General features: G+C 34.1%; 58 protein-coding genes and 3 tRNA genes (2 of these 61 running past the window's edge). 41 read left to right on the top strand and 20 right to left on the bottom strand.

Going from position 1 to position 57671, the window contains the following annotated elements; translation table 11 throughout:
* Positions 1-643, bottom strand: partial view of a transthyretin-like family protein gene (locus BT156_RS09045; RefSeq protein WP_072409330.1) — the start only. 1223 nt of this gene lie to the left of the window's left edge; 643 of the gene's 1866 nt are visible here — the first part of the coding sequence; its start codon is at positions 641-643; its stop codon lies off the left edge, out of view.
* 403 nt (positions 644-1046) lie between these two features.
* Here BT156_RS09045 and BT156_RS09040 point away from each other — a divergent pair, with 403 nt between their 5' ends.
* The 15 genes from BT156_RS09040 to BT156_RS08965 all read left to right on the top strand — a co-directional run bounded on the left by BT156_RS09040 (position 1047) and on the right by BT156_RS08965 (position 13151).
* Positions 1047-1742, top strand: coding sequence for an NUDIX hydrolase (locus tag BT156_RS09040; RefSeq protein WP_072409328.1), 696 nt, complete (start codon positions 1047-1049; stop codon positions 1740-1742).
* A 331-nt stretch (positions 1743-2073) separates the two neighbouring features.
* Positions 2074-2616: an NADAR family protein gene (locus BT156_RS09035; RefSeq protein WP_072409326.1), complete on the top strand. Its 543-nt coding sequence runs from the start codon at positions 2074-2076 to the stop codon at positions 2614-2616.
* 30 nt (positions 2617-2646) lie between these two features.
* Positions 2647-3195: a 2OG-Fe(II) oxygenase gene (locus tag BT156_RS09030; RefSeq protein WP_072409323.1), complete on the top strand. Its 549-nt coding sequence runs from the start codon at positions 2647-2649 to the stop codon at positions 3193-3195.
* Positions 3196-3269: 74 nt separating this feature from the next.
* On the top strand, positions 3270-3605 hold the full coding sequence (locus BT156_RS09025; RefSeq protein ID WP_072409321.1) for a hypothetical protein: 336 nt from the start codon (positions 3270-3272) through the stop codon (positions 3603-3605).
* A 2-nt stretch (positions 3606-3607) separates the two neighbouring features.
* Entirely contained in the window at positions 3608-4462 is an 855-nt protein-coding gene (locus BT156_RS09020) for a hypothetical protein (protein WP_072409319.1), read from the top strand.
* Positions 4463-4465: 3 nt separating this feature from the next.
* Complete coding sequence (locus BT156_RS09015; protein WP_072409317.1) at positions 4466-5536, top strand: adenylosuccinate synthetase; 1071 nt, start codon at positions 4466-4468, stop codon at positions 5534-5536.
* Between the two features lie 154 nt (positions 5537-5690).
* Positions 5691-6164: a macro domain-containing protein gene (locus BT156_RS09010; RefSeq protein WP_072409315.1), complete on the top strand. Its 474-nt coding sequence runs from the start codon at positions 5691-5693 to the stop codon at positions 6162-6164.
* Positions 6165-6174: 10 nt separating this feature from the next.
* A complete protein-coding gene (locus BT156_RS09005) occupies positions 6175-6579 on the top strand; it encodes an ADP-ribosylation/crystallin J1 (RefSeq protein WP_072409313.1) in 405 nt (134 codons plus the stop codon).
* Between the two features lie 2 nt (positions 6580-6581).
* Entirely contained in the window at positions 6582-7403 is an 822-nt protein-coding gene (locus tag BT156_RS09000) for a TIGR02452 family protein (RefSeq protein ID WP_072409311.1), read from the top strand.
* Between the two features lie 12 nt (positions 7404-7415).
* On the top strand, positions 7416-7925 hold the full coding sequence (locus BT156_RS08995; protein WP_072409309.1) for an O-acetyl-ADP-ribose deacetylase: 510 nt from the start codon (positions 7416-7418) through the stop codon (positions 7923-7925).
* A 104-nt stretch (positions 7926-8029) separates the two neighbouring features.
* Positions 8030-8716 carry an SIR2 family NAD-dependent protein deacylase gene (locus BT156_RS08990; RefSeq protein WP_072409438.1) on the top strand — a complete coding sequence of 229 codons (687 nt, stop codon included), beginning with the start codon at positions 8030-8032 and terminating at the stop codon, positions 8714-8716.
* Positions 8716-9696 carry an ADP-ribosylglycohydrolase family protein gene (locus BT156_RS08985; RefSeq protein WP_072409307.1) on the top strand — a complete coding sequence of 327 codons (981 nt, stop codon included), beginning with the start codon at positions 8716-8718 and terminating at the stop codon, positions 9694-9696. Before BT156_RS08990 ends, BT156_RS08985 begins: the two co-directional genes overlap by 1 nt.
* Positions 9693-10235: an RNA 2'-phosphotransferase gene (locus BT156_RS08980; protein ID WP_072409305.1), complete on the top strand. Its 543-nt coding sequence runs from the start codon at positions 9693-9695 to the stop codon at positions 10233-10235. Before BT156_RS08985 ends, BT156_RS08980 begins: the two co-directional genes overlap by 4 nt.
* 214 nt (positions 10236-10449) lie before the next feature.
* Positions 10450-11178: a metallophosphoesterase family protein gene (locus BT156_RS08970; protein WP_072409301.1), complete on the top strand. Its 729-nt coding sequence runs from the start codon at positions 10450-10452 to the stop codon at positions 11176-11178.
* Between the two features lie 248 nt (positions 11179-11426).
* Positions 11427-13151 carry a M14 family metallopeptidase gene (locus tag BT156_RS08965; protein ID WP_072409298.1) on the top strand — a complete coding sequence of 575 codons (1725 nt, stop codon included), beginning with the start codon at positions 11427-11429 and terminating at the stop codon, positions 13149-13151.
* 43 nt (positions 13152-13194) lie between these two features.
* On the opposite strand, the gene BT156_RS08960 is transcribed toward BT156_RS08965, so the two are convergent.
* A complete protein-coding gene (locus BT156_RS08960; protein WP_072409296.1) occupies positions 13195-14076 on the bottom strand; it encodes a cupin-like domain-containing protein in 882 nt (293 codons plus the stop codon).
* Positions 14077-14581: 505 nt separating this feature from the next.
* Between BT156_RS08960 and BT156_RS08955 the strand changes: the two genes are divergently transcribed.
* Entirely contained in the window at positions 14582-17266 is a 2685-nt protein-coding gene (locus BT156_RS08955) for a carboxypeptidase regulatory-like domain-containing protein (RefSeq protein ID WP_072409294.1), read from the top strand.
* 70 nt (positions 17267-17336) lie between these two features.
* Here the strand turns inward: BT156_RS08955 and BT156_RS08950 are convergent, their stop codons facing one another.
* The gene (locus BT156_RS08950; protein WP_072409292.1) at positions 17337-17834 is read right to left on the bottom strand and encodes a DinB family protein; all 498 of its coding nucleotides are present in this window, start codon (positions 17832-17834) and stop codon (positions 17337-17339) included.
* 190 nt (positions 17835-18024) lie between these two features.
* Here BT156_RS08950 and BT156_RS08945 point away from each other — a divergent pair, with 190 nt between their 5' ends.
* The 6 genes from BT156_RS08945 (at position 18025) to BT156_RS08920 (ending at position 25766) form a co-directional block, all read left to right on the top strand.
* On the top strand, positions 18025-18969 hold the full coding sequence (locus BT156_RS08945) for a GLPGLI family protein (protein WP_072409290.1): 945 nt from the start codon (positions 18025-18027) through the stop codon (positions 18967-18969).
* A gap of 139 nt (positions 18970-19108) precedes the next feature.
* Positions 19109-19354 (top strand): FeoA family protein, encoded by a 246-nt coding sequence (locus tag BT156_RS08940; RefSeq protein WP_072409288.1) that lies wholly within the window; start codon positions 19109-19111, stop codon positions 19352-19354.
* Positions 19354-21387, top strand: a complete 2034-nt coding sequence (feoB, locus tag BT156_RS08935; protein ID WP_072409286.1) for a ferrous iron transport protein B — start codon at positions 19354-19356, stop codon at positions 21385-21387. Before BT156_RS08940 ends, feoB begins: the two co-directional genes overlap by 1 nt.
* A gap of 216 nt (positions 21388-21603) precedes the next feature.
* Positions 21604-22626, top strand: coding sequence for a DUF4421 family protein (locus BT156_RS08930; RefSeq protein ID WP_072409284.1), 1023 nt, complete (start codon positions 21604-21606; stop codon positions 22624-22626).
* 52 nt (positions 22627-22678) lie between these two features.
* Positions 22679-24061: a phosphoglucosamine mutase gene (gene glmM, locus BT156_RS08925; RefSeq protein WP_072409282.1), complete on the top strand. Its 1383-nt coding sequence runs from the start codon at positions 22679-22681 to the stop codon at positions 24059-24061.
* A gap of 325 nt (positions 24062-24386) precedes the next feature.
* Positions 24387-25766, top strand: a complete 1380-nt coding sequence (locus BT156_RS08920) for a tetratricopeptide repeat protein (protein WP_072409280.1) — start codon at positions 24387-24389, stop codon at positions 25764-25766.
* A gap of 149 nt (positions 25767-25915) precedes the next feature.
* Here the strand turns inward: BT156_RS08920 and BT156_RS08915 are convergent, their stop codons facing one another.
* Genes BT156_RS08915 through BT156_RS08905 form a run of 3 tightly spaced genes read right to left on the bottom strand, consistent with a single transcriptional unit; the run spans position 25916 to position 27877 of the window.
* Positions 25916-26800 carry a DMT family transporter gene (locus BT156_RS08915; RefSeq protein ID WP_072409278.1) on the bottom strand — a complete coding sequence of 295 codons (885 nt, stop codon included), beginning with the start codon at positions 26798-26800 and terminating at the stop codon, positions 25916-25918.
* Positions 26787-27440, bottom strand: coding sequence for a leucyl/phenylalanyl-tRNA--protein transferase (gene aat / locus BT156_RS08910; RefSeq protein WP_072409276.1), 654 nt, complete (start codon positions 27438-27440; stop codon positions 26787-26789). Before aat ends, BT156_RS08915 begins: the two co-directional genes overlap by 14 nt.
* A gap of 59 nt (positions 27441-27499) precedes the next feature.
* Complete coding sequence (locus tag BT156_RS08905; protein WP_066754101.1) at positions 27500-27877, bottom strand: DUF3127 domain-containing protein; 378 nt, start codon at positions 27875-27877, stop codon at positions 27500-27502.
* 180 nt (positions 27878-28057) lie between these two features.
* Here BT156_RS08905 and BT156_RS08900 point away from each other — a divergent pair.
* The 3 genes from BT156_RS08900 (at position 28058) to BT156_RS08890 (ending at position 28314) form a co-directional block, all read left to right on the top strand.
* Positions 28058-28139, top strand: a tRNA-Leu gene (locus BT156_RS08900).
* A gap of 9 nt (positions 28140-28148) precedes the next feature.
* Positions 28149-28224, top strand: a tRNA-Gly gene (locus BT156_RS08895).
* A 6-nt stretch (positions 28225-28230) separates the two neighbouring features.
* Positions 28231-28314: transfer RNA gene (locus BT156_RS08890), tRNA-Leu, on the top strand.
* Positions 28315-28370: 56 nt separating this feature from the next.
* Here the strand turns inward: BT156_RS08890 and BT156_RS08885 are convergent.
* From BT156_RS08885 to BT156_RS08875, 3 genes are read right to left on the bottom strand one after another with little or no spacing between them, the layout of a single operon-like run.
* Positions 28371-29228: a hypothetical protein gene (locus BT156_RS08885; protein ID WP_072409274.1), complete on the bottom strand. Its 858-nt coding sequence runs from the start codon at positions 29226-29228 to the stop codon at positions 28371-28373.
* Positions 29225-29785, bottom strand: a complete 561-nt coding sequence (locus BT156_RS08880) for a hypothetical protein (protein WP_072409271.1) — start codon at positions 29783-29785, stop codon at positions 29225-29227. Before BT156_RS08880 ends, BT156_RS08885 begins: the two co-directional genes overlap by 4 nt.
* A 40-nt stretch (positions 29786-29825) precedes the next feature.
* Positions 29826-30113, bottom strand: a complete 288-nt coding sequence (locus tag BT156_RS08875) for a hypothetical protein (protein ID WP_072409269.1) — start codon at positions 30111-30113, stop codon at positions 29826-29828.
* A 406-nt stretch (positions 30114-30519) separates the two neighbouring features.
* On the opposite strand from BT156_RS08875, the gene BT156_RS08870 reads away from it, so the two are divergent.
* The 16 genes from BT156_RS08870 (at position 30520) to BT156_RS08795 (ending at position 44847) form a co-directional block, all read left to right on the top strand.
* Entirely contained in the window at positions 30520-31368 is an 849-nt protein-coding gene (locus BT156_RS08870; RefSeq protein WP_072409266.1) for a GLPGLI family protein, read from the top strand.
* A gap of 115 nt (positions 31369-31483) precedes the next feature.
* The gene (locus tag BT156_RS08865; RefSeq protein WP_072409264.1) at positions 31484-31699 is read left to right on the top strand and encodes a hypothetical protein; all 216 of its coding nucleotides are present in this window, start codon (positions 31484-31486) and stop codon (positions 31697-31699) included.
* Between the two features lie 92 nt (positions 31700-31791).
* Positions 31792-32313, top strand: a complete 522-nt coding sequence (locus tag BT156_RS08860) for a hypothetical protein (RefSeq protein ID WP_139255444.1) — start codon at positions 31792-31794, stop codon at positions 32311-32313.
* A gap of 1 nt (position 32314) precedes the next feature.
* The gene (locus tag BT156_RS08855; RefSeq protein ID WP_072409260.1) at positions 32315-33202 is read left to right on the top strand and encodes an HTTM domain-containing protein; all 888 of its coding nucleotides are present in this window, start codon (positions 32315-32317) and stop codon (positions 33200-33202) included.
* Positions 33183-33923: an ABC transporter ATP-binding protein gene (locus BT156_RS08850; RefSeq protein WP_072409258.1), complete on the top strand. Its 741-nt coding sequence runs from the start codon at positions 33183-33185 to the stop codon at positions 33921-33923. Before BT156_RS08855 ends, BT156_RS08850 begins: the two co-directional genes overlap by 20 nt.
* A gap of 8 nt (positions 33924-33931) precedes the next feature.
* Complete coding sequence (locus BT156_RS08845) at positions 33932-35305, top strand: hypothetical protein (protein ID WP_139255443.1); 1374 nt, start codon at positions 33932-33934, stop codon at positions 35303-35305.
* Between the two features lie 81 nt (positions 35306-35386).
* Positions 35387-36094, top strand: coding sequence for a response regulator transcription factor (locus tag BT156_RS08840; RefSeq protein ID WP_072409254.1), 708 nt, complete (start codon positions 35387-35389; stop codon positions 36092-36094).
* 3 nt (positions 36095-36097) lie between these two features.
* Complete coding sequence (locus BT156_RS08835) at positions 36098-37507, top strand: sensor histidine kinase (RefSeq protein WP_072409252.1); 1410 nt, start codon at positions 36098-36100, stop codon at positions 37505-37507.
* Positions 37508-37832: 325 nt separating this feature from the next.
* Complete coding sequence (locus tag BT156_RS08830; protein ID WP_072409250.1) at positions 37833-38327, top strand: hypothetical protein; 495 nt, start codon at positions 37833-37835, stop codon at positions 38325-38327.
* A 30-nt stretch (positions 38328-38357) separates the two neighbouring features.
* Positions 38358-39197 carry a YoaK family protein gene (locus BT156_RS08825; protein WP_072409248.1) on the top strand — a complete coding sequence of 280 codons (840 nt, stop codon included), beginning with the start codon at positions 38358-38360 and terminating at the stop codon, positions 39195-39197.
* 240 nt (positions 39198-39437) lie between these two features.
* Entirely contained in the window at positions 39438-41216 is a 1779-nt protein-coding gene (mutL, locus tag BT156_RS08820) for a DNA mismatch repair endonuclease MutL (RefSeq protein ID WP_072409246.1), read from the top strand.
* A 161-nt stretch (positions 41217-41377) separates the two neighbouring features.
* A complete protein-coding gene (locus BT156_RS08815) occupies positions 41378-41977 on the top strand; it encodes a rhomboid family intramembrane serine protease (protein WP_394332863.1) in 600 nt (199 codons plus the stop codon).
* Positions 41978-41986: 9 nt separating this feature from the next.
* On the top strand, positions 41987-42976 hold the full coding sequence (locus BT156_RS08810) for an endonuclease/exonuclease/phosphatase family protein (RefSeq protein WP_072409242.1): 990 nt from the start codon (positions 41987-41989) through the stop codon (positions 42974-42976).
* 78 nt (positions 42977-43054) lie between these two features.
* A complete protein-coding gene (locus BT156_RS08805) occupies positions 43055-44029 on the top strand; it encodes an endonuclease/exonuclease/phosphatase family protein (protein WP_072409240.1) in 975 nt (324 codons plus the stop codon).
* Positions 44030-44033: 4 nt separating this feature from the next.
* A complete protein-coding gene (locus tag BT156_RS08800; protein WP_072409238.1) occupies positions 44034-44393 on the top strand; it encodes a hypothetical protein in 360 nt (119 codons plus the stop codon).
* Between the two features lie 40 nt (positions 44394-44433).
* The gene (locus BT156_RS08795; RefSeq protein ID WP_072409236.1) at positions 44434-44847 is read left to right on the top strand and encodes a hypothetical protein; all 414 of its coding nucleotides are present in this window, start codon (positions 44434-44436) and stop codon (positions 44845-44847) included.
* Positions 44848-44880: 33 nt separating this feature from the next.
* Here the strand turns inward: BT156_RS08795 and BT156_RS08790 are convergent, their stop codons facing one another.
* The 11 genes from BT156_RS08790 to mraY all read right to left on the bottom strand — a co-directional run.
* Complete coding sequence (locus tag BT156_RS08790; RefSeq protein WP_072409234.1) at positions 44881-46395, bottom strand: GH3 auxin-responsive promoter family protein; 1515 nt, start codon at positions 46393-46395, stop codon at positions 44881-44883.
* Between the two features lie 104 nt (positions 46396-46499).
* Positions 46500-46910, bottom strand: a complete 411-nt coding sequence (locus BT156_RS08785; protein ID WP_072409232.1) for a BrxA/BrxB family bacilliredoxin — start codon at positions 46908-46910, stop codon at positions 46500-46502.
* Between the two features lie 413 nt (positions 46911-47323).
* A complete protein-coding gene (locus tag BT156_RS08780) occupies positions 47324-47770 on the bottom strand; it encodes a GatB/YqeY domain-containing protein (RefSeq protein WP_066759607.1) in 447 nt (148 codons plus the stop codon).
* 115 nt (positions 47771-47885) lie between these two features.
* The gene (ftsZ, locus tag BT156_RS08775; protein WP_072409230.1) at positions 47886-49799 is read right to left on the bottom strand and encodes a cell division protein FtsZ; all 1914 of its coding nucleotides are present in this window, start codon (positions 49797-49799) and stop codon (positions 47886-47888) included.
* 14 nt (positions 49800-49813) lie between these two features.
* Positions 49814-51196 carry a cell division protein FtsA gene (ftsA, locus tag BT156_RS08770; RefSeq protein WP_072409228.1) on the bottom strand — a complete coding sequence of 461 codons (1383 nt, stop codon included), beginning with the start codon at positions 51194-51196 and terminating at the stop codon, positions 49814-49816.
* Positions 51197-51220: 24 nt separating this feature from the next.
* A complete protein-coding gene (locus BT156_RS08765) occupies positions 51221-52213 on the bottom strand; it encodes a cell division protein FtsQ/DivIB (protein ID WP_072409226.1) in 993 nt (330 codons plus the stop codon).
* A 12-nt stretch (positions 52214-52225) separates the two neighbouring features.
* The gene (murC, locus tag BT156_RS08760; RefSeq protein WP_072409224.1) at positions 52226-53584 is read right to left on the bottom strand and encodes a UDP-N-acetylmuramate--L-alanine ligase; all 1359 of its coding nucleotides are present in this window, start codon (positions 53582-53584) and stop codon (positions 52226-52228) included.
* A 90-nt stretch (positions 53585-53674) separates the two neighbouring features.
* A complete protein-coding gene (gene murG, locus BT156_RS08755) occupies positions 53675-54802 on the bottom strand; it encodes an undecaprenyldiphospho-muramoylpentapeptide beta-N-acetylglucosaminyltransferase (RefSeq protein ID WP_072409221.1) in 1128 nt (375 codons plus the stop codon).
* Between the two features lie 49 nt (positions 54803-54851).
* Positions 54852-56090, bottom strand: coding sequence for an FtsW/RodA/SpoVE family cell cycle protein (locus BT156_RS08750; protein ID WP_072409219.1), 1239 nt, complete (start codon positions 56088-56090; stop codon positions 54852-54854).
* Between the two features lie 25 nt (positions 56091-56115).
* A complete protein-coding gene (gene murD, locus BT156_RS08745) occupies positions 56116-57450 on the bottom strand; it encodes a UDP-N-acetylmuramoyl-L-alanine--D-glutamate ligase (RefSeq protein ID WP_072409217.1) in 1335 nt (444 codons plus the stop codon).
* 63 nt (positions 57451-57513) lie between these two features.
* Positions 57514-57671: the 3' end of a phospho-N-acetylmuramoyl-pentapeptide-transferase gene (gene mraY, locus BT156_RS08740; RefSeq protein WP_072409215.1), read on the bottom strand. It continues 1084 nt past the right edge of the window; the window shows 158 of its 1242 coding nt (coding positions 1085-1242); its start codon lies off the right edge, out of view — the gene reads right to left on this strand; its stop codon occupies positions 57514-57516.

Raw genomic sequence — 57671 nt, 5'->3', positions numbered from 1 at the left:
AAAGAAAAGTTTTCTTAAACTCAACAGAAGTATAATAAATTTTAAAATGTCCGTTGCTGTCTGTAGTATTTCTTCCCAATTCATCATCAGTGATAAAATCGGCATCCATTGCGATTACAGAAACGCCTTCAAGAGGTTTTCCTGTTTTGCAGTCTGTTAATACTCCGCAAATTGTCCAAACATCAAAATAGCGCCCTTTAATCAAACACCACCATTTATCCGGAATGATGTAAGCAAAATTAGCGATCCAGTTTTCCTGATTTTCTGAGGTTTTCCATTGAGGAACGAATGTTGTGATATGAAACTGTCTTTCTTTTCCTTTTTTAGGTGGTAAAGGAGGTCGTGGAACTGATCCGCAATAAAAGTCTATTTCTAGTGCGGAACGGGAATATCTTTCATCAATTTTAATGGAAAAATTCCCTTCCATATCTGTTTCTGCTTCTGCAAGAAGTCTGTCCTGTTTAGACTTAATTTCTTCTTCTTTAACTTCTCTAAAAGTGTCTTTAATCTCAGCAGATGATACAGCTGGTATATTGACATCCGCTAGAGGAAGGTAAATGCGTACTTTAACCTGACTAAGGTATTCTGAACAATCTCTGCCGCATAAATAAGCTGCAAGATTTCCTTTGATAGTGTGACTCATGGTTTACGTGGATTAGTTTTTGTGCCTACTCTTTAAGGTTTTCGGCTTCTTCCTTTTTATAAACCAAAGTTGATTATAACTATCAGGAAATCAATAAGTAAAATCACTATTTGTTTATAGTGATTTTACCATATTTCAATAATAACCACCTCATTTGAAATGGTTATTTATTATTTACCGAGAAATTTTATTTCATTTTTTCCCCTGTAGAATTGGTATTGCCGGAATCTTTTACATCAACTTTTATTTTATCACAAGCTTCGAATAATAAATTTTTCATAATTGTTTAATTTAAAGCTGTTTATGGATTTGATGAAAATTATTGTGTAAAGAATTATTATTTTTATGTTGAAATTGAAGATTCTAAATTGTAATTTTGTGTATTCGTAACGCAAATTAATTTATGGAGTCTCCAAAAAAACTACAGGATATTAAAGTGGCTGTTGATGCCGTCATTTTCGGATATTTCGACAAAAAAGATCTTCAAATTCTTTTAATTAAAAGAAATATTGAACCTTTCAAAGGGGGTTGGGCGCTTCCCGGAGGTCTTGTTTTGGATGATGAAAATTTGGATGACGCGGTAAAAAGAGAGTTGCACGAAGAAGCAGGCATAAAACCCGATTTTCTGGAGCAACTTTATAGTTTTGGTAATGTTGGCCGCGACCCTAGAAACAGAGTGGTTTCTATCGCTTATCTGGGGCTCGTGAACCCTTCTTATCATGAATTGTTTGCAGATTCTGATGCCGAAGACGCGCAATGGTTCAGTGTCAATAAACTTCCCAAACTCGCTTTTGATCATGATAAAATTATAGATGTTGCATTAAAAAGGCTTCGTACAAAAATTCAATTTCAGCCGATTGGCTTTAATCTTCTTAATGAAGAATTCCCTTTTTCAGACCTTGAAAATCTTTACAAAACCATTATCGGACAGGAAATTGACCGCCGGAATTTCCGAAAGAAAATAATGAGCTACGGGCTTTTGAATGAAACCAATAACGTTAAAAAAGAAGGCAGCGGAAGACCCGGAAAATTGTTTACTTTCAATCAGGAGAAATATAAAGAGCTTGAAGAACAAGGATTTTATTTTGAAATTAAATAAGTTCTAAACACAAATGACACAAATGTTTTACACTAATTTCCACTAATATTTTTAATGTAAAATTCCAGGAAAATTCAAATTATATACATCAATAGGAACGGGCTTTAGCCCGTTTTTTAATGAACAACGAATCCTTTGGCTTTAGCGAAAACTTAAATGAACAATCATCAATCGTGTCATTCGTGTAAAACATTTATATAATTTATATTTTAATAAATTAAATTTTTATCACTGAAAATCAATTACTTATTTTAATTAGCGTAAAATAAACACAAATAAATTTGGTTAATAAAATCATATTGTTTTACATTTGTGTAACAATAACGCAATCATGAAATACACATTACAAAATACAATAGAGAAATTTCAGAAAAAAGAGAACATAGAATTCTTATTTTTCTGGGGACATACAGTAAAAGAGGAAATTACAAAAGCTTGTTTCAGTCAATGGTTTCCTTTTCAATTTGAAGAAAACGGAATTGAATATCAAACAGCGGAGCATTATATGATGGCTGGGAAAGCGAAATTATTTAATGATGATGAAACATTAGAAGAAATTTTAAAATCAGATTCTCCAAATCTTGCAAAAAGTTTAGGTAGAAAAGTCAAAAACTTTGATCCGAAACTTTGGGACGAACAAAAATATGATATCGTAAAACGAGGAAATTTTTTAAAATTTTCACAAAATCAAAAGTTCAAAGATTTTCTATTATCGACAAATGATAAAATTTTGGTGGAAGCAAGTCCATATGATACAATTTGGGGAATCGGAATGTTGGAAACAGATCCAAAAGCACAAAATCCACTTCAATGGAATGGTGAAAATTTGTTAGGATTTGCTTTAATGGAAGTAAGAGACGAATTAAGAGGGTAGAAACACAATAGCTAAACACAAAATAATAATATGAAAAAGACAGAATTACATCCACAGATTTTTTTGATTGAAAATTTTCTTACAAATGAAGAATGTGATTATTACATTGAATTGACACAAGATAAAATTTTTGAAGAAGCGAAAATCAATATGCATGGTCGTCAGCTAATGAATAAAGGAGTCAGAAATAATGACAGACTGATGATTTTTGATAATGATTTGGCTGAAAATCTTTTCAGGAAAGCGGTTGAATTTCTTCCACAAGAGTATGAAAACTATAAAGTTTTGAATTTTAATGAAATGCTCAGAATTTATAAATATTCTCCGGGGCAGAGATTCAAAATGCATCGTGACGGAAGTTATATCAGAAATGAATATGAGAAAAGTTTTTACACATTTATGATCTATTTGAATGATGATTTTGAAGGTGGGGAAACAGAATTCGAAAATTTATTCACAGTTGCTCCAAAGAAAGGTTCTGCCTTGATTTTTCATCATCCTTTAAGACATGAAGGGAAAACTTTAATCAATGGCTTAAAGTATGTTTTGAGAACGGATGTGATGTACTCCATAAAATAATTCGCAAAGAATTAAGGCAAAACTATGCAGTTTTTAATTAGTGTATTATTAACACAAATAAAAGATTTAAGAACATGGAAGAAGACTTAAAACCCAGATTTATCGAATCATTACAAAGAAATAATGACCAGATAAGAGAAGATCGAGCCCGAACAATCGGAGAAGATTCAGAGTTGATATACAGACGCAGAGTAGAAGATATTGAACTGAAAATCAAAAGACTGGAACGCGAACAGGAAGGTCTTATAGACATCAGTCCGTTAGACAAAAACAGTTTGACATTTGCTGATTTTCAGCCGGAAGCATTCGTTCAGAAAGATATAGAATTATCATTAACAATCAGAAATTTAAATATTCAACTGGAAGTTTCAACTAAAAGATTTGAATATTTATTTGGTAAAAAATTTTAGTTATGGGAAGTACAAGATACGACATGGATGCTCGTTATGACAGAGCAAGAAAAGAAGGGTATGCATCAAAATCTGTAGGTGAGATTTTCACTCAGAATGCAAAAAGAATGGCGCACGAATCAATGAATCCTAAAGGTATTTCTTTCAGAGAATCAAGAGATTCTGCGGTTCATCCGAATTCTGTTCCTATTATTTTAGGACTGGACGTAACGGGAAGTATGGGACATATTCCACATGAATTAATTAAAGAAGGTCTTCCAAAATTAATGGGAGGAATTATTCAGGGCGGAGTTCCCGATCCCGCACTTTTATTCTTAGGAATCGGAGATCATGAATGTGATGGTTATCCTTTGCAGGTCGGTCAGTTTGAATCCGGAGATGAAGAATTGGATATGTGGCTGACACGAACTTATATTGAATCAGGAGGTGGAGGAAATGCCGGAGAAAGTTATTTATTAGCTTGGTATTTTGCCGCTTTTCACACCAGAACGGATGCTTTTGAAAAGAGAAATCAAAAAGGATTATTGTTCACAGTAGGCGACGAACCTTGCCTGAAAACACTTCCGGCTTCTGCGATCAGAGAAATTATGGGAACGGGTCAGCAGACCTTTACTCATACCGAATTGCTGAAAGAAGCTCAAAAAAAATATGAAGTTTTTCACATCAGCGTTTTGCATTCAGATGGAGCGATGAGAGCGGATAAAGGCTGGAAAGATTTATTAGGACAGAATTGTGTTTCCATAGAAGATTACAGAGATGTTCCGAGCGTGATCAAAGAAATTGTCTGCAATAAGTTTAAAAAAGAGACTTCAGGATTTGTAGATTTAGGAGGATTTAATAATATTCAAATGTTTTAAAAAATGAAAACGGCACAAATAATTATAGGCTTAGGTTTTGGTGATGAAGGAAAAGGAATCACTACAGATTTTCTTGCTCAGCAGAATCCTGAGTCTGTGGTTATTAGGTTTTCCGGCGGACAACAGGCGGCGCACACCGTGATGATTGATGATAAAAAGCATATTCATTCAAGTTTTGCCAGTGGAGCGTTGCGTGGTTTGCCGTCATATTTTACCGAACATTGTACGATTCATCCGACTTTTTTATTCAATGAAAGCGAAGAATTAAAAAAGAAAAATGGGAATCTTGACTTGCATATTCACCCGTTGGCAAAAATAACAACACCTTTTGACGTTTTGAGTAACAGAAAAAATATCAAAAACTTAGAACACGGAACCTGCGGAAAAGGTGTTGGAGCGACCATGAAGAGGAATGAAACTCCGTTTAAGTTATTTGCCGTTGATTTGATTGCTCCAAGATCAATGTTGATTGAAAAATTAAAAGGAATTGCCAATTATTATGGTTTTGAAGAAGGAGAGGAAATCCAAAATGCTTTACAGGATTTTTTAGAAGCTATCGATAGAATTGATTGGAAAATTGAAGGCTATTCTTATCTGAATTCATTTAACAATCTTATTTTTGAAGGTAGTCAGGGAATTTTATTAGATATGGATCATGGCGTTTTCCCCAACGTAACATTTGCCAATACCACTTCAAAAAATGCGTATGAAGTTTGTAAATTGTTGAAGATTGAAAATATAGAAATGTTTTATGTAACAAGATGTTATTCAACACGTCACGGAAGCGGCTGGATGAGCAATGAAAAGGAGTTAACATTAAAAAATAATGAAGAGGAAACCTGCATTTTCAATGAATATCAAAAGGATCTTCGCTTTGGTAATTTAGATGATAACTTATTAAATTATGCCTTAAAATTGGACGAAGCTTATGTTTTTGCCAACAAGAGAAATCTGGTTGTGACTTGTCTGGATCAAATTGATGAGGAATTTAAAATTGAAAATCTCAATGTGAAATTTGATGCTGTTTACGGATCTTATTCTCCGTATTCAAAGGGTTTTAAAAGAATTAATTGATGAAAAATATTGATTAATTTTAAAAGGAAATAAATTTACATATCATTAAATCAATAGGAATGGGCTTTAGCCCATTTTTATAATGAATAAATTTCAACGGCTTTAGCCAAAATGTAAAAGAAGAAGATCATAAAAAAAAAACACATTAGTAACCATGAAAACTATCAATTATTTAAAGGGAGATGCTACAAGCCCTCAGACAAAAGAAAATAAAATCATCACACATATCTGCAATGATATTGGAGGTTGGGGAAAAGGTTTTGTAATGGCAATTTCTAAAAAATGGAAGAACCCAGAGAATGAATATAGAAAATGGTTTCAAAGTGGAGAAAATTTTAATCTTGGTGAAATTCAAATAGTTCAAGTTGAAAAAGATATTTTGGTTTGCAATATGATTGGTCAACATAAAACAATTACCAATTCAAAAGGAATTCCTCCAATTAGATATGAAGCTGTAGAAAAATGTTTAAGTAAACTAATTGATCAAGCCTTAAAATTAAATGCAAGTATACATATGCCAAGAATTGGTTGCGGTTTAGCAGGAGGAAATTGGGAAGAAATTGAACCGATTATTGAAAGAACATTGTTGGAAAATGATGTGGAAGTATATGTTTACGATTTTGAATAAAACTTGAATAATGAAAACAACAACACTTTACAGACCAGTCGGAGAAAAGGAAATGATTTTAATTCTAGAAAGCAATTTCAAAAGATTTCCTCCAAGATTAGATTGGCAGCCGATTTTCTATCCTGTTTTAGATGAAGATTATGCATCAGAAATTGCAGAAAAATGGAATACGAGGGATGAAGCAGGAAACTATCTCGGTTTTGTAACAAAATTTGAAGTGTTGGAAAAAGTTGTAAATAAATATCCTGCACAAAATGTCGGAGCCAGAAATCATAATGAATTGTGGGTTCCGTCGGAAGAATTAGAAATCTTTAATCAGGCGATTGTTGGAAATATTCAAGTAATAAAAGTGTTTGTAGGAAATGATTTTAAAGATTCTACAAATGCTGAAATTTTAAATATTAAAAAAAAATAAGCATGACAAATAAAGGAATGGCAAAAGATACACTAGACATCTTGGCCAAGAAATATTATATAAACGAACACAACGAAAAAATAAATATAGAAAACGAACTGGAAATTTCTACAAAAGGAACCATTTTGTTTTCATCAGAAGAACTTTCAGAACTCACAAAAAGTGAATTTTTGAAAACTGATTTTGAAACAACATTTGAAGCTTGGAACTGCAGTTCTTTAAAAGCAATTTTACAATTAGCGGAAGAAGAAGATCAGCAGAAAATCATGTGCCTGAATTTTGCCTCTGCAAAAAATCCGGGAGGAGGTTTTATCAACGGAGCAGAAGCTCAGGAAGAAAGCCTGGCACGAACTTCTGCATTGTATGAAACTCAGCTTCAGGCTTGGGATTATTACACGGTTCACCGTGCAATGGAATCGTGTTTTTACACAGATATGATGATTTATAGTCCGAAAGTTCCGGTTTTCAGAAAAGATAAAGGAGAATTATTACCAAAACCTGTTTTGTGTAATTTTATTACTTCTCCCGCTGTAAACGCAGGTGTTGTAAAGCGACAGGAACCTGGAAGAGCGGATGAAATTTTCGGAGCAATGGATGTGAGAATGGATAAAATGCTGGCCTTAGCTTTACATCAAGGAAACGAAACATTGATTTTAGGAGCTTGGGGATGTGGAGTTTTTAGAAATGATCCGAAAGAAATTGCAGATTTATTTAAAAAATACCTTCAAGGAAAGTATAAAAATAAATTTAAAAGGGTGGTTTTTGCAGTTTTGACCAAGAAAGAAGAAATGATAAAGCCGTTTAAAGAAATATTAAACCATTAAAAACTAAATACCATGAAAATTGAAGTAACATTAGGTGACATCACAAGAATCAAAGTAGATGGCATCGTCAACGCAGCCAACTCATCTTTATTGGGTGGAGGTGGAGTTGACGGAGCAATTCACCGTGCAGGTGGAGATGCGATTTTGGAAGAATGCAGAAAGATAAGAAATAGACAAGGAAAATGTAAAACGGGAGAAGCGGTTGTAACGACGGCCGGAAATCTTCCCGCAAAATATGTTATTCACACAGTAGGTCCGGTTTGGAATGATAATGAAAAAGAAAGCTCAGAATTGTTGGCGAATTGTTATAAAAATTCTTTAAAACTGGCTGAAAGTTTAGATGTGAAAACGATTTCTTTTCCGGGAATCAGCACAGGAGTTTATGGCTTTCCAAAAGAATTGGCAGCGAAAATTGCTGTTGATGAGGTGAAAAAATTTCAGTCAGACAATATTGAAAAAATAATTTTCGTCTGTTTTGGAGATGAAAATGAAGAAATCTATAAAAAATTATTAAAAGAATAAATTAATGCTCATTTGCTGAGTGAAACGCTTTTGCGAAAATATGCAGAATGATTTTAAATAAAATCTTTGCAACTTTGCGTTTAAAAATAAAAACAGAAAAACAAATGAAAAAACTAACCATATTAAGCGGCGCCGGAATCAGCGCCGAAAGCGGAATAAAAACATTCAGAGACGGAGATGGTCTTTGGGAAAATCATAGTATAACAGATGTAGCAAGTCCGGAAGGATGGAGAAAAGACAGAGAATTAGTTCTGGAATTCTACAACCAGAGACGTCGCCAGATCCATGAAGTTGAACCGAATGACGCACACAAACTCATTGCAGAATTAGAAAAACATTTCGAAGTTCAAATCATCACTCAAAATATCGACGATCTTCACGAAAGAGCGGGATCAACAAATATTCTTCATATTCACGGAGAATTATTAAAGTCTTGCTCATGCAATAATAAAAGTTTGATTTACGAACAAAAAGAAGATATCAAGATCGGAGATAAAGCAGAAGACGGAGCACAATTACGACCTTTCATAGTTTGGTTCGGGGAAGATGTTCCTTTGATGAAAGAAGCGACGAAAAAAGCAAAAGAAGCAGATATTTTCTTAGTAATTGGAACCTCTTTACAGGTGTATCCTGCGGCAGGATTGCTTCACGACATCAAAGATGATTGTCTGTTAATTGTCATAAATCCCAATGAAACAGGCTTCGGATACGGACAAAGAGCCGTTGTTATGAAAGAAACCGCAACAAAGGGAATGAAATTGTTATTTGATAAGCTTGTAAATTTAGCCTAATGGAAAATATTGTTAAAGCCGGAATTTTCGGAGTTTGTATTGGCGATGCTTTGGGCGTTCCGGTGGAATTTAGAAGCCGTGAACAATTGAAACGTTCTCCTGTTACAAAAATGAGAGCTTTAGGAACGCATCGTCAACCTTTAGGAACATGGAGTGACGATAGTTCTTTAGCTTTATGTCTGGCAGAAAGCCTTTGTCAAGGATATATTTTAGAAGATATAGCTTTGAAGTTTTTACAATGGTATAATGCCGAAATTTGGACACCTCATGGAAGAGTTTTCGATATTGGAATAGCAACTTCGCAAGCCATTCATAGAATTGGTAAGGGAGTTTCTCCAACTTTATGTGGCGGTACAAGTGAATTTGATAACGGAAACGGTTCTTTAATGAGAATTTTACCGTTATTATTTTATATTAAAGATTTTTCAATTGAAAAACGTTTTGATATTACCAAAGATGTTTCTTCTATTACACATGGACATATTCGGTCTGCTTTGGCTTGTTTCATTTATTTAGAATTGGCTTTAGAAATTCTGAAAGGAAAAAATAAATGGGAAGCCTATGAAGCCATGCAGGAAACAGTCAGAAACTTTTTGGATTATAATCCTGTTTGTTCTCAAGATGAAATGGATAGATTCCACCGAATTTTAGAATTAAAAGTCGGCGAATATGATTTGGCTCCTTTACATACTTTGCAGGAAGAAGAAATAAGTTCTTCAGGCTACGTTCTTCACAGTTTAGAAGCTTCATTATGGTGCTTTCTAAACTCAGAAAGTTATTCCGAAGCTGTGTTGAAAGCAGTCAATTTAGGAGAAGATACAGACACAACCGGAGCCATCACAGGTGGAATTGCAGGAATCTATTATGGTTTTGAAAACATTCCCGAAGAATGGGTTTCTGAGTTGGTGAGGAAAGAGGATATTGAAAACTTATGTAGTAAATTAGAAACTCAATTAATGAAATTAAAACACAAACCATGAACGAACAACAAAAGAAAAAAACAAGCAAATTCCTGAGCTACGTTCTCAGGCATCATCCCGAACTCATCAATTTGAATTTAGATGAAAACGGATGGGCAAATGTTGACGAATTAATCACAAAATCGGCAAACGATTCTCAGGGTTTTACCTTTGAAGAGCTTGATGAAATTGTGCAGACCAATGATAAAAAACGTTTTATTTTTAATGAAGATAAAACCAGAATCAGAGCAAATCAAGGGCATTCGATTGGTATTGATTTGGCATTGAAGCCGCAACAACCGCCGGAATTTCTCTATCACGGAACGGCTCAAAGTAATATCGAATCGATTTTAGAAAAAGGGATTGAAAAAAGAAGTCGACAATATGTCCATTTAAGTCAAGACAAAGAAACAGCAACCAAAGTCGGAATGCGTCACGGAAAACCCATTATTCTAACCATTAGAACAGGAGAAATGTTTGAAAGAGGAATCGAATTTTATCTTTCGGATAATGAAGTTTGGCTGACGGATTTTGTAGATGCAAAATATCTTTCAAGATGACGAATATTGATAATTGTCCTAATTGTAAAAATTCATTTGAGTTTTCCAGAAATGATATACACATTAAGTTGACTATCACTCACGAAGGAAAAACGTATAGAGTGTATCATTATAAAAAGGTATGCCCAAACTGCGGGGAATTGCTTCTCATGAAAATTGGTATGCCAAGTGATAACAATGGAAAGTGGCTTGTCTCAACCAAATAAGAAAAGAAATGAAAAGAACATTAGCAATCGGTGACATTCATGGCGGATTCAAAGCTTTACAACAGGTTTTTGAAAGAGCCGATGTTACTCAAAATGATAAATTAATTTTCCTCGGAGATTATGTCGACGGTTGGAGCGAATCTTCCCAAATCATCCAGTTTTTAATAGAACTTTCCCAAAAACAGGAATGTATTTTCATCAAAGGAAATCATGATGCATGGACTGAAGACTGGATTTCTTTAGATAATGCGCCGGATGTTTGGCTATCTAACGGAGGAAAAAGGACGGTTGAAAGTTATGCCGATTACTCTTTGGAAGATCTGGACAAGCATTTAGAATTTTTCCGGAGAATGAAAAATTATTATGTTGACGAAGAAAACCGCCTGTTTATTCATGCCGGTTATTCTTCTATGCACGGGCCTGAAAGGGAAGTCCATTCCAGCAATTACCGCTGGGACAGAACCTTGTGGGAAACCGCTGTAGCCATGGATAAAAAGTTGTCGAAAAAATCCAATTTATATCCTAAAAGATTTCTTCTGTACGATGAAATATTTATAGGACATACACCAACTTTAGATTTAGGAATGAGAACTCCCGTCCACAAAGCCAATATCTGGAATCTCGATACGGGTGCTGCTTTCACCGGAGCCCTATCGATCATGGATGTAGATACCAAAGAATTCTGGCAAAGCGATCCGCTTCCATCCTTGTATCCAAATGAAAAAGGACGAAACTGAGACTAAGCAGCTTTTTGTCATTCTGAAAGGAACAAAGTGTAGTGAAGAATCTCTAAAATCATTGCGTGAGATTCTTCCTTCGTCAGAATGACAAACTTTTCGTATAAATTTTTTTGCTGAATGAAACGCCTTTGCAAACGAAAAAATATTCACAATCATTTAAATAAAACCTTAGCGACCATTGCGTTAAAAACAAACAATCAGTTTCACAAACTTTAAGTAATTTTGGAACTCGAAATATCACTTCCATGAAACTGAAATATCTCTTATTTTTTCTAAATTCAACATTACTTTTAGCTCAAAATACTTTTCAGACTCCTTTTGAAAAAGCGGATGGAAATCAAACCGTTACTTATGACGAAATGAATTCCTACTATCAAAATTTAGCTAAAAATTTTAATGACATTCAATATCTTAAAAAAGGAGAAGATGACAACGGAAAACCAATTTACGTTGCCGTTTATAACCCTTTTCCTGAAAAAGATTTAAATAAACTAAGAAAAGGAAAAGCGGTATTATTCGTCAACAACGGAATTCATCCTGGCGAACCGGACGGAATTGATGCAACGATGATGTTGATGCGAGACTTGGCGACAAAGAAAATCAAAACTCCTCAAAATTTTGTTATTGCTGCCATTTCAGCGTACAATGTGAGTGGAATGCTGAACAGAGGGTCTTTTTCCAGAGCTAATCAAAACGGTCCTGAACAATATGGTTTTCGCGGAAATGCCCGAAATTATGATTTAAATAGAGATTTCATCAAAGCAGATTCTAAAAATGCCAGAAGTTTTCAGGAAATTTATCAATGGCTGAAACCTGATGTTTTTATTGATAACCATGTGAGCAACGGAGCAGATTATCAATACACTTTCACTTATATTTCTACTTTCAAAGAACGCTTGGGAAATGTATTGGGAGAATATTTTTACAATAATTATCAGGCTAAAAATCTTGAAGATTTAAAGAAATTGGGTTACGAAAGTACACCTTACGTCAATATTCATGGTGATATTCCGGAGGTTGGTTTTGCATCATTTGAAGATTCACCGAGATATTCTACGGGCTACACCACCTTGTTTAATTCTTTAGGAACCGTTCCAGAAACACATATGTTAAAACCTTATGACAAAAGGGTGGATGCAACATACAAATATATGCTTGTCAACCTTGAGAATTTAGATAAAGATTATAAAAAGATAAAACAGCTCCGAGTTGAAAATTTAAAGCAGTATCAATCCGGAAAGCAGTACGGAATCCGTTGGAAAATAGATTCTGCGAAATATTCTACGATGGATTTTAAAGGATATGAAGGAAAATATAAGCCAAGCGATATTTCCGGGAAGCCGAGATTGTTTTATGACAGAAATAAACCTTTCACGAAGAAAATAAAACTGTTTACAACTGCAGTTCCGACGGGTTATATCACGATTCCGAAATATTATGTGATTCCACAATCGCAGTACAAAGTGATTGAAGAGTTTAAAAGAAATCAGATTCAGATGAGGTTGCTTCAGAAAGACAGTGCAATGGTGGTGGAATCTTATAAAATTAATGATTTTAAAACCGTAAAAAACCCTTACGAAGGTCATTATGTTCACTTTGAAACTACGGTTGATAAATCCCATAAAAATCTTAGTTTTTCAGCAGGAGATTACATTGTTCCAACCCATCAGGATGGTGTAAAATATATTATCGAAACACTAGAACCCGAAGCGTTGGATTCTTTCTTTAACTGGAATTTCTTTGATGGAATTTTAGCTCAAAAAGAATATTATTCAGCTTATATTTTTGAAGATACATCTGCAGAATTATTGAGAAAAGATAAAGATTTAAAACAAAAATTTGAGGCCAAAAAAGCTTCCGATAAGAAATTTGCTGATGACGGAGAAGCTCAATTGGATTGGGTTTACAAAAACTCACCTTATTTCGAAGAGAAAACTTTCAGGCAATATCCGATTTACAGAATTTTATAATGGGACTAAAAAAGACGTTTCAAATCGAAACGTCTTTTGTTTTTTATTTTGGTAAGCCTCTTTTTAAAGCTAATTCAGCTCGTTTGATGGCTACTTTTTCTTTCCAGTCCATGTATTTCTTTTTGAAATTGGATTTCATGATGTCATCAAATTTACGCTGAACAGTAAGATTCCATAAAGATTGCGCTTTTACCGCCCATGATTTATCCCAAGCCCTTAGAGAAAGAGAAAAACTGCCATCCAGATATTTCATCCAGTGCCACCAGCCTGTTGGCATAAACAAGGTGTCGCCGTGCTCAAGATAGCAGTCGATACCTTCTACGCCGTCCAATGCCGGGAATTTCTCAAAATCAGGATGTTCAATGTCGTAATCTTCCAGTGCATAAGTAGCATATGGAAGTTGATACAGTCTTTCTTTCCATTTATTTTCGAACAGCATAACGTGCTTTCTTCCGTTAAAATGAGTATGGAAAATATGTGCTAAATCGATGTCAAAATGCAGGAAAGTCACAGAACTCTGACCTCCGAAAAACATACTGGGATACTTATCTAAGAAACCGCCCATCAGCTCTTTTGGAGAAATATATTCTTCAAGCAATCTGGGAGCGTGTTTTATAGGGTCGAAAAAGAAAATTCTAAGATCAGTAGGCTCTCTTTGGATGAGGTCAATATAATCTGCAAATTTCATTTTGGTAGTAGGAGTATTAATGGGAGCTGCGGGATCGGCCTTTTTTGAGTCATAAAGTGGTACTTCAACATCTCCAACCACTTCCTTTACATAATCCATCGTCCATTTTTGATAGGCTGGCCATTTTTTCGCCATGTTTTTTATGACAACGGGCCTCCTTGGTTTTAGATATTTTTCGTAGAAATCTTCTTTAGAAATATCATCTACAACATCTATAGGCTTTAAAATAATTCCCATTTCTATAAATTTTATATTACAAAATTATTAAATTAAACCGTATCAAGCTGAGTTTAAGTTTTTTTTAATCTATGATTCAAATCATTTTTTTTAATACTTAGAATAAATAAAAAAAATATTGCTCAAAAAAGCTGTATTCATGGGATAGTAAAAAGAAATACCCTGTAAAAAGAATTACAGGGCAAAAACACAAATTGATTGAATAAAAATTCATTCGCTACGAATATATAACATCTTTTTTATATGAAAAATCGGGTAAAAGTGAATATTAAGAACTAATCTATAGAATTATGGATTAATAATTATCGCAAAAAATTATTATTAATTCAAATACAATTATCATAAAAGAATTTTGTTGAAAGTTTTTTTATTTAAAAATTTTTTCAAAAAAAATATCACTATGTTTGTAGTGATATTCTGTTTTTAACTTTTCCTATAAAAATACATCTTTATAGAAGTGTAACAAAAAACGGTAACCATTAACTAATTAGTCAAATAATAAATTATGAAAAAGAATGTTTCCTTATTTCTGATGCTTTTTTTCTCGGTGCTTATGTTTGCCCAGAAAACAGTTTCGGGGAAAATAACGGATGAAGACGGCATTGCAATCCCGAGTGCAAGTGTAACGGTAGAAGAGCCCGGAAAAGATGCTATTTTAGCCTACGGCATTACCAATTCTAAGGGAGAATATAAGGTGACTTTCACTTCAGCTGAGGCTAATGTGGATCTTAAAGTGAAAGCTTTTAATCAAAAGCCATTAACAAAACAGATTGCAAACAGTGACCAGACCTTAACCTTTAAAATGCAGTCTGAAGCCACAGAGATAAAGGAAGTACAGCTTAAAACAAAAATGATTACATCAAGAGGCGATACCATCGCTTATGATCTTAAAGCATTCGACAGTAAAAGTGACAGAACTTTGGCCGATGTAATGAGAAAAATCCCAGGAATTGAAGTGAATACAGACGGAACGATTCTTTATCAGGGAAATGCGATCAATAAATTCTATGTCAACGGAAAAGATTTAATGGAAGGCGGTTACGGAACCATCAACAACTCGCTTCCAAAAGATGCAGTACAGAAAGTTGAAGTTCTTGAAAATCACCAGCCTGTAAAGATTCTTCAGGACAAGGTGCCTTCCGATGCAGCAGCAATCAATATTAAACTAAAGAATTCGGTTACCATGACGGGGAGAGGTGAAGTAGGAACAGGATTTGGAGATCCGTGGCTTTGGAACGTGAAATTGACGCCAATGTTTTTCGGACAGAAAAGCCAATGGGTAGTTAATTACAAAACCAACAACATGGGTGAGCAGGTGGAAAATGAAGGAAATATTCTGGCATTCGGAAGCAGGTTTGAAGGTAAGCGAATCAACGCATCTCAAAATGACTGGCTGAATGTTGAAAATGCAGATACTCCGAATCTTCCTGTAAAAAGATATTTGATGAATAATGTTCATTATTTATCAGCTAATTATCTCACCAATATTGATAAGAAAAAAGAATGGGAACTTAAAGCAAATGCTAATTATACTAATAATGCGGTAGAAAGAGAAGCTTACAGCCAAAGGGATTATTTTGGAGGAAGCTCTAATATTACAAATATTTTTAATAATTTTTATACAGATAAAGCAAAAGGAGAATTGATATTTACAAAGAATGCCAAAAAAGGATTCTTTAAAAACACCACAAGTTTCTCTCAATATTGGAATGCAGACAGAGGAATTGTAGACAGGACAGATGCTAAAACGGGTAAACTCACGCATGCAGATGAAGCAGTTGAATCTCCTACAACATCATTCCAGAACTCATTAAGCACCATCGTTCCCTGGAAGGAGAAAATGGTAAATCTTTTATCTTATGTAAGTTACCAAACAGACAGGCAGACTTTGGAAGTTTCTCCATCATCTTATTTAGATATTCCGGGATTTAAGCCTACAGCCAATACAGAATTTGCCAGACAAAGTTTAAGACTTAAAACTTTTGAAGCCAATCATTCTGCCAATATTGGTTTTTCTACAAAAGGATGGACGTTTACTCCGGAAGTTGGATTTAATTTTAAAAGTACAGATTTAGTTTCAGATTTGATGAATATTGAAACCATAGCTGCTGGAACTGATCCTGAATTATATAATAATGATTTAAAATACACAACAGCTACACCTTACGGAAGCGTAGGAGTAAATTATAAGAATGATTCTTGGATGCTATATGCTAATTTTCCGGTAAATTCTAATAATATTAAAGCTGAAGATCCATTAAGAAAGGTTTCAAAAGAAGTAAATAAAGTCACTTTTGAGCCGAGTATTTTTGCTCAATATACTTTTGCCTCTTTCTGGAAAGCTTCGGTAAATGCTAATATTAATAACAATTTTGGAGAAATAAACACTGCTTATTCAGGGTTTCTAATGACATCACCAAGTGGGATCAATACTATGGATAAAGACAATCCAATTCCTCAGAATAATAATAAATCTGCCGGAACAAGAATAGAATATAGAAACCCATTGAATAATTTATTCTTCAATATTAATTATAGATTTTCTGACGCAAAAAGAAACTTAATTTCAAATCCGGTAATTAATGGAGCTGGATATACTATAATGAACTACAAAGTGCAGGACAATCATGTATTAAATAATGGGTATAGTGTAGAAGTAGGAAAATATTTTCCAAAGTTTAAAACAAATGCTTCCCTTAGCTATAGCAACAATACAACGAAGTCTGATGCATTCTTAAATAATGATGCTTTTACGAATAAAAACAATGGTCAATCATTTGGTATTAAGTTTAATAACACGTATTTCAGCTGGATGAGTATTGATTATAATGCAAGTCTTTCTAAAACAAAACAGACCAGTGTTGGAGAATTAAATTCTAATGCTACCAGAACAGGATTCACCCATAATTTAGGTCTTTTCTTCTATCCTATCGAAAACCATACAGTTGGATTCAATTGGGATCAGGTAAATACAAATGCTGCCGATCAAAAATATCATAACGGATTCTATGATGTTTCATACCAATTTACTTGGGCTAAAAAGAAAATTGATTTTGAGCTTAAATGGATGAACATTGCTAACAAAAAAGTATTCGAAACATATGATATTAATACTACAAATATTACTTACACAAGATATCAGCTACGACCAAGCCAGGTCATGTTCACTGTAAAATTCAACTTTAAATAAAAACGAAAAACCAATCTCAATGAGGTTGGTTTTTTATTTTATAAGAAAATCTAGTGTTGATTCGGGAACTTTAAAAGTTCGGATTATCAGCAGAAGGTCCATAACTTCCCGGAAGAGGAATGTCATTCAGTCTGTAATAAACGCCCAATTGCGCTCTATGATGTGTAATTTGATTTAAGCCATGTCGAATAGCGGCGTATTTACTCCAGCTGGCCAATTCGTGACCGTCATTTTTTATAGTCCAGCTCGGATTTAGATCATCTTCTTTCGCTTTTTCCAACGCTTGTTTACCAGCCTGAAAATTGTCTTCCAATTTTTCAAGAAGTTCTTCTTTCGTAGAAAGTTTTGCGGGTTGATAAGCTCCTTTTGCAAAATCCAGCTCAGAAGTTGCCAAGATGGTGTTTGGCCATTCGAAGACTTCCACCAAATGAGTGGCCAAAGGCATCATTTTCATGCTTTTTTCGTGGGGAGCATATTCATTTTTTTCTTCAGGAAAGAGATCAATAAACTTTTTTGTCGTTTGATACTCGGTTTCTAATTCAGATTTTAATTGTGCTAATGTGTCCATATAATTTTGTTTTTTAGGTAATTTAAAGGTAAGATTTTTAGTGATTTTAATGTTGTAATGAAATCATAAATTTTAAAATAGAGCTTATAATCTATTTTAAATCAATTGTATAAATGAGTTGATGAAATAAATTCAAATAAAAGGTGTAACAAAAATGTACAAGTGCTAACTAATTAATAAACATTTTAAAATGAAAAAGTTCTTTTCAGTATTTTTTATCGCTCTTGTTACTTTTGCGAGTGCTCAGGAAAAAGATTCTAAGGAAACGGCCAACCGTTTCTTTTATGAATTAATATTTAAGCCTAAAAAAGATTCTACTAAAACAGATAAGGTAATTACCATTTTGGATATTACAGATAAAAACAGATCTATTTATCAGGATTATACGGTAATTGCTCAGGATTCTATCATGAAAATAGAAATTGAAGCAATGCAAAAAGCCGGGATCATGAAAGATTTATCTAAAACCATTAAAACTCCGAAAATTTCTGCAAGGATTTATAAAATTTATCCAAGTATGAAAATTCAGTATGTAGACAAAATCGCAAACGGATTTACGCCTGCCAATATCGGTTATGATGAAAATTTGAAACTTAACTGGAAAATTGAAAACGAAAAACAAAAAATAGGAGCTTATAATACGCAAAAAGCGACTACTGAATTCGGTGGAAAACAATGGACGGCTTGGTTTAGTGCGGACTTACCTTTTCAGGACGGGCCGTATAAATTTTACGGACTTCCTGGTTTGATTGTGAAAATTGAAGATGCAGGAAAAAATTATTCTTGGGTATTACAAGGCAACAAAAAAGTAAAAGATTATACAGAATACTCTTACATTGAAAACCTAATGCAGGCTAAAGGCGGTAAAGTAAACGTTCTGTCAAGAGAAAAGTTCGAGAAAACATTCAATGATTTCAAGAAAGATCCTTTTGCAACGGTGAGACCAATGATGACGCAGGAAATGATGTCTAAATCTATCCCGGGAATGGACGGAACAATCGGAGACATGATGAAGAAACAGGAAAAGCAGTATAAAGATTTTTATAACGCAAACGATAATCCTATTGAACCGGATTATGGAAAATTAAATGTCGGGAATTTAGAAAAAGTAGGAAAAGAGAAAGATTCAAAATAGTATTCATATCAACTAAATTATATCTGATAAACCCAAGTGTAGCAATACGTTTGGGTTTATTTTTTTTCAAAAAAGCGTTATTTAGATTAAATTTAAATAGCGTATATTTGCATTTACAAAACATGAGGCTTTGAAAGAGATGGGTTTACATAAATTGAGCGGATTTCCTAAAAATAAAATGGGAAAGATTCTGGGGTATGATGATGATCAAATGAAGATGCCGAGTAAGATCATAGAAATGGGTTTATTGCCGGAAACAGCCTTCAGGATATTGTATCAGGCTCCTTTTAATGGTCCTATGTATGTGGAGTTTGGAGAAGAAAAAAGCCGAATTGCCCTTCGGGAGGAAGAAGGCAGTTTTATCATTGTTGAAGAATTGAATTGATGCAGGATACTCAAAAAAAACAGGTACTTTTAGTCGGAAATCCTAATGTAGGAAAGTCAACGGTTTTCAATACGCTTTGCAATAAAAAACAGAAAACCGGGAATTATGCTGGTGTTACCGTGGCAAGCCATTCAGGGAATTATGTCCATAAGAATGAAGAGGTTGAGGTGATAGACTTACCGGGCTCATACAGTATTTACCCAAGTTCCGAGGACGAAGCAATTTTTTCTAAATTTCTTATTGATGAGCAGGAAAATTATGCTGGAGTTATTTATATTCTTGAAGCGTTAAGTTTAAAAAGAGGCCTTTTGCTTTTTCAGCAGATTCAGGATCTGGGAGTTCCGATGATTTTGGTTGTTAACCAGATCGATCAGGCAGAAAGAAGAGGAATTACTATTGATATTCAGAAATTTTCTGATGCATTAGGAATTAAGATCATCCAAACCAACGCAAAAGAGCAAATTGGAATTGAGGAAATAAAAGAAGCTGTTTTAAACAATGATTTTTTTAAGACAGATAAAGTTTCTTTTGAAGTACCCAATGAGCATACAAATTTTATCCGAAAATTAGTTTCACATAAAAGCTTCGACAGCGAGTATAAAGCTTGGATATCAGTTTCCTCAGGAGTTGATTTGAGTAAGATCGAATCAATGAAAGACGCATTGAACGATTCTGACGTTAAAAGCTTAGTTCCTAAAAGATTACAGGTTAAGGAAACCATAAGAAGATATCAGAATATTGATAAGGTTTTGGCCAATGTAATTACTAAAAAACCTCAGTTTAAAGAATTGCTTACTGAAAAATTAGATAAAGTTCTCGTTCATAAATTCTGGGGATATGTTGTTTTCTTATTGATTCTATTGATTATTTTCCAAAGTGTTTTCTTTTTGGCGGAATATCCGATGAGCTGGATCGATGATTTCTTCGCTTGGTTATCGGCTTTCACCGGAGAACATCTTCCGGAAGGACCTTTAAATTCATTAATTTCAAACGGAATTATTCCAGGCCTGGGCGGAATCATGGTTTTCGCTCCACAAATCGGGATTTTATTATATTTCCTCTATTTATTGGAAGATTCAGGATACATGGCGAGAGTTATTTTCTTGATGGACAGATTTTTACGACCCTTTGGATTAAACGGAAAAAGTATCGTTCCATTAGTTTCCGGAACGGCTTGTGCGATCCCTGCTGTAATTTCAACAAGAAATATTGAGAATGTAAAAGAAAGATTATTAACCATTTTGGTAACGCCTTTCATGACGTGTTCTGCGAGACTTCCGGTTTACAGTATTATTATTGGTTTAATTATTTCAGACGGTACTTTCTTCGGAATTCAATATAAAGCACTGGTTTTGTTGGGAATGTATCTCTTAGGATTTATGGTTGCGCTGCTTTCGGCTGCAATTCTTAAGGGTTTCATTAAAGATAAAGGAAAAACTTACCTGGTAATGGATTTACCGACTTACAAAAAACCACTTTTTGCATATGATTTGAAAATGATGTTAGGTAAAGTTTGGGAATTCATAACCGGCGCCGGAAAGATCATCTTTATTGTAAGTATCATTATCTGGTTTTTAAGTTATTTCGGCCCAAAACAGAGTCCTAACGAAGTGGTTGCAACAAATGTTAAGCTAGATCATTCTTATTTGGCAAAAATGGGAAAAGCAATCGAGCCCGCCATCGCTCCACTGGGTTACGACTGGAAAATGGGGGTCGGAATTATCACAAGTTTCGTAGCAAGAGAGGTTTTTGTTGGAACAATGTCAACATTGTACAGCTTAGATGATGATGCTCCGGAAGGAAAGGTGATTGATAAAATGAGACACGATGTAAAACCCAACGGCGAAAAAGTATTCAATTTTGCGACAGGTGTTTCTGTGCTTTTATTTTACGCATTTGCAATGCAGTGTGTTTCTACACTTGCAGTAGTTTACAGGGAAACCAAAAGCTGGAAATGGACTGGCTTTCAGGTGGTAATGATGACAGGTTTGGCATACTTTGTGTCAATGATAGCTTATCAAATATTAAAATAATGGATTCTTCATTAATTTTTCAATATGTAATTGTCTTTCTTATAGTTGCGTTCGCGTGCTACTCTTTATTTAAGATTTTGAGAAAGAATTTTGCGCCGAAGAAATTCAGTTCAAAAAGAACAGGTTGCGATAAAGATTGTGGCTGTTCTTAGATTTTATTTCAGCAATAATTAAAGAAATTGTTGTAATTTTCAATTGTAATAAAACATTTCTGATTTGAAAAAAACAACACACTTTCTGCTATGTTGTCTTTTAGGATTTTTTGTAAATGCTCAAAAGCCGGACAGCACCAAAATCATTTCCTATGAAGATCAGGTGATGGTTAAGGTAAACTTTGATACGAATATTGAGGATTATGTTGCGGTTTATAAAGATGAGGCATTTCTCAGAACCAAATTTTCTATTAATAATAATATCAATACCTCTTTTTCTCTCGATTATAAAATCATAAGTGCCTCTTTTTCATTTGCTCCAAATTTTATTCCCGGAAATAATGACAATAATTTGAAGGGTAAAAGTTCTTATTCCGATATTAGATTCAGATTTTTTCCTAAAAGCTTTATCCAGACTGTTTATTATAGAAACCTGAAAGGATTTTATCTGAATAATACGAAGGATTTCGATCCAGACTGGCAGGAAGGAAAAGATCCTTACTTACAACTTCCTGATTTGAGGATTCAAAGCTTTGGGGGAATTACTGCTTATTCTTTTAATAAAGATTTTTCATTAAAAAGTATCTATTACCAGAGAGAATGGCAGAAAGAAAGTAACGGAAGTTTTGTTCCTGCGTTAGAATATGACCTTACTTTTTTTAAAAATAAAGATATTGATAATCTAAAAAGTGTAGAAACTCAGTTTAATCTCGGAGCCAATCTTGCCTATTATTACAATTGGGTTGTTACTAAAAATGTAAATATTTCCCCTTTTGCATTTGCCGGCGTTGGGGGTAAATGGTCAAGTTATCAGGAAGATCTGGAAAACGGGTCAAAATCTGAAAAAGAAAAGAATAAATATTTCACAAAAAAATTCGGTGGCGGAATTCATATTGGTTACAACTCGGACCGATTTTTGTTTGGAGGGAAGCTGAATTTAATGTCATATAATTACAAGCAGGATGCGGATTCTCGGGTTCAAAACAATAATACCTACGGATTAATATATGTAGGATATCGTTTTGCACCCCCGAAAGTAGTGAAAAACAGTTACGATAAAATCCAAAAAAAGGTTCCGATTTTATAAGTATCTTTGCTGCGAAATTCAAATAAACATTAATTAAAAACATAAAGATAGGATGTCATTAATCAAATCTATTTCAGGGATTAGAGGTACAATTGGCGGAAAAGTAAATGATAATTTAACACCGCTTGACGTGGTTAAATTTGCTTCTGCTTTCGGAACCTGGCTTCAGAATAATAAAAACAAAAAAGACTTAACTTTAATCATTGGCCGTGATGCAAGAATATCAGGATCAATGGTTAATTCATTGGTTACGGCAACGTTACAGGGATTGGGGATCAACGTAATTGACCTTGGACTTTCTACAACACCAACCGTTGAGATTATGGTTCCTGAGCTGAAAGCAGACGGAGGAATTATCCTTACCGCTTCTCACAACCCAAAACAGTGGAATGCACTTAAATTATTAAACGAAAAAGGAGAATTCATCACCGGAGAAAACGGAGCGGAAGTGCTGGCTTTGGCTGAAAGTGAAGATTTCAATTATGCAGAAGTTGATGATTTAGGAAAATATGAAACAAGAGATGATGCTTTTGATATTCATATTCAGCAGATTTTAGATTTACCGATGGTAGATGTAGAAGCAATTAAAGCTAAAAACTTCAAAGTGGTTTTAGATGCAGTGAATTCTACGGGAGGTATTGCGATTCCGATGCTTTTAGATAAGTTAGGCTGTGAAACCGTAAAATTATATTGCGAACCCAACGGACAGTTTCCACACAATCCTGAACCGCTGAAAGAGCATTTGGGAGACATTTGTGAATTGATTAAAAAAGAAGGTGCCGATGTTGGAGTGGTTGTAGACCCTGATGTTGACAGATTGGCTTTGATTGATGAAAAAGGCGAAATGTTTGGTGAAGAATACACGCTGGTTGCCGTTGCAGATTATTTATTGAAAAATAAAAATGGCGTGGCAATTTCCAACCTTTCTTCAAGCCGTGCATTGAGAGATGTTGCGCAGAGCCATAATTCAGAATATTTTGCAAGTGCTGTCGGAGAAGTGAATGTTGTTACTTTGATGAAGGAGAAAAATGCAGTGATCGGAGGTGAAGGAAACGGGGGAATTATCTATCCTGAACTACATTACGGAAGAGATTCTTTGGTGGGTGTTGCTTTATTCTTGACTCATTTAGCTAAAGAAAACAAGACTGTTTCTGAGTTAAGAGCTGGATATCCAAGCTATTTCATGGGTAAAAAGAAAATCGAATTAACACCGGAGATCAATGTTGATGGTATTTTATCTAAAATGGAAAAAGAATATCAAAACGAAAACGTTTCTACGATTGACGGAGTAAAAATAGACTTTGAAAACAATTGGGTTCACCTTCGTAAATCGAATACAGAGCCGATTATCAGAATTTATACTGAAGCTAAATCTCAAGAAGAAGCTGACAAACTAGGAGATGACATCATCGCTAAAATTAAAAGTTTGATTTAAAATAATAATAAGAACGGGGCTTTTGGTTCCGTTCTTTTTTATATTAACAGGTTAATGTTTAATTATTAAATGAAACAAAGCCAATAGCAGAAATAGATTGGGAATGTTAATTTTGTAATAACTTCTATTTATTTATCCACAATTCTTTCATCTTCGTATTCTTTTCACTATCTTTAATATAGAAATTAACGAAAATGTATGTCGAAAAAAATTCGCAACTTTGCATACATTTTGAAACAGTAAATTTCAGAAGTAATATTAATTTAAGAAGTTTGTCGATGTCTGCAAGTAAATTCAGACGTTGGGCCGACGATAAGACACGCTATTGGAAGAATACTTTGGAAATGAACTTGTGAAAAAGTTCGAAGAAATGATGGAAAATAATGATGAATTCTACTTTGATACAGAAGAGTTGGAGGATATTATTGTTTATTATCTGGAGTTGGGCGACTTTAATTATGCTGATAATGCAGTGAATTATGGTCTTAAGCTTCATCCTAATTCTTTGGACATCAAGATTAAAAAACTTGAAGTTCTTTTAGAATGGGAAGAGTATAATGCTGCGAAAGAGCTTATCGATGAGTTGAAGGCTTCATCTATGGAGAATACAGACTTTTTGGTTTGCTATGCAAAGTATTATTCGAATTTAGGAAACCCTAAAAGATCCATTGAAATCTGTAAAAAAGCATTAGAATTAAAAGAAGAAGAGAATTTTCTTCACAATTTTATTGCGGATGAATATGTGAACTTAGGAGATCCTTTTAACGCTCTTAAACATTACAAAAAAGCATTGAAAGAAGATCCAACGGACGAATATCCATTGGAAAACGCCATGATCTGCTTTAGTGAACTAAACAAGAGTGAGGAGGCAATTGCCTTTCTGAATGAATATTTAGATGATTTTGCCTATTCTGAAACCGCTTGGTTTGAATATGGACAGTTCTACTTCAACAGAAAGAATTACGACGAAGCCATAAAAGGGTTTGATTATCTGTTGGCAATCAATTCAACTGCTGTTGGGGTATATGCCAATAAAGCAGCTTGTTATGAAGCTTTAGGACAATACAAAAAATCAATTGAAATTTACGAGGAAATGCTCGAGTTGGAATATACGAAAGCGTTCACGTTTTATAAAATTGGTTTGTGTTATAAAGCATTGAAACAGCCGGTTATGGCATTGAATTCATTCCAGAGATCACTGAGAGAAGATCCTCAGTTTTACCTTTCTATGATGGAGCAGTCGTATTTATACGAAGAAATGGGGGGAATGTCAGAAGCGTTGCACTTTGCAACAGAAGCAACTCATTTGAATGAAAATAGTCTTGATTATCAAAAAAGATTAGCCTTTTTATTAATTGATTCAGGGAAATTTGAAGAAAGTCTTGTTTGTCTGAAAAAACTGGTTGAAGCAGAGCCTTCAAGATTTTATAACTGGTATGCTTATTCTGAAGTATTGATGCTTCTGGGAGAGTATGATGAAACGGTTACGCTTTTGAGTGATGCTGTAATATTGCACAACAGGGCAGAATTATATTATCAGTTAAGCAACTGTTATTTTATCCTTAAAAACCAGGAAAAAGGAATTGAATCTCTTCAGCTGGCATTAAGTCTAGATCCTACTCTTGCTCCGGATATGCAGAAAAAATATCCTTACATTAAAGATGAGGTGAAAAAGGCTAAAGCTAAAGTGAGAAAGAAAAATTAGAAAAGAAGGACGCCTGATGATCGAAGAAGTAAGTTCTGAACTTGAGCTAAAAATCAGCAAAATTTTCTTGACTAAACTTAATTCTTAAAATACATCTTAATGGTTTAAAATATTAAGATTGAAATAAAAATCCTGCAGCAATGCGGGATTTATTTTTTTAAAGCAGGTTTTGCCCTTAAAAAGATCAATCCGGTAATAATGATACTAGCGCCTACAAATTGTAAAACAGTTAGTTTTTCACCATCTAAAACACCCCAGATTATAGCAACAATAGGCATTAACAAAGTTACTGTTGATGCAAAAAGAGGGGTGGATACTTTCAGCAATCGGTAATTCATCATCATTGCCAAGCCTGTACCGAAGATGGATAATAAGCTTACAAACATCAATCCGGTTAAATTGTCTTTAGAAAAACTGAATTCAGAAAAGAACCCTGTAAAGCTTAAAGCAATTAATGAAGGAAAAAATAATACAAAAGAGAATACAAAAGCTGATAATATAGTGGAAGAAACTTCCATAAGCTTAGATTTTACCGTTGTTGTACTTACTGCATAGCATAAAGTGGCCAGTAAAAGTAGCAGAATCGGAATAAGCTTAAAAGTTGCCCCGTCACCACCACCAAAAGCTAATAAACAAACTCCTGTAAAGCTAATAAACACTCCAATTATCTGCTGTTTTGTGGTTTCGAACTTCCAAACCAGCGCCCCGACAATAATGACAAAAATAGGCATCATTGAATTGATGATTCCCGCAATGCTACTGCTGACTTCTGTTTCCGCGATGGGAAATAGGAACATCGGGATAAAATTACCTGTAAATGCGGCTAAAATTAGCCACTTTAAATGTTTTTTAGGAAATAATTTATATTTAGAAATTGCGATCGGCATTAAGATAATTCCGGCAATCAAAACCCTCAATGCTCCCACTTCAAAAGGATTGAAATGTTCTAAAGATTTTTTAATTAAAATAAAAGATGAGCCCCAGATAAGACTGAGTATGGCTAAAAGAATCCATTTTTCTTTATCTGCGTTCATTGTTTTTGTGTAAAATTTTTAAAAATTCTTTTTTAGAAATCATTTTGGCACCTAAACTTTCCAAGTGGTCTGTATGAGATTGACAATCAATTAAATCTAGGCTGTTTTTATTGCTTTCAACGAAATGGATAAACCCTGCTTTCGAAGCATTGCTTACTTTCGCAAACATACTTTCTCCGCAAAAGACGTTGCCAATTTGCAGTCCGTAAAATCCGCCGACTAATTCTCCGTCCTGCCAAACTTCGATGCTTTTTGCCAATCCGTATGCGTGAAGCTGAATAAAAGATTCCATTAGTTCATCCGAAAGCCACGTTCCAGATTGTCCTTTTCTGCTTATTTCCTGACAGCTTTTAATAACTTCTGTAAAACTCTGATTTTCCGTGAAGGTGAAAGTATTTCGATCCAGTATTTTTCTCATAGATTTTGAGACTTTCAACTCATCAGGAAACAATACAAATCTCGGATCCGGACACCACCAAAGGATTTCCTCATCAGGATTATACCACGGAAAAATTCCCAATTGGTAGGCAAACCAAATACGTTCTATAGATAAGTCGCCACCAAAAGCAATAATTCCGTCACGGCCATGATATAGCTCAGGATCGGGGAATGAAATTTCGTTTTCGTCTAATCGGACCATTTTTGTGAAAAAAATCCCACTTGATAAAGCAGGATTTATATTTGATCGTTATCTCTTAATTAAAAAGGTAAATCATCGTCTTCGTCTCCGGCAAACGGATTCTCATTAGAAACCGGAGATGCAGATTGTGATGGCGAAGCCTGAGTAGGTTCAGAACCATTATCCATAACTTTTTCAATTTTCCAACCTGTAATAGAGTTGAAATATTTAGTTTCCCCTTGAGGAGAAGTCCATTCTCTTCCTCTAATGTTGATTCCCACCTTTACATTTTCTCCTTCCTTAAGATTGTCTAGTAAATTTATCTTATCAGATAAAAATTCTATGTTTATCGGCTGTGGATACTGCTCTTGCGTCAAAATAACCATTTCTCTTTTCTGAAAACCGCTCGCAAACGTCTGAGCATCAAAAAGTTTCTTTACCGTTCCTTGTAATTCCATATTGTAAATATTAACGATGTAAAAGTAATAAAATCAATCGTAATAAGTGCTACGAGAGAAAAAAAATGTAAAAATTTTAATTTTTTTTTCTGAAAAGTTTGGAAGTAAAGGAAAATGTCCTATATTTGCACTCACAAAAACGAAACAAGCTCTTTAAAAAATATAACTTAACAAAACAATGCGGATGTGGTGTAATTGGTAGCCACGCCAGACTTAGGATCTGGTGCCGTGAGGCGTGGGGGTTCGAGTCCCTTCATCCGCACATAGTTTTGCGAAAATAGCTCAGCTGGTAGAGCACAACCTTGCCAAGGTTGGGGTCGCGGGTTCGAATCCCGTTTTTCGCTCCACTCCATGCCCTGGTGGTGGAACTGGTAGACACGCAGGACTTAAAATCCTGTGTTCGTAAGAACGTGCGGGTTCAAGTCCCGCCCGGGGTACTAAAACCCTCTGTAATTTTATTACGGAGGGTTTTTTATTTTTAGTACCGATACTTCTATGTAGTTGCTAAACTATAAGACTTCTCATTATTAAATGAAAATTTGAGTGTTAGATTCCAGATAATCATTATTGCACTGAAAAAGTACAGATTAAGAATAAAAGCAATGCCAATATGCATTACGATTATTGCGTAAATCCAAAAATTAGAAGTTTTTCTATTCCAGACGAAGAAAGGATATAATAATTCTAGAAGAGCAGATCCAAGGCCTACTAAGGTCAGTACAATAGGATAATTTCCTAAAAAAGTAATATCATAAATACTTGTTGCAAACGGTAAATTAATAGCTTTCCAGATGCTTTCGCCATTCCACCAATTAATTCCTATCAATTTATCAAATCCTGCAAAAAAATAAACAATGCATACATGAATCTGAAATAGCCTTTTGAAAGGAGGTAATGCAACGGATTTTAAAGTTGGAGGAATTATAGCCAAGTAAAATAATGACATACTTGTAAAGAAATCTATTCCGTACGAAAAGTAAAAGTTACTTTTTGATAGAATTATCTGCATGAATAATAGTAAAAATGCAGAAAGATTCTGGAAGTATCCGGATAATAGCAATAGCACTAAGCCGATATAAATTATTTTAAAGCAGAGAATTGTGTCTGAGGGAGCAATATTAAAACCTTCTAAGTAAGTAATTATTTTAGGTAAATTTATTACATAATCAGGAATAAAGACATCCACGATTTTGTATGGTATAACTCCTTCGTTTACCGAAAAGAGATTGTTAAAATCAGGTAATATCGAAACAAAATGCAGCAGTATAAGTATTGCTATAGAAATTCTGAAAAATTTTAACCAAAATAGGTTGTTTTGTGCTTCGTTAAAAATAGTAAATAGTTTTTTCATCTTTTATAGCTCATTTCATCAAGTAGATATAATTCAACATTGGTTTTTCCTTTCCCATATTCTTCAAGGCTCGGAAAATTATACAGATATACTTTAAGATTTACGGAATATTTTTTATCATATTTATTATAAATGAATTTAGATATTTCCTGCATTATTATTTTCACATATTTGACAAACAATTCATCTTCTGGTTTTGTCAATCTGTCTAAAAAGACCCTGTTTAAGGACATAAACCTTATGCTTCCTTCGTTTGAATTTAGCTTGAAAATTTGATGATCTACCTGTTTTTGATTGTTATCGAATAGATCGTAAGAGATTACAAACTCACTTGAAACATTAGTTCCAAAGAAGCCATATCCGGTTTCAAATCCGGTATAGGTGTTGAAAATTCTTAAAGGTCTGTAATTGTAAGTGTTATCGAGAGATGATTTTAAAATGTTTTCTTCGGTTTTTTTATAATATTTGTAGTAGCTGTCCTGTGTTGTTTTTACAGAAGATAATAACACAATGAAGACCAATACTAAACTAATTGTAAAGTATAATTCCTTTTTCATGATAAAAGTAGCCCATACACAAAATATGGGCTTTTTAGATTTAGTAGTTTTTTACTAAGTTTTCAAGCTTTGTTTTAGGAGATTGTGTGCCGGTTCCAAGTGTAGGGGTATAATGACTGTTGATCGTTCCCGGAAATGCAGTAGCAGAGGTTCCGTCTACTATAAATATTATGATCACGGCTCCGTCTATTTGCTTATTGCCGACCGAAGTTGTTTTGTCTGCAGAGCTTGTATCCAGCTTTTGCAGTTTGTTTGAATTTCCGCTTGTAAATGAGTAGCCAATAATCATGGCTAGGGCTACTGAAGATAAGATTGCAATTTTTTTCATGGTATTAAGATTTTTGATTCTGCCTACCTTCAGTTTTTTTTAGTCGCTGTTTCGGCATTTCCGACTTTTTTTAACTTTAAACAAGACTGGTTTCAATGAATTAAAATCACTATTGTTTGATTAAATAATTTATAAAGTAAATAAAAATTATTTTAAAAGTTAATATTTATCACAATTATTTGATATTTAAAAATTATTTCGAAATGCTTAATCATTGTTATGTGCTTTTAAATAGGCATTTAGTTTCTTTTCTATTTTTATTTAATTCATTTTATTGTGATATAAAATAATAATAAAAAATTATAAATTTGAAAAAAATATTAAAAAAAATCATTTTATCTCTTGCATATGTGAATATTATCATATAATTTGGCTGAATCAAAGAAAAACTAATTACAACCTGAAAATGAAGAAGAACCTTTCAATACTTTTAATAATTCTTTATGTATTTACTAATGCGCAAGCGCGCAGATTCTTTTATGAGTTTTCTTTTAAACCCAATAAAGATTCTTCAAGGGTGGAAAAAGAATTAACAATTCTGGATGTTACAAAACAAAAATCTATTTATAGAGATTATTTTTCTGTATCTCAAGATTCAATAATTGAAAGTAATATTGAAAAAATGAAAAAAACGGGTGTACAAATTGATTTGTCGAAGTTTTTTAAAAATCCGAAGTTCATGTATAAGGTTCAAAAGATTTATCCAACTTATGAAACAAAATATACAGACTTAATATTGAGTGACTACATTACTTACCCTGAAACAGACAAAATAAAATGGAAAATTTCAAATGAAAAAGGAGTAAGTACATTCGAAAAATATAAGATTCAGAAGGCGACAGCAACGGCTTGGGGAAGAAAATGGGTGGCTTGGTTTACTCCGGATATCCCAATTCAGGACGGGCCCTATAAGTTTTACGGATTACCTGGTTTAATCGTGAAAATTGAAGATGAAGATAAAAACTTTTCATGGGAGTTAGCAGGTATCAAAAACATAGAAAAATACAATGAATTAAGCCTGAATGAAAGATTAAAGAACAAAAAAGATCTCGTTGTAAACAAACAGAAATTTACTCAAATGTTTACAGATTTTAAGACCAGTCCGTTAGCTCAGGTTAGAACCAAATACACATCAGAACAGTTAAGTGAAGTGGATGAAGGAGGTAAAACTTTAGGACAGAAATTAAGAGATCAGGAAGAAATAATAAAAAAAATGATTGGTGCCAATAATGAATCCATAGAATTGGTTCAATAAGAAAATATAAAAGCGCTTTTATGAGAGATTTTGATATTTTGTGACTCTAAAAACAAAACATAAGGGGCTACCCGAAAAAACAAACTAGAAAAATAACCATTAAAAATTTATTAAAATGAAAAAGCATTTAGTAGCAGCAGCATTAATCGTTGCATTCTCAGCAGGTACATTTACATTAGCAAGTGCTAATCCTCAGAACATTTCTTCTGAAAAAGTTTCAGTTCAAGCGGCTAATACTGCAGCAACTGTTGTAAAAGGTAAAGAAAAAGAATGGACATTTGTTTCTTCGGAATATGTTTATACAGGAACAACAACTACTGTAGCAAAGTAATTGTTTCAAAATTATTCAATCTATGAGGCTAATAATTTATTAGCCTCTTTTTTTATAATCCTATGAAAACATTAAAAATCTTTTTAATAGCAGTGTTACTTTTTCATGTTTTCTCATCATTTATAATAAATATTCAGATTATTAAAACATGGAAAACCTCTACGTATTCATCTTTAAATACGTATGGGAAAAAAATTATTGATTATTTAGAATATTTTAATACTCCTGAATTTATACAGTCTAGTATGAGAAATTACGCATACTATACAGGTATAGAAAGAGGATATGAATATTATTCACCAAATGCATCAAATAAACAAACTAAAATAATCTTTAGGAATAACAATATTCCTGTTGATTTACCCGGAAAAACATTCGAATCAAAATTTAAAATAAATAGTGTATTTACCATATTAGGAGGACAGCTGGAAAATGAAGGATTTAGAAATAGAGTCATTCAGTCTATGTCTGTGAGGTTATTCACTCTTAATCCCAATATTAATCATATGGATGTTTCCATTGTGAAAAAAGAATTTCCTTCTTTAGGTGAAATACAAAAGGGGAAACCTATCAGAATAGAAGAAAGTACTGTTTACAACATTAATAAAAATTGATATGAATACAGTTCTAGATAAAATTAACACATTTTTTTTCGGATATAATAAGAATATAGAAAAGAAAAACATATTCATCATCGCCATTTCTATCTTCGGACTATTAAATATCTTATTGATTTTACCGGATATTTATAATATCTATAGTAAGAATGGAGTAATTAATCATGGTATTAATGATTTTTTAATCAGAAATGATCAGTTCAGATTAACATTTATCACTGCCGCACTTGAGAAGATTGGTTTACAATATGAATATTCATTAGCAATAGTAATTGCAATTTATATTTGTTCGTTTTTATTCATTTTGATGAATTATTATAGACTGATATTTGCTGTAATCGTTCTCATTATACATAGTGCTTTAGTGGCGAGCAGTTACTCGTTTTCTTACGGAGCAGATTATATGATCAGCTTTTCGCTTTTCATTAATGTCTTATTGTGTATTGATTCAAAATATAATAAGATCATCTATTCTTTTGCAATAAGGCTTTTACAATTGCAGCTTTGTGTTATTTACTTCTTTTCCGGACTTGGAAAAGCCATGGGAAACAATTGGTATACGGGAGACGCGATCTGGTATTTGGTCTCCACGTACACAAACGTAAATATTCTTACAGCATTTATTGCAACAACGATTCCTTTCTTATTTCAAATAATTTCGCTCAGTGTTGTCATTTTTGAGCTGTTTTATCCTGTTCTTATCTATAACAAAATAACAAAAAATGTAGCCTTGCTTTACATTATTATAACACACGTAATAATTATCCTAGTTATTAATCTCTATACTTTTGGGGTTGTGATGATTATTCTTAATGTAATAGCTTTTCAACCAAAACTAATATTAGAATTAAAATATTTTAAAAGAAATGAGTATATCGCTGAATAATGTTAATTATAAAATTAACAATAAGACCATACTACAAAACATCAATTTATCGCTGAAACAAGGAGTGTATGGTATTCTGGGGCTAAATGGTGCGGGAAAAACGACTTTATTGAATGTGATATCCACTCTTACAAAACCGCAGAACGGAAGCTTAAGCTATAATAATACGGATATTGTGAAAAATCCGTTAATTCTCAGAAAAGATTTAAGTTATATGCCTCAGAATTTTGGATTAATTCCGGATCTGACGGTAACCCAGAATATAATGTATTTCGGAATGCTGAAAGGAGTAAGTTCAAAAACATTAAAGGAAAATATTCCGAATGTTCTCGAATTTTTCAATATTCAGCATACAAAAGATACAAATGTGAAAAATCTTTCAGGAGGAACTCAGCAAAGAGTCGCTTTGTCATTGGCTTTAGTAAATGATCCAAAGGTTTTGATTCTTGATGAGCCTACAAGCGCTCTGGACCCAATCGAAAGAATAAATTTCTATGAGCTTATCAAAAAAATATCAGATAATTCAATTGTGATTGTTTCATCTCATAATATTTATGAGATTGAAAAATATGTAGACAATATTATCGTTCTTCGAAACGGACAAGTAAGTTTTTCTGATACAGTTGATCAATTAATTCCAGAAGCTGTTTCCGGGCTTGGAAATTCAGTGTCGGAAAACGCTTTGAATCTGGAAAAAGCATTTGAATATTTCGCGAAATAAGATTTTTTATGAAAGCATTACCACTGATATCTCTCTATAACCTTAAATTATTTTTTAAACATACTTATTTTAAATACATTTTAGTCATTATTATGATTTTGGGATTTTTTATTATACCAAATCCTAAATCAGATTATGTTACATTCACTGTTGGAAACTATACGGGTGGGTTAAATTTAGTCTGGATAAGTAATCTGACGCCGGTATATATTAATGCGATATTCTCGTTATTGGCGATTTTTATTAGTCAAAACCTTAAAAAGAGAGAATTTAATAATAATACCTATGTTAATTTTCGATTATCAGTAAAATCGAACTTTCAATTGTTGATGTATAAGGCTGTTTCATTGTTTTTTTACCTTACAATATTGGCCTTTATCCTTGAAATTATAATTCTTGTTATCAATTATCAAAGTTATAATTTAGCTTTATATCTGATTCCGTTCTTGTATTTTACTGTTCCTTATCTGTTTTTTTTGGCGTCTGTTTGTGTATTGATCGATTACTTGGTTGACCTGAAATTTTTAAAATACATCCTGTACTTTGTATTTATGATTTTCATTTATAACAATAACATTAGACATATTTTAGATATCACCGGAATTCAGGAATTGATGAATAATTTTTCTCATGTGGAAGTTAAGCATAAAGATTCATTCATCTTAGGAAAGATAAAGTACAAAGATGTGCAATATGTTAATTTTGAAAATTTTATCACACCTAAAAGCTGGTTGAGTAAATTTTACTTATTTCCGATTTCGCTTATAATTGTGCTGTTGGGATCTTTCTTATTTAGAAGATATTCTGTGGTTAAAAAAACAGATCAAAACTCGGCAACGGCTAAGAAAGAAGCAGATATGTCGGCCGTAAAAGAAAGAACATATCACCCGATAGCTTCTGTCTCGACATTTAATTTCATCTCTTTATTAAAGGCAGAATTTTTCCTTTTGAGCAATTCTATCAGTAAAAATTTGAAATTAATCGCGTTGGTTTTATGGATTTTGGCTTTTTTCGCGCATGGAGAAATAAAAACATTAATCATTGCGGCAGTATTTATAACACTACTTCCTCTTAATCAAAACTATCTTGCCGGAAAATATACAAACAATACCTTTTACGCTGAGAAAATTTCAGGATATTCATCTTTGATGTTTATTTTATCTAAATTTTTACTGTTTTTGGTATATGTCGTAGTTGTAAGTCCTGTATTGGATTATACTTCTTTAGAAATAAGTTTATTTATAATATTTAAACTTTTATTTCTGTTTTTATTCCAATTGGCTTATGTAACTTTTGTAAAAGATTATCTTTTAGTTGAAATTATCCTAATAATTATCTTTTCAAGTTATTTTTCAGGAGTTCCTGTTTATCAAATTTTTTAAAAAATTTTTTAATTGATATGAAATAGAAGGATCAGAGTTTTCTGATCCTTTTTTTATATTTTTGTAAAATTCCTTATTTCAATGAAAAGAATTGTTCTTATCGAAGACGAAACCAGCGTTGTATCTTTTATAAAAAAAGGATTGCAGGAAAATGGGTATGAAGTTTCGGTGGCTTTCGATGGCCGTACCGGAGTGCAGTTGGTGCAGTCGAATGATTTCGATTTGGTGGTTTTGGATATTATGTTGCCGGAAATGAACGGTTTAGACGTCTGTAAAGAGATAAGAAAAACAAATAAAAATGTTCCTATTTTATTTTTAACAGCATTGGGAACCTCAGAAAACATCGTTTTGGGGTTGGAAAGCGGAGGAGATGATTATCTGGTAAAGCCTTTCAAGTTTATTGAATTGGTTGCACGTGTAAAATCTTTATTAAGAAGAAGTAATAACAGTCCGGCTCAGGAAATTGTTGAACCGGAGGTTGATAACGAACATATTTTTCAGTTTTCAGATTTGATCGTTAACGATTACACTAAAAAAGTTACCAGATCAGGCGAAGACATTTCACTGACTTCCACAGAATATAAATTGTTGCTGTATTTTCTCAATAACCCAGAAAAAGTGATTTCCAGAGCAGAAATTCTGGATGCGGTTTGGGGTGTAAACTATGAATTGGGAACCAATGTTGTAGATGTTTATGTGAATTATTTAAGAAAAAAATTAGATCATCAGGAAGATAATAAGCTGATACATACCGTTATAGGAATGGGGTATGTGTTGAAAAAGCCTTAATGAATGTTTAATAAAGTTGTTACAAATCAGACCAAAACGATGGTGCTTTTAATGTTGGTTTTTACCGCCATTATTTTGCTTTTTAGTGGGTTGGTGTATTTTTCGATTGTCAACTTTTCGCATCAGAGGTTTTATGAATTGCTGAAGATCCGTACAACGACCATTGTTCAGATCGAGAAAAGCAAAGATCATCTTGACCTTCCTGAAAATTATGTCCTGAATAGCTCTAATGATGAAGAGCTTCCGATGGAAAGAGATTATGTATTTGCTGTTCCAGAAGATTCTAATTTTAAGAAAATCTCCCAGGAAGTACATATTCCAGATTATTTTTTCAAGAATATTGTCAAAAAAGGAGAGGCAAACTACAATGATAAAGAGTTTTATTATATCGGGCAGTCTTTTAAGTCTGATGATAAAGAATATATAGCGATAGCTTCTGCGAAAAACCATTATGTGGTTTATTATTTAGGCTTTTTGAAGCGAACTTTGATAACTTGTATTGTTCTTTCGCTGTTCTTTAGTATGATTTTCTCTTTTTATTTATCTAAAACTTTATTCAAACCTATTTTAAAGATCACAGGAAAGGTAAAGGACATCAGTTCTGAAAATCTACATTTAAGATTGGAATCTCAGCCTGATAATAAAGAGTTGAATGAGTTGGTGGAAACCTTTAATGATATGTTGAATCGTATCGAAACCTCATTTGAAACTCAAAATCATTTAATTGGAAATGTTTCCCATGAATTGCGTACGCCTTTAACTTCGATTATGGGAGAAGCTGATGTTGCACTTTCAATCAGCAGAACCGGCGATGAATACAAGGAAACATTAGAAATTATTTTAGATGAAGCTGAAAAATTAGATAAAAAAATTAAGGCTTTATTAATGATTGCTCAAACCGGATTTGACGGGAAGATCCAGAAAATGGATAAAGTCCGCATCGATCAATTGCTTTGGGATGTTATTGAAACATTGAGAAAAATTGATGTTCGAAATAATATCTATCTGGATATAAGCATGTTGCCTGATAATCCTAAAAAATTAAAAGTTCAGGGTAACGAACAGTTATTGCATCTTGCGGTTACCAATATTATTCAAAACGGGTGTAAATATTCTAATTTCCAACAGGTGAAAGTTTCGCTAGGAGCCACAGATACCGATGTTTATATTATCATAAAAGATAACGGAATCGGAATTCCTCAAGAGGAAATGAACAAGATTTATGATCCGTTTTTCAGAGCTTCAAATACAAAAAACTACGAAGGTTACGGGATTGGACTTCCTTTGGCCCGAAACATTGTCAGAATGCATAACGGCGAATTGATTGTCAGTTCTCACGAAAACCAGGGGACGACCGTTCAGCTTCGTTTTCCAAATTTCTATAGTACTCAGCAGGAGGAAAAATTAGTATAAAATTTAGAGATGCTTCGACTTCGCTCAGCATGACTTCGCTAAAAAATGACTGTTACAATAGGCTGCTAGTATTAGAAATGTCATGCGGAGCGAAGTCGAAGCATCTTAATAAAATTCTGCAAAAGCTTTAGTAATAGAAGCTTTGAGCTAACTTTTTATTAAAAGTCAATCAGAAATTCCTCCAATATTAATTTCTCTTAACAATTTTCTAATCTCATTCTAATCTCTTTAATCACATTTTAATTCTATTCCAAAGAGCTTCTAATTTGGTGAGTATAGTTTTGTAGTATCAAAAAAGATAAAAACAAAACTAAATCTTAAAGATATGACCAAAACAATTTTAATTGCCACAGATTACTCTCTTGAGTCTTTGAATATATTGAAAAAAGTACTGAAAGAGAAGGATGCAAGAGCAGAGGAGATTCAATACAACATTTTGTTGGTGTCAGGTTATGAGATGGGAGATTCTATCAGAGATCTTTTGTTTATGACCAAAAGTACAGTCTTCAATAAAATAAGGCCTCAGGAGTTTGTTGATGCTTACGGAATCATCAAAAATAAATATCCTCGCCTGATTAATAAAATCGTCTGCGACATTTTTACGGGAAGCTTTCAAAGAGCTTTCAATAATTATGTGAATGCAGAAAATATTGAGGAAGCTTATTATTCTCCGGCGATAAAAAGCAAAGGAAAAGGGAAATTCGACATCGCTCCTTACATCAAAAAATGCAAAGATCTGCAAACTCAGGAAATAAGAATTGAGACTGCTGAAAGACTTCCGGAAAGAGGAAGGCTTGCCGAGATCTTTGTTGAGGTCTAAAATAAAATACAACATTCTAAAATTTAAAACATGTTAAGAAATTATAGTAACAGCAGGACATTGGGAGACAACATCAGGTTGGGGACACTGACTGCCTTCACGGCGGGGACTATAAATATAGCATCTCTATTAATATTTCTCTCTTTTACCTCAAATGTAACAGGACATTACGCCATTTTGGCAGCAGAAATAAGCAAAGGAAACTGGGCGCAGGTGGCAGTCGTGGGAGGCTGGATCTTCCTGTTCTTCTTCGGAGGTTTTGTATCCAATTTTATTGTCATTAATTTCAATAAAAAAAGTAAATATTTTGCGCACTCAATGCCGATCGTATTAGAAATACTTTGTTTATTGTTTGTGGGAGTTTACGGACAGTTTTTTTATCGAAGAACATTAGAAGAAACGGAGTTTTTGGTATCGTTAATGCTTTTTGCAACAGGTTTGCAGAATGGTTTAACGGCTAGTATATCCAACTTCTCAGTAAAAACAACCCACCTTACCGGAACAACAACCGACTTGGGGATCCTTTTCTCGATGTTTACGCAGAAAAAGTTTAGAAAAAACGGAGAATTGATCGCAAGAGCAAAACTGCTAACGAGTATTATGTTTGCTTATGTTTTGGGAGCTGTTTTCTCTGGATTAACGTATTACTATCTGGAATTCAGAGTGTTTTATGTGATCAGTCTGTGTCTTTTGGTGGTCATTGGATATGATATGTATAAAATTCATATCAGACACTTTAAAACGCAGTATCGATATAGTAAAATCTATAGAAAACCGAACCTTGTGGCATATTTATATGACAAGATCCACGGTATTCCGGAAATAAAAGAAAAAAGACAGGAAAAAAGAAAATTGGTATTTGAAGATTAAGTTCAATAAAATATCAAGTATATCAATATTAATTTTGTGTAAACTAGCTGTGAATCAATCCTCTATTTGTGTAATGCAATTAGAGGATTGTATTTTAAGAAAACCTTTATTAATCACGGATGTTGATCTGGATGATTTACGGCAAGATTGTTGATTTGTTGATAATTAAATTGTAATTCACGGTTTTAATGTTTTTATTACCGTTTTCATTGACTATTTTTGTAAGTCGATTTAACGTTTATGTCAGATATTATTCAGCTTTTACCGGATCATGTAGCCAACCAAATTGCGGCAGGGGAAGTGGTGCAGAGACCTGCGTCCATAGTGAAAGAACTTTTGGAGAATGCTATAGATGCAGATGCTAGTAAAATTGAGCTCATCATCAGAGATGCCGGAAAAAATCTGATACAGGTTGTAGACGATGGAAAAGGAATGTCTGAGACTGATGCAAGAATGGCCTTCGAAAGACACGCTACCTCCAAGATCAAAGGAACCGAAGATATATTTAAAATTGCTACAAAAGGGTTTCGTGGTGAAGCGCTGGCTTCTATCGCAGCGGTTTCTCAGGTTGAGTTAAAGACTAAACAGAGAGAAGCGGGCATCGGAACTAATATTTACATTGAAGGCGGAGTTTTTCAGTTTCAGGATCCTGCACAAACGGCGGAAGGTTCTAATTTTTTAGTTAAAAACCTTTTCTATAATGTTCCCGCAAGAAGAAAATTCCTTAAAAATAATAATATAGAATTCCGTCATGTGATCGACGAATTCCAGCGTGTGGCTTTAGCTCATGAAAATTTAGAGTTTTCTCTGTTTCATGATGATGATCCTGTTTTTAGATTAAGAAAAGGAAGCCAGATGCAGCGTATTGTTGATATTTTCGGACGAAAATTACAGCCGCAGCTTATTCCGATCAAGGAAGATATTACTTGGTGTAAGCTTCACGGATTTGTTGCCAAACCCGAAGGAGCCAAAAAAACAAGAGGGGAGCAGTTTCTTTTTGTGAACGGAAGATACTTTAAAAGTCCATATTTCAATAAAGCGGTTCAGGAAGCGTTTGAAGGATTGCTTTTGCCGGGATATATTCCTACATTTTTTCTTTTCTTAGATCTTGATCCTGAAAAAATTGACGTTAATATTCACCCGCAGAAAACAGAGGTTAAGTTTGAAGATGAGCATCTTATTTTTGCTTTGCTTCGATCAACCATTAAAAGATCTTTAGGAATTTATAATGTTGCTCCAAGTCTGGATTTTGAAAAAGATCCGCAATTGGATCAAATGATGCAGAAAGCGTTTCCAAGCAAGGCAAACAGCATAAATGTTAAAATGCCGGAAATTATTGTAGATAAAGATTATAATCCGTTTTTGGAGGAAAGAGTGGTGAAACAGGCTGACATCCAGAATTTGGCGGATATGTATCACCAAAATATTGCTGCAGAACCTTCAAAAATTAATTTGTTTGAAGATGAAGATTTCGATGAAGATCTGATGAGGCTTCCGAATGGATATTGGTTATTCAACAAAGGGGACAGAACATTGATGCTGGATCTTGGAAGAATGCACAGGTTAATGGTTTCTGAGGGTAATAAGCCTGTAAGAAAAGGGACAACAAACAGCCATGCTCTTCTTTTTTCTCTGGAATATCACATGAACGAGATTGAGAAGAATAAGTATAAATCAATTAAAAAATTCCTTCCCGAACTTGGTTTTGATACGAAGGTTGCTCACGAAAATGTACTGAGAATTGATGCTGTTCCTGAAGGATTGAAAGAAACACAGGTAATGAAATTCCTTGAAGATCTGTTCGATGTTTTAGAGTATAAAACGGAAGATGAGTTTTTGCATTTCTATAATAATCAATGGAGTAAAATGCAGTCTAAATCAAGATTTGATTTTATATATAAAAAAGATGCGGAACAATTGATAAAAGACTTCACAGCATTAGGTTTTCCTGAGTTTTTACCCAACGGGAAACGATGTTTTTATGAGATTCCGTTCAATGATTTTAAGAATAAATTTTAAAGAACATGTTTAATAATATACCTCCAATTACACGAAATATTATCATTATAAATATTATTTTTTATGTGATAACTAATTTTGTGTTTCAAAATTTATATAACACGCTTTCAGGGTTTTATCCTTTTTCTCCAAACTTTAAATCGTGGCAAATTATTACACATATGTTTATGCACGCGCCTATGAAAGAAACGGGAGGATTCATGCATATTTTATTCAATATGTTTACTTTATGGAGTTTCGGACCTATTTTGGAACAATCTCTGGGAGATAAAAAATATTTAATTCTTTATTTCGTAAGCGGATTAGGAGCATTTTTTCTGTTTAATCTATGGAATTTTGTTGAAGCTCAGCAAATTATTTCAGGTTTGGAAAGTTTAGGACTAAGTGCTTCTGAGATTTATCCTAAAGCAGCAATTGACTATGTGGGAAATCTAAATATAAGTGCTACAACTACCGAAGGACAGGCGTTATCAAGCCAATACTATACATTATTAAGAACACCAATGATAGGTGCTTCTGGAGCAATTTTTGGTGTTGTTACTGCTTTTGCAACACTATATCCAGATTCAAAAATTGCCATGATGTTTATTCCAATTCCAATTAAAGTTAAATATTTAATGCCAGTCGTAATTATTGTTTCTATCTGGCTGGGTGTTTCAGGAAGTGGAGGAGGTGTTGCCCATCTCGCACACGTCGGTGGAGCTTTGGTAGGATTTTTGTTAGCATGGATCTGGAAAAAACATTTATACAGATTCAACTAAATTTCTCTTGTGAAAATTCTTCGTCTCATATTTTTAGTACTGCACGTCGGGATATTCCTTCTTTTATTGGGGATGTTGCTTAATGCGTATGTTCCGCCAAAGATATTTCCTTGGTTTAATTTGTTATCATTAGGATTTCCTATTTTAATGGTTGCTTATGTTGTATTGATCTTTTTCTGGATCTTTAGTTGGAAAAAAAGAGCTTTCGTTTTTATGTTGTTAGGATTGATTTTCACAAATCCGGTAAAAAGATGGGTGAATTTTTCTTCCGATAAAAAAGAAATTGCCAATCTCAAAATACTCACTTTCAATGCAAAAGGAGGTTTAAAAGGAATAAAAAACATTGATGATTATGTAAATTCTTCTAACGCAGATCTTGTTTTTCTGCAGGAAAAAGGAGGTAAAGAATATCATTTTAATGGTTTGAAGAATATAAGCGGAAATTATATTGTTTCCGTGTTTACAAAGTATAAAGTTATTGATCAAAAAGAACTTATCAATAGCGATTATTTTACCAACAACGCTTACGCAACACAGACCGATATAGAAATAAAAGGAAAAATATATCGGTTTATCAATGTTTATCTTCAACCATTTAAGTTTGAAAAAGCGATGGTAAAACTTAATGGAAACAGTGATGAAGATGAAGAAAAGCTGAAAAATGTTGTTAAAAGATTAATTCCAACTTTTAAAATGCACCAAGATCAGGTTTCTGATATTAAAAAAGGAATTGAGAATTCGCCCTATCCTGTAATTCTATTGGGAGATCTTAATTCTGTTCCCAATTCTTACGAATATTATCACCTTTCAGAAGGATTGCAAGACGCTTTTCTGGAAGTTGGAAAAGGAAGCGGAACAAGCTTTCACGATTATAAATTCCCACTAAGAATTGATTATATTTTCACCTCAAAATCGGTACAGCCGATCACTTATAAAGTTGACCGTTCTGTAAAAATTTCAGACCATTATCCCGTAGTGGCAACATTCAAATTAGACTAGCGTATTCATAAAATAAGTTAAAAAAGTTAACGTGGTAGGGTTTTTGCTTAAAAAAAGTGTACCCAAGACCGTTATTTCATGAAGCCGAGCCAGATCCTGTTGTTTTTCCATATTATCATCATTGTTTTATTGCTAGCCACACTAGGAAATGCATGGATTCCGCCTAACTTGTTTGGAAATCTTAATCTGCTTTCTCTTGGGTTTCCCTACCTTATTTTTATACATGTTTTATTAACGCTCGTTTGGGTTATCAAAAGAAAAAAAATAGCTGTTGCTTTTGTTTTAAGTACATTTATTTTTTACAATCCAATCAGAAGATGGGTAAATTTTACCCCTAAAAACGAAAATTCAAAATCAATTAGAGATATTAAGGTGTTAACTTTCAATGTTAAATATGGTGATTTTGGGTGGGACAAAGTGAAAAAATATATTTCAGATCAGGATGCAGATATTATTCTGGTTCAGGAAAGAGATACGAAGACAGCGTTGAGAGATGATTTGATCAAGTATCCTTCGGTAATTTTAAAAACCAAGCATAAAATCGTAAGACAGGAAAATCTTGTTGAAGAAAAAGACCGTGGAAATTCATTCTATGCAGATATTGACATCAACGGAAAGATTATCAGAGTTGTAAATGTTTATTTGGAACCTTTCAGGCTTCATAAGTCGATGCTTTCATTTGATGGATTTGGTAAGGAAGGAGGAAAAATAAGTACACTTCTTTCGCACATGATTCCTACTTTTAAAGCACACGAAGATCAAATCAGAAGAATCAGAAAAGCGGTAGATTTATCGCCTTATCCTGTGATTTTAGCGGGAGATTTTAACTCTGTTCCCAATTCTTATGAATATTATAATTTGGGCAAAGACCTTCAGGATGCCTTTTTATCTGCCGGAAGCGGAAGCTCTTCGAGCTTTTATGATTATAAAGTGCCTTTGAGAATTGACTATATTTTCAGTTCAAAATCAATTATTCCTTTAAGCTATAAAGTCGATAATTCTGTGAAATTATCGGATCACTATCCTGTAATTGCGGAATTTCTGCTAAATTAGTTCCATGAAAAATTTAGTTTTTGCAATCCTTGCTTTTCTTGTTTTATTAAGTGCCTGTTCTAAGCAGGAACCGGCTAATTTTGACACAAATCAGGAAGTAAAAGTGCATTATGATACGGTTGCTGTTGATTCCTTTTCTGCGGGAGCAACTTCTGTGGATATTGTACGGCAGATAAGAATGTCTTCTCAAAAGTATCAGGATTCTGTGAAAGAAGCTATAAAACTTCAGGCTGAAGAAAAGAGAATTAAGGAAGAATTAGACAAAGAAAATAAAAAGAAACAGGACGAGGAAAAGAAGAAAACCGATGAAGAGAAGAAAAAAAATGCTGCAGAAACTCCTTCAACTACAACAAAAACAGAATAAAAACAGTTAAATTTTAAAACTCATTAAAAAATATAAAGCAATGAAAAAACAAATTTTAGCAGCATTAATGATTTCAGCACTTGTTGTATCATGCACAAAATCAACTACAAAATCAGAAACAACTGAAAATCCTGATGGTTCTGTAACAACAACTACAACTACGGTAAGCCAAAATGGAGTTGACGTTGTTGATACTGCAAAAATCAATAAAGCTAAAGAAGACGTTAAAGCAAAAGTTGACGAAGCCGGAAACAAGATTGATGATGCTGCTCAGAAAGCGAAAGATAAAATTGATGCAACTGCTGATAAGACAAAACAAGATCTTCACAAAGCAGGCCAGGATATCAAAACTGAGGCAAATAAAGTAGGCAGGGATGCAAAAGAAGCCGCTGCAAAAGGCGCTTCGAAAGTGGAAGATGCCGCTAAGAAATTAAAAGAAGACTTAAATAAGTAATACATTAAAACCGCAGAAGAATCTGCGGTTTTTTTATTTATTCAATTCCAATAAAGGATCGATGTATTCTCTGTCGTTGCTTAATCTTGGGACTTTATTTTGGCCGCCCAATTTTCCTTTGGATTCCAGCCAGCAATAAAATAGGTTTGGCCTGGCGATATGTACAATCGGTCTTTTCAGCGTTATATTATTATACCTTTTGGCTTCATAATCTGAATTGACGGTCTTCAAATGCTGATCAAAACAGTCGATGAAATGCTCTAAATTGCTTGGTTTTTCACTGAACTCAAAGATCCACTCGTGAGCGCCGCCTTCATTTTCTTTCATGAAAACCGGGGCTCCTGTGAAGTCGGTGATACTGGCTCCTGTCGTTTGGCAGGCTTTAGAAATAGCCGATTCTACATTGGTAATCATCAGTTCTTCTCCGAAAGCATTAATATAATGTTTCGTTCTTCCCGTAATTTTAATTCTGAAAGGATTTATTGAGGTAAATACAACCGTATCGCCAATTAAATATCTCCATAAACCACCATTGGTAGTAATCACCATGGCGTAGTTCTTTCCGGCTTCAACATCTTCCAGGCTTACGACTTTTGGATTTGAAAAATGGAACTCATCCATCGGGATAAATTCGTAGAAAATACCATAATCCAACATTAACAGCATTTCGTCACTATCCGGTCTGTCCTGGATTCCAAAGAAGCCTTCAGAGGCGTTGTAAATCTCGTAATAATTGATTTTCTTTCCAATGATCTGCTGAAACTGCTCTTTGTAAGGTTTAAAGCTAATTCCGCCGTGAAAAAACACTTCCAGATTCGGCCATAATTCTGAAATATTCTTAACCTCAGTTTCATTTAAAACTCTCTGCAAAAGAACCATCATCCAACTTGGAACACCTAAAATACTTCCTACATCTTCATTTTTAACCTCAGAAGTAATGGCTTTAAGTTTACTTTCCCATTCACCCATCAACGAAACCTTTTTACTTGGAGTCGTGGTAATTTCTACCCAAAAAGGGAGATTGTCGATTAAAATAGCAGATAAATCGCCAAATTTTGTGTTAAAATCGGCATATAGCTCTGAACTTCCGCCTAAACGTAAATTTTTATTGGTAAACAGTTGATTTTCAGGATGATTGTTGGCGTAAATTGAAACCATATCTTTTCCTGCTTTCATGTGGCAGTATTCTAAACTTTCGGCAGAAATGGGAATAAATTTACTTTTTGCATTGGTTGTTCCCGAAGATTTCGCAAAATGTTTGATGTAGCCGGGCCAGCTTACGTCTTTATGACCTTGTCTGGCTCTTTCAATATAAGGTTCAAAATCTTCATACGTAACGATAGGAACCTTATTTTTAAAGTCCTGATAACTTGAAATGGAGTTAAAACCATACTTTCTACCGTACTCAGTGTCCTCAGAATGAAACAATTGAGAGAATAAGATCCCTTTTTGTGTTTCAATAGGATGATCCATAAAATTCTGTATCTGATCTATCCTTTGGCGGATGAACCAGTTGACCACAGTATTGAATAGTGCTTTCGTTGCCATTCCCAAATATAATGATATTTGACTTTTCTAAGAATATTTTATTGCGATAAATAAAAAAACCGCTACAAATTTTGTAACGGTTTAGTATTTGGATTTATTGTTTCTTAGCAATACTCGTCATAAGCAGCCTGAAGGTTTGCTGCAATTGCTCCTGCAGGGTTTCCTTCAATGTGGTGTCTTTCCAGCATGTGAACCAATTCTCCGTCCTTGAAAAGAGCCACGCATGGTGAGCTTGGAGGGAATGGTGCCAAATGCTTTCTAGCTTCAGCTACAGCTTCTGTATCAAAACCTGCAAAAACAGTCGTTAAATGATCAGGCTTTTTCTCTCCTGTTAAAGAATATACAACTCCTGGTCTTGCTGCTCCTGCTGCACATCCGCAAACAGAATTGATCACCAATAGAGTAGTTCCTGATTGTTTTAATGCTTCTTCAACCTGTGTAGGTGTTGCTAAGTCTTGGAAACCTTTATCTGTAAGTTCTGCCTTCATAGGCATTACTAAATCTGTTGGATACATATTTTTGTTTTTTAATCTATGCAAAGTTAAACAATTCTTTACTTTTCTTCAATATATAATAACTATCAAGCTGTTAGTAAAAGAAAATTAACGATATATTAATAATTTAATAATATTGTTAAATTAATGAAATAAAAGTATGAATAATCAGAAATAAATGTTAAATTTGAAATGATTCTGAAAACGATAGCCATGAAAAAAACATTTACATTTTTCCCTCAATTTAATGAAATATTCAATTTTCTTTTAGAATCATAAAAATATTGAATATCTCAGGATAAAAATGAAGCCCGAAACTGGAAAAGTTTCGGGCTTCTTAATCAAATCGATATGCAAAGGTTGGATATCCTTATAAAATGTGTTGATGGTTTTTGGTTGATGGTTAAAAATTTCAACAAACAATCAACCGACAGCTACGAAAGGAGTTTTTTTGCCATCTCGGAAATACTCTTTCCATCAGATCTTCCGGCAAATGTTTTTGAGGCAACTCCCATTACCTTTCCTAAATCTTTTATAGATTCGGCTCCGGCTTCTGAAATAATTTTCTTCATTTCAGCTTCCAGTTCTTCCGCAGAAAGCTGTTGAGGTAAGAATTTCTCAATAACTTTCATCTGAGCATCTTCTACTTCAGCCAAGTCATTTCTGCCCTGTGCAGAAAACTGTTCGTAAGAATCCTTACGTTGTTTGATCATTCTCTGTAAAATAGCAATTTCCTGGTCTTCTGAAACTTCTGCACCTCTAGCTTCTGTTTTTAGAAGTAGGATCTGAGATTTCACAGCACGAAGAGAATCCAGAGCTACTCTGTCTTTTGCTCTCATTGCTGTTTTTATTGCTTCGCTAATTATAATTTCTAAACTCATAGTTTTAAATTTAACAATGTATCAATGTAACAGTTTACCAATTTTGAATGCTTTGACAAGCTAACGTGACGATTGGTATTGTTACATTGGTACATTTCTACATTGTTATATTATCTTAATCTACATCTTTATTTAAAAATCTGTTTTCTCTTACTTGCATAGAACCGTTGTTTTCAGACAAATACGTGTTGATATTTTGATCTGAAGCATTGGTTCCGTCAATAGAAATATTTTTTCTCTTGAAAGCAGGAACAGATTCGAATTCACTTGCGCTATCAAAGCTTTGGTAACGGGAATTGAATTCTTTTAATTTATTTCTTCTTTCTACAACTCTTTCCTGATCTGCAGTTTTGTTCACGAAGGTGAATTCACTTTCAGCAGATTTTGGAGTTTCAATCTCTGTTCTATTTTCATAAGAAGGTCTTTCTTCAGTTTTTATTTCTTCCTTTGGCTGGTAGAAACTTTCCACCTTTGGAGCTTCTTCTATGACTTGAGATACTGTATTCGTTGGAGTGCTAAACTCTGCTTTTGGCTGTCCGAAATCAGTTTTAGGCTCATTGACAGGCTCGTTTACGAAGAAACTGAACTCAACAGGTTTTTCTTCAGAATAAGAATTCGTAGAAATATTTGTTTTAGGTTCTTGTTTCTTTTCTTCTGTTTCGAATGAGAAAGATTGAATCTCCAGGTCATTAGGATCATTATCTTCATCAAAAGCGAACAGACTGTAGCCATCCTGCTCTTCATCATCATTTCTCCAAGTCTGGATCGGGCTGTCTAATGTATCTTCCTCTCTATCAGAGAATTTTATTTCAGTTTTAACCTCTTCATCCTCGATAATCATTTTTTTTTCAGTAGAGACAGACTTGAACTGTGGCGTGTCATGGTCTTCATCATCCAATCTGAAAAGATTTTTTCCCCCAAAATCATATCCATGCTCAGGAGCAACCTCTCTTTCTTCTCTTGTTTTGAAAGGAGAAGTTTTATTTGAATCTAATTTATCATTTAGACTGATTCTGATTTTTTCTGTTGGTCCAGCGAATTTTTTATCATCATTAGAGAAACCTGTAGCGATAACAAGAACGCTTACTGCATCTCCTAATTCCTCATCAGCACCCACCCCGAAAATGATATCGGCGGTATGTCCCGCTTCTTTCTGGATATGATCCATGATGATACCGATTTCGTCCATTGTAACCTCTTCTTTACCGCTTCTGATCAACAATAGTACATTTTTAGCACCTGTAATTTTATTGTCATTCAATAATGGTGAATCCAATGCTTTTCTTACCGCTTCATCCGCTTTATTTTCACCTGAAGCTGTACCTGTAGACATCAAAGCCGTACCGGAGTTTTGAAGGACAGATTTAGCATCTCTAAAGTCAATGTTTACATCAAAGTAACCCGTAATAACCTCTGCCATACCTTTTGCAGCGTTGGTTAAAACTTCATCGGCTTTTGAGAATCCCTGTTTGAATCCAAGGTTACCAAACTGTTGTCTTAGTTTATCGTTATTGATTACAATTAATGAATCAACGTTATTTCTTAATTTATCAAGACCTAATTCAGCCTGCTCCAGTCTTCTTTTACCTTCAAAACTGAAAGGAACGGTAACGATACCTACCGTTAAGATTCCCATATCTTTAGCAACCTTAGCAATAACAGGAGCCGCACCGGTTCCTGTTCCACCGCCCATTCCGGCAGTGATGAAGACCATTTTGGTGTTTTGTCCCATGGCTGCTTTGATCTCTTCAATACTTTCAATCGCTGATTTTTCACCAACTTCAGGATCGGCACCAGCGCCAAGCCCTTCTGTGATGGTAGTTCCCAACTGTACTTTGTTTGAAACCGGGTTATTATCTAAAGTCTGAGCATCTGTATTACAAATCACGAAATCTACCCCGTGAATTCCTTTTTCGTACATGTGTTTCAGCGCATTGTTTCCACCGCCACCAACACCAATTACTTTTATGATCGATGAATTTCCTTTTGGCAAATCAAATGAAAATCCTTGTGTACCTATATTTTCCATAATATCTGTATTTACTATTCTACTTCTTCAAAGAATTTTTTTACTTTTTCCATAAGCGACTGCCCGAAAGTTAATCTTGCCGCTCTTTTATTTTCCTGTTGTTGAGTCAGAACTTCCTGTTCCTGAACCGGAGCCGTCTGCTGCGTAACTGCATTATTTTCAGCTACTGTTGTTGCAGTTTCCTGCTTGGGCTTTTCCTGAACGAGTTCTTCTTCTATTATGACAGGTTTTTTATCCCTGATTTTTAAACTTTCCATTAATAATCCAATAGAAGTTGCAAATTCAGGACCTTTTAGATATTGATTTTTATCATTAGCAATATACTCATTTGCAAAACCAATTCTACTATCAAAACCTGTTGTATAATTAGCTAATTGACGAAGATGCTTCAAATTTGATCCACCACCCGTAAGAACAATCCCTGCAATCAGTTTTTTCTTCTGTTCAAAAGCTCCGTAAGCCTTTAATTCTGTATTTACCATTTCAAGAATTTCTTCCACTCTCGCATTGATAATCTGAGCTAAAGTTTTCAGGGAAATTTCTTTATCGGGTCTTCCGTGAAGTCCTGGAATAGTAACAAATGTGCTGTCTTTCTCTAATTCGGGAACAGCAGAACCGAATTTTACTTTCAGTTGTTCTGCGTGTTTCTCGATGATTGAACAGCCTTCTTTAATATCTTCCGTAATGATCCCGCCACCGTAAGGAATGACGCATGTATGACGGATGATATTATCTTTAAATATTGCGATATCTGTAGTACCGCCACCAATATCAACGATGGCAACACCTGCTTCTTTCTCTTCTTTTGTAAGTACAGCTTCTGAAGATGCTAAAGGCTCTAATGTGAGAGCTTCCATTTCCAGACCTGCTTCTCTTACGCATCTTGCAATGTTTCGGATACTGCCCATTTGTCCCACAACAACGTGGAAATTGGCTTCAAGACGCTTTCCGTGCATCCCGACAGGTTCCTGAATTTCACCTTCTGAATCTACTTTATATTCTTGGGGAAGAACATGGATAATTTCTTCTCCGGGAAGCATGACCAGTTTCTTGACCTGATCTTTTAACGCTTCTATGTCGTCATCTGTAATAAATTTGTCGGGATGCTCACGCATAATATAATCGGAGTGCTGAAGAGAGCGTATGTGCTTTCCTGCAATACCTACCGTCACTTTACGGATAGGAACTCCTGCGCTGGATTGTGCTTCTGCCACAGCAGCCTTGATTGAGTTGATGGTTTGCGAAATATTATTCACAATACCTTTATGAACCCCAAGACTTTTGGCCTTACCAACACCGAGAACTTCGATTTTCCCGTGTGCATTCCTCCTTCCGACAATCGCGACTATCTTTGTTGTCCCGATGTCCAGACCTACTGAATACTCTTGATTTTCCATTGTTTTATATCGATTTGATTTTTTTTATTCTATTTTAACCTTTGCCTTTGCTTTCGGCTTTGTTGCCGTAGTTTTCTTCTCTGTTTTTTTTGTTTCTTTTGCCTTGGGTTTGGTTACTGCCTTTGGCTTTGTGCTTTCCTTCGGTTTTTTTGAAGTTGAGCTTGGTTTTTTTGTCTCTTTTTTTACTTCTGCTATTTTAAGTTTAGCTTCTGTTTTTTTTCCCGCTGTAGTCGCCGGAACTTTTGCAAGTTCTAATTGGCCAACTTTTAGAATACTGTCATTACCTTTAAAATAAGGATTCAATGTGGTAACAATCTGATTCTGATACTTAATAGAAATCATATTGTACTTTTGAGGATCCTGATAAACGAGATATTTCTCTACAAAAGCTTTGAAACCTTTTACTTTTAGGTCTATATTATCTAAATCTCCTATTTCTACTTTATAATTTCCTTCACTTGTCAGAAGATTGTAGTCTCCGTTATTGTCTTTTGCGATTCCGATGAAATATTTTTTGCTGAAATCATCTTTGTCAATCTTTGCAACCAATTCAGCTAATTTTTCGTATTCATCTTTTTTCACATTTCCTGTCACCAGCATACAAGGATGTGAATAGGTTTTGGAAATAGGAAATTCAATTCCTCTTTCGTCTACATAAAAGTCTTTTCCGTCTTTATTTAACCTGAAAATCGGGACTCTTTGTTTAATGTCTAAATTAAGCTTTCCATTGAGGTTTAAGTAGACATTGGCACTGTCGACTGCAGGAAGTGAGTTGATCTTTTTTTCCAAAGCCGGAATATTAAGGTCTCCTACTTTTCCTGACGGATTTTCCTTGTTTACAATTGCTCTAATATCTTTTTCATCAATGAAATACACCGGAGTTTTCTCATTCATTTTTACAGAAATCTTATTATCCGTAATCTTCTGACCCCCGAATTTCTTCAATGAGAAACTCAGCAGGAAACCTAGAAGGATCACTGTGATAGCAATTTTTAATATTCTGTATTTATTTTTCATTTGTTTTTAAAATCAATTTTTGTTCATCCATTCACAAATAGGGTCGTACAACGTATCAATATTTCCTGCGCCTACTGTGAGAAGAATGTCAAAATCTTTTTCTTTTATTTTATTGAAAGCATCGGATAAATTTGACACTTCTTTTTTATCTAAAGTCACTTTTTCTAATAACCAGTCTGAAGTTATTCCTTCAAAATTTTCCTGAAGCTCTCTTGCCGGATAGATATCAAGTAAGATCAATTCTTCAGAGTTACTTAAACTTTCTGCAAAACCGTCTGCAAAATCTCTCGTTCTGCTGAATAAATGCGGTTGGAAAACAACCAATAATTTTTTCTCAGGGTAAAAAGTTCTGATCGATCCCACCACAGCATTAATTTCTGTTGGATGATGGGCATAATCGTCGATGTAAATTTTACCGTTTTTATAAATATGCTTAGTATATCTTCTTTTAATTCCTTTAAAATTAGCGATTGCTTTCTTTAAAATTTCGAAGTCAACGCCTAAATTATTTAAGATAGCCAACGCAACCGTCGCATTTTCTACATTGTGAATCCCCGGAATTTCCCAAACAAAATCTTTTATTGTTTCTGTCGGAGTATGAAAATCAAAAGAGATTTTATCATGATCCATTCGCAGGTTATCAGAGTAGTAATCAGCAAATTCGTTTACTGCGTACGTAAGATGAGGTCTTCCGATTTCAATTCCTTTTCTTACAAAAAGCTGTTTGTCATTCGGAACTAAGGCTGCAAATTGTTTGAAACCTTCTTCAATTGTGTTTTTATCACCATAAATATCCAAATGATCTGCATCTGTGGAAGTTATTACTGCCCAGTCCGGAGATAGGTTAAGGAAACTTCTGTCATATTCATCTGCTTCAACTACAGAATATTGATTACCGTTGAACAGAAAATTTGATTTAAAATTCTCTGCAATTCCGCCCAAAAAGCAAGAAAAAGGCAAATCAGCTTCTTTACACAAGTGAGCTACAAGCGTAGAAGTTGTTGTTTTCCCGTGCGTTCCTGCAACGGCAATACAATCTGTATTTTCTGTGATTAAACCTAAAACTTTCGCGCGTTTTAAAACTTCAAATTGATTTTCATTAAAATAATCTAAGATCCCCAACGTTTTGATTGCCGGAGTGTAGATTACTAATGTATTTTCTTTTTCAAGAGAGGTTATTCTTTCGTCAATAAGATCTTCAAAAACAATATCAATTCCCTCATTCATCAGATTTTGAGTGAGTTTGGTGTTGGTTTTATCATAGCCCAAAACTTTTTTGCCCGAAGCATGGAAATAGCGTGCCAAAGCACTCATCCCGATACCCCCGATTCCAACGAAGTAAAAATTTTGATATGTTTCTAAATTTTTCATTTTATATTAAAAATTAAAAGATTAAAAAATTAAGGTATTTAGAAATTCGAAATGTCTTAATCTCTGAATTTCTAAATTTTTTAATCTTATCTATTTTATCACTTTAAAGATTTCGTCTACAATCTCTTTTGCAGCATTTGGCTTGGCAAAATATTTCAGATTTTCAGACATTTCTTTTCTCACATTTTCATTTTCGCAGATCTCTGATAATGTCTTCCAGAATTTTTCCTGCATTTCAGAATCTTTTACCATTTTGGCTGCGTTTTTTTCAACCAAATTCAGTGCATTTTTTGTTTGATGATCCTCTGCCGCAAAAGGGAATGGAACCAACAAAACAGGTTTCTGTGCTACGGCCAACTCTGAAATGGCAATTGCTCCTGCTCTTGAAACAATGACATCTGCAGCGGAATAAGCTGTTTCCATGTCTTTGATGAATTCTTTTATTTGTATTTGGTTGTTTGTTGCTGGTTGTTGGTTATTTCCATCAACTGTTAACCGACAACTATCAACAATCTCTTTATAATCCAACTTTCCTGTTTGCCAGATCAATTGATATCCTTTTTCTTTAAGGCTTTCAAGATTCTCTTTCCAACCATTATTTAATGTTCTTGAACCTAAAGAACCACCAACAGAAAGTATTGTCAGTTTATCTTTGTCTAATCCCATTTTTTCTTTTGCCTGAGCTGTTTCCTGCATTCCTGAAATAATATTCTCACGAATTGGATTCCCTAAGAATTTTATTTTCTCACTCGGAAAACCTTCTACTTTTGGATAGGCTGTAAAAACGGCTCTTGCTTTTTTACTTAAAATCTTATTCGTTACTCCTGCATGGGCATTTTGTTCTTGGATGAAGATTGGAATTCCCAATTTACTTGCTTCATACAAAGCCGGTCCGCTTGCAAAACCACCTGTTCCCACTGCAAAATCGGGAGCGAAGTTTTTAATGATTCTTTTCGATTTAGATAAACTTTTCAAAATCTTGAAAGGCAGACCTAAATTGGATAGCATATTTCCTCTGTCGATTCCTGCGATATCAATTCCTTCGATTTTATAGCCAGCTTGCGGAACTTTTTCCATTTCCATTTTTCCGTTGGCTCCGATGAACAAAAATTCTGCATCAGGAAATCTTTTTTTGATCTCGTCTGCAATAGCGATTGCAGGGAAGATATGTCCTCCTGTTCCGCCGCCTGATAATAATATTTTTAACTTTTTGTTCATCTATATAAATTTTGAGATTGCTTTGTCGCTTTCGCTCCTCGCAATGACATTACGCGATATCGTTTATTTCTGCTATACTTTGTTTTTTGCCCATTCCTTCTTCATCGTATATCTGGATTCTTGAGCTTATATTTAAAATAATTCCTAACTGCAAATAGGTTACCAACATTGATGTTCCTCCGTAACTAATTAATGGCAAAGGCTGTCCCGTTACCGGAATCAGATTAATTGCAACTGCAATATTTACAGAGAGTTGTATGAAAATCATTACCCCGAGACTGAGGACGAGTAAGGAGCCGAAAAAGGCAGGCATCTTACTGGCTATCATCACGATACGGATCATCATAATTAAATACAGACAAATCAGAAAAGCAGCTCCGATAACGCCATATTCTTCAACGATTACAGCAAAAATAAAATCCGATGCAGACTGTGGAAGCATTTGCTTTAAGGCGCTTTTTCCTGGTCCCATTCCGGTAATTCCACCGTGAACGATGGCTGCTTTCGCCTGCATTACCTGATAATTTTTCGCCTTTAAGCTTTCATCGTCTACATCAGCTGATTTCGCTTTGCTTGATGTAAATGTTTCAATACGGCTCATCCATGTGTGAACACGGTTTCCGCCAATTAAATTTGTATTTAAAGCAATGAGTAAAAAGAAAACAATAGCTACAAATGATGAGAAAATGAATCCTGCAATGTATTTCCAGTGCAGTTGTCCTATAACCAAAACAACTACGGAAACCATTAAGATCATTAATGCCGTAGAACCGTTATCTTTCGCAACCAGCACAAACACAAGCAAAATGGGCCCAAAGATGTACATAATGTTCTCAATCGGAAGCCTTTCTCTTGTAATTTTCTTGGTTAAATATCTACACAGATAAATAATCAACATTAAAAAAGCAAAAGAAGACGGCTGAAATGAAATCGGTGTTCCCGGAATTTTTAACCATCTGGAAGCACTCGCTCCGTCGATTGTTTGTCCGGTAAACATCGTAACAACCAATAAGATAATCATTAAACCGAGCAAAATACTGCTTAGCTTTCCGATGTATTCATATTTAATCGTTCCTACAACTCTCATAATTGCCAGACCAAGAAGCACGAAGAACATATGTTTCATAACGTGACCGGTTGTGGTTCCGTTATTAACGATATATTCCAGATTCGAACTTGCAGAATATACAGGGAAAATAGAGAAAATGGAGATCACAAGAATGACCATCCAAAGTACTTTATCGCCCTTTAGGAATTCAAATCTGCTATCTGTGTCTTGTTCGTTCATAATGATTGCTTTTAGCTGTTGGCTATTAGCTGTTTACTTTTAAAACCTGCTCTTTAAACTGACGACCTCTGTCTTCATAGCTTTTGAATAAATCAAAACTTGCGCAACATGGAGACAGTAAAACCGTATCGCCATTTTTAGCTAAAGATTTTGAAATTTTCACAGCATCTTCCATACTTGAGGTGTCATAAATATATTCTTTCTTGTCTTTAAAGAAATCTATAATTTTTTGATTATCAATTCCTAAGCAGACAATTGCTTTTACTTTTCTTTTAACTAGTTCCTCAATTTCTGAGTAATCATTTCCTTTATCTTGTCCACCAACGATCCAAACGGTTGGCGTTTTCATGCTTTCTAACGCGTAATATGTTGCGTTGACGTTAGTTGCTTTGCTATCGTTGATGAATTTTACGCCATCGATTTCAGTCACCAACTCTAATCTGTGTTCAACTGCCTGGAAGGTCATTAATGAATTTCTAATACTTTCATTATTGATTTCCAATATTTTACCAGCGATTGAAGCGGCTAAGCTGTTGGCAACATTATGGTTTCCCAACAAAGACAATTCATCAAGTTTCATTGAGAAATTATCCTTCAATTTTACTTTGATTTGATCATTGTCCACAAAACCTCCCTCAGACAGGCTTTCTTTTGTTGAAAAAGGGATCATTTTTGCTTTTATTTCTAATTTTTCAAGAATGTTTTTGCTCATTTCGTCATCTTTATTGTAGATGAAAAAATTATCATTCTCCTGATTTTCAGCTATTCTGAATTTCGCCAATGCATATTCTTCATAGTTGTAGTTGTATTGATCCAAATGATCTTTAGATAAATTCAACAATAAAGAAATATAAGGTCTAAAATTCTGAATATCATCCAATTGGAAAGAACTAACCTCCAATACATAATATTCATGATTTTCATCGGCAACCTGCTTTGCAAAGCTGTACCCGATGTTTCCTCCTAAACCTACATTTAATCCGTCATTTTTCAGGATGTAGTAGATTAATGAAGTTGTTGTTGTTTTTCCATTGCTTCCTGTGATCGCGATGATCTTAGCATTGGTAAATTCCGAAGCAAATTCGATTTCAGAAGAAAGTCTGATTCCTTTCAAATGAATTTTATTGATGATCTCTGCTTTTTTCGGAATTCCCGGGCTTTTTACGATCCAGTCTGCATTTAAAATCCTTTCTTCGTCATGCTTTCCTTCTTCAAACTCAATTTCATTTTCTGTCAGAAACTGCTTGTAGCTGTCCTTAATGACTCCTTTGTCTGAAAGAAATACTTCCAAACCTTTCTTTTTGGCCAAATAAGCAGCTCCACATCCGCTTTCTCCTCCTCCTAAAACAACTATTTTCATATTAATTTTGATTTAATGCTTGAAAAAACTTCAATACTTGAATCTTTTCAATTTTAAATTAACTTATCTCATTTTCAATGTGATAAGACATACAATTGCCAACATAACTCCGATGATTACCATTCTGTTAACGATTTTACTTTCGTGAAACCCTTCTTTCTGATAATGGTGATGTAATGGTGACATCTTAAATAATCTATTGTTTTGGGCATATTCCAACC

Origin of the sequence: Chryseobacterium limigenitum, assembly GCF_900114875.1 — a bacterium.
GTDB classification, from domain to species: Bacteria; Bacteroidota; Bacteroidia; order Flavobacteriales; family Weeksellaceae; genus Chryseobacterium; species Chryseobacterium limigenitum.
This window is presented reverse-complemented; position numbering and strand designations above follow the sequence as displayed.

Coding starts and splice junctions, on each gene's coding strand:
- BT156_RS09040 (WP_072409328.1), top strand. CDS start 1,047: ATGGAGTCTCCAAAAAAACTACAGGATATTAAAGTGGCTGTTGATGCC.
- BT156_RS09035 (WP_072409326.1), top strand. CDS start 2,074: ATGAAATACACATTACAAAATACAATAGAGAAATTTCAGAAAAAAGAG.
- BT156_RS09030 (WP_072409323.1), top strand. CDS start 2,647: ATGAAAAAGACAGAATTACATCCACAGATTTTTTTGATTGAAAATTTT.
- BT156_RS09025 (WP_072409321.1), top strand. CDS start 3,270: ATGGAAGAAGACTTAAAACCCAGATTTATCGAATCATTACAAAGAAAT.
- BT156_RS09020 (WP_072409319.1), top strand. CDS start 3,608: ATGGGAAGTACAAGATACGACATGGATGCTCGTTATGACAGAGCAAGA.
- BT156_RS09015 (WP_072409317.1), top strand. CDS start 4,466: ATGAAAACGGCACAAATAATTATAGGCTTAGGTTTTGGTGATGAAGGA.
- BT156_RS09010 (WP_072409315.1), top strand. CDS start 5,691: ATGAAAACTATCAATTATTTAAAGGGAGATGCTACAAGCCCTCAGACA.
- BT156_RS09005 (WP_072409313.1), top strand. CDS start 6,175: ATGAAAACAACAACACTTTACAGACCAGTCGGAGAAAAGGAAATGATT.
- BT156_RS09000 (WP_072409311.1), top strand. CDS start 6,582: ATGACAAATAAAGGAATGGCAAAAGATACACTAGACATCTTGGCCAAG.
- BT156_RS08995 (WP_072409309.1), top strand. CDS start 7,416: ATGAAAATTGAAGTAACATTAGGTGACATCACAAGAATCAAAGTAGAT.
- BT156_RS08990 (WP_072409438.1), top strand. CDS start 8,030: ATGAAAAAACTAACCATATTAAGCGGCGCCGGAATCAGCGCCGAAAGC.
- BT156_RS08985 (WP_072409307.1), top strand. CDS start 8,716: ATGGAAAATATTGTTAAAGCCGGAATTTTCGGAGTTTGTATTGGCGAT.
- BT156_RS08980 (WP_072409305.1), top strand. CDS start 9,693: ATGAACGAACAACAAAAGAAAAAAACAAGCAAATTCCTGAGCTACGTT.
- BT156_RS08970 (WP_072409301.1), top strand. CDS start 10,450: ATGAAAAGAACATTAGCAATCGGTGACATTCATGGCGGATTCAAAGCT.
- BT156_RS08965 (WP_072409298.1), top strand. CDS start 11,427: ATGAAACTGAAATATCTCTTATTTTTTCTAAATTCAACATTACTTTTA.
- BT156_RS08960 (WP_072409296.1), bottom strand. CDS start 14,076: ATGGGAATTATTTTAAAGCCTATAGATGTTGTAGATGATATTTCTAAA.
- BT156_RS08955 (WP_072409294.1), top strand. CDS start 14,582: ATGAAAAAGAATGTTTCCTTATTTCTGATGCTTTTTTTCTCGGTGCTT.
- BT156_RS08950 (WP_072409292.1), bottom strand. CDS start 17,834: ATGGACACATTAGCACAATTAAAATCTGAATTAGAAACCGAGTATCAA.
- BT156_RS08945 (WP_072409290.1), top strand. CDS start 18,025: ATGAAAAAGTTCTTTTCAGTATTTTTTATCGCTCTTGTTACTTTTGCG.
- BT156_RS08940 (WP_072409288.1), top strand. CDS start 19,109: ATGGGTTTACATAAATTGAGCGGATTTCCTAAAAATAAAATGGGAAAG.
- feoB (WP_072409286.1), top strand. CDS start 19,354: ATGCAGGATACTCAAAAAAAACAGGTACTTTTAGTCGGAAATCCTAAT.
- glmM (WP_072409282.1), top strand. CDS start 22,679: ATGTCATTAATCAAATCTATTTCAGGGATTAGAGGTACAATTGGCGGA.
- BT156_RS08915 (WP_072409278.1), bottom strand. CDS start 26,800: ATGAACGCAGATAAAGAAAAATGGATTCTTTTAGCCATACTCAGTCTT.
- aat (WP_072409276.1), bottom strand. CDS start 27,440: ATGGTCCGATTAGACGAAAACGAAATTTCATTCCCCGATCCTGAGCTA.
- BT156_RS08905 (WP_066754101.1), bottom strand. CDS start 27,877: ATGGAATTACAAGGAACGGTAAAGAAACTTTTTGATGCTCAGACGTTT.
- BT156_RS08885 (WP_072409274.1), bottom strand. CDS start 29,228: ATGAAAAAACTATTTACTATTTTTAACGAAGCACAAAACAACCTATTT.
- BT156_RS08880 (WP_072409271.1), bottom strand. CDS start 29,785: ATGAAAAAGGAATTATACTTTACAATTAGTTTAGTATTGGTCTTCATT.
- BT156_RS08875 (WP_072409269.1), bottom strand. CDS start 30,113: ATGAAAAAAATTGCAATCTTATCTTCAGTAGCCCTAGCCATGATTATT.
- BT156_RS08870 (WP_072409266.1), top strand. CDS start 30,520: ATGAAGAAGAACCTTTCAATACTTTTAATAATTCTTTATGTATTTACT.
- BT156_RS08865 (WP_072409264.1), top strand. CDS start 31,484: ATGAAAAAGCATTTAGTAGCAGCAGCATTAATCGTTGCATTCTCAGCA.
- BT156_RS08855 (WP_072409260.1), top strand. CDS start 32,315: ATGAATACAGTTCTAGATAAAATTAACACATTTTTTTTCGGATATAAT.
- BT156_RS08850 (WP_072409258.1), top strand. CDS start 33,183: ATGAGTATATCGCTGAATAATGTTAATTATAAAATTAACAATAAGACC.
- BT156_RS08845 (WP_139255443.1), top strand. CDS start 33,932: ATGAAAGCATTACCACTGATATCTCTCTATAACCTTAAATTATTTTTT.
- BT156_RS08840 (WP_072409254.1), top strand. CDS start 35,387: ATGAAAAGAATTGTTCTTATCGAAGACGAAACCAGCGTTGTATCTTTT.
- BT156_RS08835 (WP_072409252.1), top strand. CDS start 36,098: ATGTTTAATAAAGTTGTTACAAATCAGACCAAAACGATGGTGCTTTTA.
- BT156_RS08830 (WP_072409250.1), top strand. CDS start 37,833: ATGACCAAAACAATTTTAATTGCCACAGATTACTCTCTTGAGTCTTTG.
- BT156_RS08825 (WP_072409248.1), top strand. CDS start 38,358: ATGTTAAGAAATTATAGTAACAGCAGGACATTGGGAGACAACATCAGG.
- mutL (WP_072409246.1), top strand. CDS start 39,438: ATGTCAGATATTATTCAGCTTTTACCGGATCATGTAGCCAACCAAATT.
- BT156_RS08815 (WP_394332863.1), top strand. CDS start 41,378: ATGTTTATGCACGCGCCTATGAAAGAAACGGGAGGATTCATGCATATT.
- BT156_RS08805 (WP_072409240.1), top strand. CDS start 43,055: ATGAAGCCGAGCCAGATCCTGTTGTTTTTCCATATTATCATCATTGTT.
- BT156_RS08800 (WP_072409238.1), top strand. CDS start 44,034: ATGAAAAATTTAGTTTTTGCAATCCTTGCTTTTCTTGTTTTATTAAGT.
- BT156_RS08795 (WP_072409236.1), top strand. CDS start 44,434: ATGAAAAAACAAATTTTAGCAGCATTAATGATTTCAGCACTTGTTGTA.
- BT156_RS08790 (WP_072409234.1), bottom strand. CDS start 46,395: ATGGCAACGAAAGCACTATTCAATACTGTGGTCAACTGGTTCATCCGC.
- BT156_RS08785 (WP_072409232.1), bottom strand. CDS start 46,910: ATGTATCCAACAGATTTAGTAATGCCTATGAAGGCAGAACTTACAGAT.
- BT156_RS08780 (WP_066759607.1), bottom strand. CDS start 47,770: ATGAGTTTAGAAATTATAATTAGCGAAGCAATAAAAACAGCAATGAGA.
- ftsZ (WP_072409230.1), bottom strand. CDS start 49,799: ATGGAAAATATAGGTACACAAGGATTTTCATTTGATTTGCCAAAAGGA.
- ftsA (WP_072409228.1), bottom strand. CDS start 51,196: ATGGAAAATCAAGAGTATTCAGTAGGTCTGGACATCGGGACAACAAAG.
- BT156_RS08765 (WP_072409226.1), bottom strand. CDS start 52,213: ATGAAAAATAAATACAGAATATTAAAAATTGCTATCACAGTGATCCTT.
- murC (WP_072409224.1), bottom strand. CDS start 53,584: ATGAAAAATTTAGAAACATATCAAAATTTTTACTTCGTTGGAATCGGG.
- murG (WP_072409221.1), bottom strand. CDS start 54,802: ATGAACAAAAAGTTAAAAATATTATTATCAGGCGGCGGAACAGGAGGA.
- BT156_RS08750 (WP_072409219.1), bottom strand. CDS start 56,090: ATGAACGAACAAGACACAGATAGCAGATTTGAATTCCTAAAGGGCGAT.
- murD (WP_072409217.1), bottom strand. CDS start 57,450: ATGAAAATAGTTGTTTTAGGAGGAGGAGAAAGCGGATGTGGAGCTGCT.